Genomic DNA, 54,153 nt, shown 5'->3' with positions numbered 1-54,153 from the left:
CACGTAGCCGATGTAGACCACCGCCACCAGGCTGAGCCCGATCACCAGCCATGCGTAGTGCTGGCCCGCATCCGGCACGATCGGCAGGATGAAGCGCAGCATGCCGTAGGTGCCTACCTTCAGCATCACCGCCGCCAGCACCACCGAGCCGCCGGTCGGCGCCTCCACGTGCGCGTCCGGCAGCCAGGTGTGCACCGGCACCATCGGCACCTTGATCGCGAAGGCGAGCAGGAAGGCGAAGAAGATCCACATCTGCTCGTTGAAGGTCAGCGGCAGCGCCGCCAGCGTATGCAGATCGAACGTGCCGGCCCGGTGGTACAGGTACAGCAGCGCGATCAGCATGAAGACCGAGCCGAGGAAGGTGTAGATGAAGAACTTCAGCGTCGCGTACACGCGGCGCGGGCCACCCCAGACACCGATGAGGATGAACATCGGGATCAGCATCGCCTCGAAGAACACGTAGAACAGCAAGGCGTCGGTGGCGCAGAACACGCCGATCATCACGCCCTCGAGCGCGAGCATCGCGGCCATGTACTGGTGCGGCTTGTTCTGGATCACCTCCCACGCGCCGACCACCACCAGGATGCCGACGATGGTGGTGAGCAGGATCAGCGCCACCGAGATGCCGTCCACGGCCAGGCCGTAGTGCACGTTCAGCGAGGCGATCCACAGGTGGCTCTCGACCAGTTGCATGCCGCCCTGCGCCGCGTCGTACTGCGGCAGCAGGAACAGGCTCGCCACGAAGGTGAGCACCATGAACAGCAGCGCGAGCCAGCGCGCCAGGTTGGGCCGTGCGGAACCGGCCAGCAGCACCGGCACCGCGCCGGCGATGGGCAGCCAGATCAGAAGGCTGAGCAAGTGATTGAACATGTTTGCTTGCTTCCCTTAGAGCCTATTTATGATTCCCAAGCGCCCCGCGCCGGGGTCTGTTTGCGCGCAGGTCAAGGAAGAACGAAGGAGTGGACGTCCGTCCACGACTGAGTGATGACGCAGGCATGCGGGCAAACAGGCCCGGCCCTGCGGGTTGTCATCGAGTGGCCGCCATGCGGCAGCACGCGGCTTGGCCTGCCAGCCAGGCAGGCCGGCGCCACGCCCTACCACCTGACGACCACTCGATGACAACGCGGGGTGCTTGGGAATCATAAATAGGCTCTTATTGCGCAGCCGGCATGGAACCGAACAGCCAGTACCCGCCGAGCAGCAGGATCAGGCCGAGGATCATCGCGAAGGCGTACTGATAGAGATAACCCGACTGCAACCGGCGCATGCCCGAGGCGATGCGGCGGGTCAAGGCGGTGGTGCCGTCGACCATCACGCCGTCGATCACCGCGGCGTCGCCGGCCTTCCAGAACAGCCGGCCCAGCTTCTGGCCGCCCTTGGCGAACACGGCGAAATAGACGTCGTCGATCCAGTACTTGCGGTCGAGCACCGTCCACAACGGGTGCAGCGCATTCTTGATGCGACCAGCCAATGCCGGGTTGAACAGATAGATGTAGGTCTGGATCACGAAGGCCAGCAGCACCAGGCCGAACGGGCCAATCGGGTTGAACCCGTGCAGCGCCATCGACATGGCTCCATGGAACTCCCCGGCCAGCTCGCCCAGCACGTTGTTCGCCTCGTCCACGTGGATGGCCGAACCGAACCAGCCGCCGAACAGCAGTGGTTTCACCGCGAAGAAACCCACCAGCAGCGACGGGATCGCCAGCAGCACCAGCGGCAGCGTCACCACCCATGGCGATTCGTGCGGCGCGTGCGCCAGCTCGCCCGGCTTGTGGTGGCCGTGGTCGTCGTCATGATGTCCATGGCCATGGTGCGCCACCACGGTGAAGCGCTCCTTGCCGTGGAAGGTCAGGTACATCTGGCGGAAGGTGTACAGCGCGGTGACGAAAGCGCCGGCCAGCACGCAGAAGTAGGCGTAGCCCGAACCCCAGCGGTGCGACTCGCCCACCGCCTCGATGATCGCGTCCTTCGAGTAGAAGCCCGAGAAGAACGGCACGCCGCACAGCGCCAGCGAGCCGATCCACATCGTGATCCAGGTGATCGGCATGTACTTGCGCAGGCCGCCCATGTAGCGCATGTCCTGCTCGTGGTGCATGGCGATGATCACCGAGCCCGCGCCCAGGAACAGCAGCGCCTTGAAGAAGGCATGGGTCATCAGGTGGAACACCGCGCCGGCATAGGCCGACACGCCCAGCGCCACCGTCATGTAGCCCAGCTGCGACAGCGTGGAGTACGCCACCACGCGCTTGATGTCGTTCTGCACGATGCCGATCAGGCCGGTGAACAGCGCACCGGTGGCGCCGATCACCATCACGAAGCTGAGCGCGGTCTGCGACAGCTCGAAGATCGGCGACATGCGCGCCACCATGAAGATGCCCGCGGTCACCATCGTGGCGGCGTGGATCAGCGCGGAGATCGGGGTCGGGCCTTCCATCGAATCGGGCAGCCACACGTGCAGCGGCACCTGCGCCGACTTGCCCATCGCACCGATGAACAGGCAGATGCAGATCACCGTGGCCGCATCCCACTGCGTGTTCGCGGTGATCTGCAGGGTCTTGCCGGCGAGATCCGGCGCCGCCGCGAACACGGTGGCGTAATCCAGCGATCCCAGGAAATACAGCACCGCCGAGATGCCCAGCAGGAAACCGAAGTCGCCCACGCGGTTGACCAGAAAGGCCTTGAGGTTGGCGAAGATCGCGGTCGGCCGCTTGTACCAGAAGCCGATCAGCAGGTACGACACCAGGCCCACCGCTTCCCAGCCGAAGAACAGCTGCATGAAGTTGTTCGCCATCACCAGCATCAGCATGGAGAAGGTGAACAGCGAGATGTAGCTGAAGAAGCGCTGGTAGCCCGGATCGTCGGCCATGTAGCCGATGGTGTAGACGTGCACCAGCAGCGACACGAAGGTCACCACCACCATCATCATCGCGGTGAGGCGGTCGACCAGGAAGCCCACGCTGCCGCTGTACTTGCCGATCGCGAACCAGGTGTAGATGTCTTGGTTGTAGTTGGCCGCGCCGCCCCAGACCAGCGAATACAGCACGTAGAACGCGAGGCCGCAGGAAACCAGCAGGCCGAGGATGGTGACGCTGTGCGCGCCGGCGCGGCCGATCTGCTTGCCGAGGAAGCCGGCCAGCAGGCAGCCCACCAGCGGCGCCAGCGCGATCGTCAGCAGGATGGATGTCGAAAGTTGCATCGGATCAACCCTTCATGCTGTCGATTTCGGCGACGTTGACCGTGCTGCGGTTGCGGAACAGCAGCACCAGGATCGCCAGGCCAATGGCGGATTCCGCCGCGGCCACGGTGAGGATGAAGAACACGAACACCTGCCCCGCCACGTCGTGGCCGAAGCGGGAGAACGCCACGAAGTTGATGTTCACCGCCAGCAGCATCAGCTCGATCGCCATCAGCAGCACGATCACGTTCTTGCGGTTGATGAACAGGCCGGCGACGGCGATGCAGAAAAGGATCGCGCCGAGCACGATGAAGTGCGAAAGGGTAATCACGACTGGGACTCCTGGGCCGGGGCGGCATCGGCCGGACGCTCGGCCGCCATCTTCACCACGCGCACGCGATCACGCGGGTTCACCAGCACCTGCTGGCTGGCCTGCTGGTGTTTCACGCCCGTGCGCTGGCGCAAGGTCAGCGCCACGGCGGCGACCACGCCCACGGTGAGGATCAGCGCGGCGATCTCGAACGGCAGCAGGTACTGCGAGTACAGCGCCTTGCCCAGCCACGCGGTGTTGGAAGCACCGGCAGGATTGGCGCCCAACGTCTGCGCATGCATCACGCGCACGCCGATCAGGCCCAGCATTTCCAGCAGCATCACCACGGCCACCACCAGGCCCACCGGCAGGAAGCGCACGAAGCCTTCACGCAGGTGCTCCATGTCGATGTCCAGCATCATCACCACGAACAGGAACAGCACCATCACCGCGCCCACGTACACCACGATCAGCGCGATGGCGAGGAACTCCGCCTCGGCCAGCATCCAGATGCAGGCAACGCTGAAGAAGGTCAACACCAGCGACAGCACCGCGTGCACCGAGTTGCGCACGCTGATCACCGCCAGCGCGGAAAGCACCGTGACCGCGCCGAAGGCGTAGAAACAGATGAGTTGGAACAGGTTCGGATCGATCATGATTGTTCCGTCCTCAGCGGTAGGCCGCGTCTTGCGCACGGGCGGCAGCGATGTCCGCCTCGAAGCGGTCGCCGATGGCGAGCAGCTGGAGCTTGGTCACCACGTTCTCGCCGCGGTGCTCGAAGTGGTACTCGTGGATGCCGGTCTCGACGATGGAGTCCACCGGGCAGCTCTCTTCGCAGAAGCCGCAGAAGATGCACTTGAACAGGTCGATGTCGTAGCGCGTGGTGCGGCGCTGGCCGTCGCTCTCGCGCGGCGCGGAATCGATGGTGATCGCCAGCGCCGGGCACACCGCCTCGCACAGCTTGCAGGCGATGCAGCGTTCCTCGCCGTTCGCGTAGCGGCGCAGCGCGTGCAGGCCGCGGAAGCGGTTCGACTTGGGGATGTGCTCCATCGGGTAGCGCATCGTGTACTTGGGGCTGAACAGGTAGCGCCAGGTCAGGCCCAGGCCCTTGAGCAGCTCGATCAGCAGCAGGCTGTTGAAATAACTGATTACGCGTTTCATCGGAATTCTCAAGCCCCCGCGATGCCGTAGTACTTCATGCAACCGGCCACCAGCACCCACACGATCGCGATGGGAATGAATACCTTCCAGCCCAGTCGCATGATCTGGTCATAGCGGTAGCGCGGGAAGGTGGCGCGCAGCCACAGGAACAGGAAGGCAAAGATGAACACCTTGGCGAACAGCCACAGCGGATTGCCATGGCCGACCAGGCCCCAGCTCGCCGGGAACGGGCTGAGCCAGCCGCCGCAGAACAGGATCGAGGCGAGGAAGCTCACCAGGATCATGTTGGCGTACTCGGCCAGGAAGAACAGCGCGAACGCCGAGCCGGAATACTCCACGTGGAAGCCGGCGACGATCTCCGACTCGCCTTCCGCCACGTCGAACGGCGCGCGGTTGGTTTCGGCCACGCCGGAGATGAAGTAGATGATGAACACCGGCAGCAACGGCCACATGTACCAGCTGAAGATGCCCTTGCCGCCGGCCTGCGCGTTGACGATGTCGGTGAGGTTCAGCGAACCGGCCAGCACCAGCACACAGACCAGGCACAGGCCCATCGCCAGCTCGTACGAGATCACCTGCGCCGCCGAGCGCATCGCGCCAAGCAGTGCGTAGCGCGAGTTCGACGCCCAGCCGGCAAGGATGATGCCGTACACGCCGATCGAGGTCATCGCCAGCAGGTAGAGCAGGCCCGCGTTCGCGTTCGACAGCACCAGCTTGGTGCCGAACGGGATCACCGCCCACGCCGCCAGCGCCGGCACCAGCGCGATCAGCGGCGCGAGGTAGTACAGCGCGCGGTTCGCGCTGCTCGGCAGGATCACTTCCTTCAGCAGCAGCTTCACCACGTCGGCGAAGGCCTGCAGCAGGCCGAACGGGCCGACCTTGTTCGGCCCCATGCGCACGTGCATCCAGCCGAGCACCTTGCGCTCCCACCACACATACAGCGCCACCGTGACCACCAGCGGCAACACGATGCACAGGATGTGGATGACCGGCCAGACGACCTGGTTGAGTAGCTGTTCGCCCATGTGCCTTACGCCTTGCTCAAGGTGATGGCTGCGCCGTAGGGCGGCAGCGTGGCGGTGATGTCCTGCGCAGCCTCGATCCACACGGCGCCATCCGGCACGCTGCGGTCGATGGCCACCGGCAGAGTGGCGTCGCCGACGCGCACCGCCGCACCCTCGGCCAGGCCGAGGCGCGCGGCTTCGTCCGCGTTGATGCGGGCGGCCGGCGCACGGTTCAGCGGATGCGCGTTCAGCGCGGTGGCACGACGCAGCACCGCGTCGCCACGGTAGATCGGCCAGGTCGCAAGGCGCGCGAGGCCGGCCACCGGCTTGCGCGCGGCCAGCGAATCGCGCGCAGCAACGGCGCGCGCCGCGATGCCGTCGCGCAGGCCCGCGAGGTCGTCGAACTCGAAGCCGGCGAGCTGCATCAGGCCACCCAGCGCGCGCAGCACCTTCCAGCCCGGACGGGCTTCACTCGGCGCCCGCGCACCGGCCTGCACCGCCTGCGCCATGCCGTCGACGTTGACCAGCGTGCCGTCGGTTTCCGGCAGCAGCGCGATCGGCAGGATCACGTTGGCCACCTCGCGCAGCGCGTCGCTGGCATAGGCGCTGAACGCCACCACCTGCTGCGCGCCGCGCAGCGCGTTGAGCGCCAGCGCGCCATCGGCGAAGTCGTGCGGCGGCTCCGCGCCGTACAGCACGTAGCCCTTGCGCGGCTGCACCAGCATGGCCTGCGCATCCAGGCCGCCGTTGCCCGGCACCGCGCCGAGCTGGGCCAGGCCGACGGCGTTCGCGCCCACCGGCAATTCGTTGTAACCGGCGCCAGTGGCGCTGGCGACGAAGCGCGCGATGGCGCGCAGCCACGAGGCTTCCGGATGGGTGGCCGCGGCTTCGCCGAGGATCACCACCGCCTTGCCCGACTTCAGCGCGGCGATCGCGGCATGGTCGCCCTCGTCGCTGGCGGCGGCGTTGATCGCGTCGACCAGCGCGGCCGGCGCGGCGGCGCCTTCCGCCACCGCGGCGCGGGCCAGCGCCAGCAGCGCGTCGACCATGCCCTGCGGCGGCACGATGGCGGCGCCGGCCAGCTTGTAGTTGAACTCGAACGCGGCCGGATTGACCGCGTACACCTTGGCGCCCTGCTTGGTCGCCTGGTGCAGGCGATGGTTGAGCAGCGGCATCTCGCGGCGCAGGTCGGAGCCGACCAGCAGCGCGGCGCGCACCTGCGACACCTCGGCCACCGGCAGGCCGAAGCGCGTGGCCACGGCGTTGTCGGCGAAATCGAGCTGGCGCAGGCGATGGTCGACGTGGGCGCTGCCCAGGCCGCGCGCGAGACGCAGCAGCAGGTCGGCTTCCTCGTTGGTGGTGGCCGGATGCACCAGCACACCCAGCTCGCTGCCCGGCACGCCCTTCAGCGCCTCGGCGGCGACGGAAAGCGCGTCTTCCCAGGTGGTCTGCTGCCACTGGCCGTTGCGCTTGACCTGCGGCGCGCCGACGCGATCCGCGGCGTACAGGCCCTGGTGGCTGTAGCGGTCGCGGTCGGACAGCCAGCACTCGTTGACCGACTCGTTGTCGCGCGGCACGGTGCGCAGCACCTCGCCGCGGCGCGTGTGCAGCCACAGGTTGGAGCCCAGCGCGTCGTGGTAGGCCACCGACGGCTTGGCGATCAGCTCCCAGGCGCGCGCCTGGTACTGGAACGGCTTGTTGGTGAGCGCGCCCACCGGGCAGACGTCGATGATGTTGCCCGAGAGCTCCGTTTCGACGGTTTTCCCGATATACGTGCCGATCTGCAGGTTCTCGCCGCGGCTCATGCCGCCCAGCTCGTAGCTGCCGGCGATCTCGCTGGTGAAGCGCACGCAGCGCGTGCACTGGATGCAGCGGGTCATCTCGGTGGCGACCAGCGGCCCGATGTTCTCGTCGGCGATGGTGCGCTTGCGCTCGGTGTAGCGCGACACGCTGCGGCCGTAGCCCAGCGCCACGTCCTGCAGCTCGCACTCGCCGCCCTGGTCGCAGATCGGGCAGTCCAGCGGATGGTTGATCAGAAGGAACTCCATCACGTCCTTCTGGAACTTCAGCGCCTTGTCCGTGCGCGTGGTGACCTTCATGCCCTCGCCCACCGGCGTGGCGCAGGCCGGCTGCGGCTTGGGCATCGGGCGGCCGCCCATCTCCACGTCCACCAGGCACATGCGGCAGTTGGCGGCGATCGGGAGCTTGCGGTGGTAGCAGAAGCGCGGGATGGCGATGCCTACGGCGTCGGCCGCCTCGATGATCATCGCGCCCTTGCGGATCTGCACGGGCTTGCCGTCGACCTCGATGTTGACGACGTCGGGGGCGGCGTTGTTGGTGGGCTGCGCACTCATGCAGCGACTCCACGGTTGGCGGCGAGCCGGTCTTCGGTCATCGACCGACCATGCTGCACGTAGTATTCGAATTCGTTCCAGAACTTGGCGAGGAAACCCTGCACCGGCCACGCGGCGGCTTCGCCGAACGCGCAGATGGTGTGGCCCTCGATCTGGCCGGCGATGGCCTTGAGGCGGTGCAGGTCGTCCTGCGTGCCGTTGCCTTCCACGATGCGGGTCAGCACGCGGAACATCCAGCCGGTGCCTTCGCGGCACGGCGTGCACTGGCCGCAGGACTCGGCCTTGTAGAACTGCGCGATGCGGTGGCAGGCCTTGACCATGCAGGTGGTCTCGTCCATCACGATCACCGCGCCGGAACCCAGGCCCGAGCCCAGCTTCTGCAGGCAGTCGTAGTCCATCGTGGCGGACAGCATCTCCTCGGCGTTGAGCACCTTCATCGAGGAGCCGCCCGGGATCACCGCCTTGAGCTGGTTGCCGTTGCGCACGCCGCCGGCCATCTCCAGCAACTCCTTGAACGAGGTGCCGAGGCGGATCTCGAAGTTGCCCGGCTTGGCGACGTGGCCGGAGACCGAGAAGATCTTCGGGCCGCCGTTGTTCGGCTTGCCGAGGTTGAGGAACCACTCCGCCCCGTTGCGTAGGATCGCCGGCACCGAAGCGTAGGTCTCGGTGTTGTTGATCGTGGTGGGCTTGCCGTACAGGCCGAAGTTGGCAGGAAACGGCGGCTTGAAGCGCGGCTGGCCCTTCTTGCCTTCCAGCGACTCCATCAGCGCGGTTTCCTCGCCGCAGATGTAGGCGCCGGCGCCAAGCGCGCCGTAGATGTCCACGTCAATGCCGGAGCCCTGGATGTTCTTGCCCAGCAGGCCGGCCGCGTAGGCTTCCTTCAGCGCTTCCTCGAAGTGCTCGAAGGGCTCGTGGTGGAACTCGCCGCGCAGGTAGTTGTAGGCCACGGTGGAGCCGGTGCAGTAGCAGGCGATCGCCAGGCCCTCGACCACCGCGTGCGGGTTGTAGCGCAGGATGTCGCGATCCTTCGCGGTGCCCGGCTCCGACTCGTCCGAGTTGCAGAGGATGTACTTCTGCATGTTGCCCTTGGGCATGAAGGACCACTTCAGGCCCGTCGGGAAGCCCGCACCGCCGCGGCCGCGCAGGTTGCTGTTCTTGACGATCTCGACCAGCGAGGCGGGATCGGGCTTCTCGGCGAGGATCTTGCGCCACGCCTTGTAGCCCTCCACCTTCTCGTAGTTGTCCATCGCCCACGGCTTGTCGAAATGCAGCGTGGTGTAGACGACCTGGTGTTCCTGGGGTGCGGGCCCGACCGGACCGGTAGTGCTTGCCATGTCGCGCTTACTCCAACCCGTCCAGAATCTGGTCGAGCTTCTCGATAGTGATCCGCTCGTGGTAATGGCCGTTCACGGTCATCGCCGGCGCGTACACGCAGGCCGCGATGCACTCCTCCTCGCGCTTGAGGTAGATGCGGCCGTCCGCGGTGCTCTCGCCCAGCTTGATGCCGAGCTTCTGCTCGCAATGCTTCACCAGATCCATGCCGCCGTTGAGCCAGCACGAGATGTTGGTGCAGATCGCCACGTTGTTGCGGCCCACCGGCTTGGTTTCCAGCATCGAGTAGAAGCTGGCCACCTCGTAGGCCCACACCGCGGGCAGGTCGAGGTACTTCGCCACCGCGGCGATCAGCTCGTCGGTGAGGAAGCCCTGGTTCTGTTCCTGCGCGGCGAACAGCGCCTGGATCAGCGCCGAGCGCTTGCGATCCGGCGGGAACTTGGTCAGCCAGTGGTCGATGTGGTGCCGCGTGTGCTCGTTGAGCACGGCGAGCGGATCGACGTTCTTGACCTGGTCGTAATGTCCGGTGGCTTTCATGCGTTTCTCCGTCGTGCCGGCTCAGCGATCCACTTCGCCGAACACGAGGTCGTAGGTGCCGATCATCGCCACCACGTCGGCCAGCAGGTGGCCGCGCACGATGGCGTCGATCGACGACAGATGGGCGAAGCCCGGCGCGCGCAGGTGCACGCGGAACGGCTTGTTGGCGCCGTCGGAAACCAGGTAGCAGCCGAACTCGCCCTTGGGCGCTTCCACCGCCGCGTAGGTCTCGCCGGCCGGCACGCCGTAGCCTTCGGTAAACAGCTTGAAGTGATGGATGAGCGCTTCCATGCTCTCCTTCATCTCGGCGCGCTTCGGCGGGGCGACCTTGTAGTTCTCCACCATCACCGGGCCGGGGTTGGCCTTCAGCCACTTCACGCACTGCTTGATGATGCGGTTGGACTGGCGCATCTCCTCGACGCGCACCAGGTAGCGGTCGTAGCAGTCGCCCTGGACGCCCACCGGGATGTCGAAGTCCATCTCGGCGTACTTCGCGTAGGGCTGCTTCTTGCGCAGATCCCAGGCGATGCCCGAGCCGCGCAGCATGGCTCCGGTCATGCCCCAGGCCTGCGCCTGTTCCGGCGAAACCACGCCGATGCCGACGGTGCGCTGCTTCCAGATGCGGTTGCCGGTGAGCAGTTCCTCGTACTCGTCCACCTTCTTCGGGAAGTCGTCGGTGAAGGCGTCGAGGAAGTCGAGCATGGAACCTTCGCGCCAGCTGTTGAGGCGCTTGAGATCCTTGCCCTTGTGCCAGGGCGATTCGCGGTACTGCGACATGTGGTCGGGCAGGTCGCGGTAGACGCCGCCGGGACGGTAGTACGTGGCGTGCATGCGCGCGCCCGACACCGCCTCGTAGACGTCCATCAGCTCCTCGCGCTCGCGGAACGCGTAGAGGAACACCGCCATCGCGCCGAGGTCGAGCGCGTTCGAACCCACCCACATCAGGTGGTTCAGGATGCGGGTGATCTCGTCGAACATGGTGCGGATGTACTGCGCGCGCTCCGGCGCCTCGATACCCAGCAGGTTCTCGATGGCGCGCACGTAGGCGTGCTCGTTGCACATCATCGACACGTAGTCGAGGCGATCCATGTAACCGATGGACTGGTTGAACGGCTTGGACTCGGCCAGCTTCTCGGTGCCGCGGTGGAGCAGGCCCACGTGCGGGTCGGCGCGGACGATGGTTTCGCCGTCCATCTCCAGCACCAGGCGCAGCACGCCGTGCGCAGCGGGATGCTGCGGGCCGAAGTTCATCGTGTAGTTGCGGATTTCCTGGGCCATCGAATCAGTTCCTGCGCCAGTCGTCGGCGGCTTCGGCCTTGGCCTGCATGAGGTCGGCGTCGTCGCGGATCACGCGCGGCACGCCGACGCGCGGCACCACCGAGGTGACGGGTTCGTACACCACGCGCTTCTGCTCCGCGTCGTAGCGCACCTCGACGTTGCCGATCAGCGGGAAGTCCTTGCGGAACGGATGCCCCACGAAGCCGTAGTCGGTGAGGATGCGGCGCAGATCCGGGTGGCCGTCGTAGATGATGCCGTAGAGGTCGAACGACTCGCGCTCGAACCAGTTCACGCCCGGCCAGATGCCGCAGACGGAGGGCACCAGCGGCAGGCTGTCGTCCTCGCAGAACACGCGCAGGCGTAGGCGCTGGTTGTGCTCGATCGAGAGCAGGTGCATCACCGAGGCGAAACGGCGCGGGCGGTTCACGTCGCGCGGGCGGTCGGCCCAGTCGAAGCGGCCCATCGCATCGCCTTCCACACCGCGCGAGAAGCCGGTGCTGGTGACGTCGGTGGTATCCCACTCGACCTGGCCGTAGCCGAGGTAGTCGATGCCGCACAGGTCGACCAGCTCGCTGAAGCGGAAACCCGGCTCGTCGCGCAGCGCGGTGGCCACGGCAAGCAGGTCGGCGGCGGCGAGTTCCGCGGTGGTTTCGTTACGCTCCACGCTGATCTTCAGCGTGTCGCCGAACCGCGCGGCAAGGCGCTCGGCCAGCGAGGTCTTTGGGGTATCGGTCATGATGGCTCGTGCCTCAGCCGCGGGCGATGGTGCTGGTACGGCGGATCTTCTTCTGCAACTGCAGGATGCCGTGGATCAGGGCTTCGGCCGTGGGCGGGCAGCCCGGCACGTAGATGTCCACCGGCACGATGCGGTCGCAGCCGCGCACCACGGAATAGGAGTAGTGGTAGTAGCCGCCGCCGTTGGCGCAGCTGCCCATCGAGATCACCCACTTCGGCTCGGGCATCTGGTCGTAGACCTTGCGCAGCGCGGGGGCCATCTTGTTGACCAGGGTGCCGGCCACGATCATCACGTCGGACTGGCGCGGCGAGGGACGGAACACCACGCCGTAGCGGTCGAGGTCGAGGCGCGCCGCGCCGGCGTGCATCATCTCCACCGCGCAGCAGGCCAGGCCGAAGGTCATCGGCCACATCGAGCCGGTGCGCGCCCAGTTCATCAGCGCGTCCACGCTGGTGGTGGCGAAGCCGCGCTGCACGATCGGGTTGTCGCCGGCCGGGCGCAGGATGTCGTCCACCACGTCCAGCGGCTGCGGGTTGTGCATCACCTTGTCGATAGAGGAGATCACTCCCATTCCAGTGCTCCCTTCTTCCAGACGTAGGCGAAACCGATCACCAGCAGCAGCAGGAACAGCGCCATCTCGATCAGCGCCGTGATGCCGATCTGCTTGAACACCACCGCCCAGGGGAACAGGAAGGCGATTTCCAGATCGAAGATGATGAACAGGATGGCCAGCAGGTAATAGCGCACGTCGAAACGCGCACGGGCATCCTCGAAGGCCTCGAAGCCGCACTCGTAGGGCGAAAGTTTTTCCGCGCTGGGCCGGTGCTTGCCGGCCAGCATGCCGATCACCAGCAGGACGAGACCAAGGCCGGCGGCCACGGCGATGAAGAGCAGTACAGGCCAATATTCGGCAATCACGGTGCAACCTACCTCCGCGCCATCGGGCGCATCAGCGACCGCGGGGAAACGGTCCGGCAATGCGTTTCGGGCAACCGCGCCACCAACGGGTGACAAGCACGGGCGCCCGACTCTCCACGATCCAAGGTCGTGAACCCACGCATTGTATCAGTGCGTACCGACACCACAACAGCTTGACGTTCGCCGGATGCGCAAAAACAGCCCCCTGTGCGCGTCCGCGAAGAGACCGACAATCACATGGTGTGCGTGGGCCGCTCGGAGTTGAGCACGCCGGCCAGCATGTTCTCGATGCGCTGGCGCGCCACTTCCGCATCGGGCGTGTCGTTGAAGTGGATGCCGATGCCGGCGGTGCGATTGCCCTGCGCGCCGGTGGGGCAGATCCACGCCACCTTGCCCACCACCGACAGGCGCTCGCTCTCGTCGGCCAGGGTCACCAGCAGCACCACTTCGTCGCCCAGCGTATACGTCTGCGCCGTGGGCGCGAACAGCCCGCCATGGCGCAGGAACGGCATGTAGGCGTTGTACAGCGAGGCGGCGTCCTTGATCTTCAGCGAGATGATGCCCTGGCGGGCGGCAGCGGCGATGGGGTTCATGCGGGCTCCTGGACGGCTCTCGGCTGTCGATGCGACGACGCCCATGCTAGCGAGCGCGGCACGCCACGCAAAGCCTCACAGCTCGCGCCAACCCCAATGGTCGAAGATCCACGGCGAGGGCAAGGCCAGCGATAGGCGCACGAAACAGGCCCCGTCCACCGGCGCGGCCGGCCAGTCCAGCCGCCAACCGCCCTGCCCGTCGCGCTGCAGCGGCGCATCGCGCCATGGCCACTGCCGCACCTCGCCAGAGACGCTGGCCACGGTCAGGCGCAGGCGCGGTCGCAGCAGCGGCGATGGCCGCCAGGGCAACGCACGGCTCGTGCCGAAAGACGCGGGCTCGATGGGCACATGCAGCTCGGCGCGACCGGCAAGCCGACGAAACCGCCTGCCGCTCAGGGCCAACTGGGTGGCATACGCCGCCAGCGCCGCTTCCTTGACGGCCTGCTGCGCGGACGTGCCGGCCGATCCTGGCGCCAGCATGGCGCCGCCTCGCCCATGTATCAGGAAGCCAAGCAGGGCCGGCGCGCATCCCAGCCGTGCCAGCGCCATGCGCACCAGCACATGCGCTGCGCCATGGTCGGGATGGCGATCGCCCAGCGCCGGCGCGGCGATCAGGCTTGGCGCGAAATCCGTCATCGCGGCCGCGAGCTCGGCCAGCGGTCGCCGATCCGCTTGCAGCAGGCGGTCGAGCACGCCCATGTCCGGCCAGCCCAGCGGTTGCAATTCGGAGGCCGGCACGCCCAGCCGGCGCAGCGCCTCCCCGCACTCGGCACGCCGGCGGCGCCCCCAGCGTTCGCGCTCGCCCGCGCCGATGAACCAGCGCCGCTCCAGCCAGCGCTGCGGCCAGGGGTTGTTGTCGCCGTCGGTGAGCAGCAGCACGCGCACCGCGCCGCCGGCCGCGCGCACGCGCTGGATCAGCAGGCCGTTGGCGAGGGTTTCGTCGTCGGGATGCGGCGCCACCACCAGCAGGCGGGTTTGCGCCGTGATGGTCGAGAACGCCGGCGCGCTCAGCGCCATTGCGCCAGCAGCTCCAGCAGCAGCAGGTCGCCGCGCAGGGGGCCGCGCAAGGCGTCGCGGGTGCGGTTGGCAGCGTCGTACCAGTGCGCCAGCGCCTCGCCGTCCATCGCGCTGGCGAGCGGCGGCGCGGCCTGCGCAGCCTGCGCGCGCCGCTCGTCGGCCACTGCCTGCGCGGCGAACCACAGGCGCTGCGCGGCCTCGTCGTCCAGCCAGCGGCGTGCCATCTCGGCCGCCTGGCCGCGGCCGGCAGCCAGTGCGGCGAGGTCGCGCCGCACTTCGGCACGACGCTCCAACGCGCCCTCCTGCGCCCAGGCCAGCGCCAGGCCGGGATTGCCCAATGCCGCTTCCAGCGCCTTCTGCGGCTGCGCCACGCCCTGCCCTTGCAGCCAGGCCTGGGCCTCTTCGGTCGACGGCACGCTGAATTCGATGCGCTGGCAGCGGCTGCGTATCGTCTGCGGCAAACGCCACGGGGCATCGGCGAGAAGAACCAGCATGGTGCGCGCGGCCGGCTCCTCCAGCGTCTTCAGCAATGCGTTCGCCGCCGCCGCGTTCATCGCATCGGCCGGGTCGATCAGCGCCACCTGCCAGCCGCCGAACTGGCTGCTCATCGCCAGCCGCGCGGAGAGGTCGCGGATCTGCTCCACCACGATCTCGGTGCGCGGCGTGCCGTCCCGGCGCAGGCCGAAGCTCAGCGTGACAACGTCGGGGTGCGTGCCCGCCGCCAGCAGCAGGCAGCTGCGGCATTGCCCGCAGGCCTCACCGTCCTGCGCACGCTCGCACAGCAGGCCGCGCACGAAGCGCTGCGCGAATGAGCGCTTGCCCAGCCCGGCGGGGCCGCACAGCAGCAACGCGTGCGGCAAGGCATCGCGCTGCCGGCGCGCCTGCAGGCGCGCCCAGTCCGCCGCATGCCACGGCATCGCGCTCATGCCGCCGCTCCGAACAAATGCGTGGTGGCGGCCACGGCATCGTGCAGCACCGCCTCAGGCGATTGGCTGGCGTCGATCACGCGGAAGCGCTGAGGCTCGGCAGCGGCACGCGCGCGATACGCGGCGCGCACGCGCTCGAAGAAACCATCGGCCTCGACCTCGATGCGATCCGCCTCGCCACGGCCAGCGGCACGCGCGCGGCCCTCGGCCACGGGCAGGTCGAGCAGCAGGGTGAGGTCGGGCTTCAGCCCGTCGCAGGCCCACTCCTCCAGCGCCGCGATGCGCCCGGCCGGCTGGCCGCGGCCGCCGCCCTGGTAGACGTAGCTGGCGTCCACGTAGCGGTCGCACAGCACCCAGCGGCCAGCCGCCAACGCAGGCTCCAGCGTCTCGCGCACCAGTTGCGCGCGCGAGGCGAACATCAGCAGCAGCTCGCTCTCCGCGCACATCGTGCGCTGCGCGGGATCGAGCAGGATGCCGCGCACCAATTCGCCCAGCGCGGTGCCGCCCGGCTCGCGCGCCAGCAGCAGGTCGACGCCGCGGCTTTCCAGATGCGCGCGCAGGCCCGCCAGCAAGGTGCTCTTGCCCGCGCCCTCGCCGCCTTCCAGCGTGATGAAACGGCCCCGTCCAGTCATTGGCATCGCTTCAATTGGTAGCAGGCCACGTTGCGGTTCTGCTCGGCCAGGGTATCGGCGAACACGTGCGTGCCGTCGCCGCGCGCCACGAAATACAGCGCCGTGCCGGGCGCCGGATGCAGCGCCGCCATGATCGCCGGCTTGCCCGGCATCGCGATCGGCGTGGGCGGCAGGCCCGGCCGCGTGTAGGTGTTGTAGGGCGTGTCGGTGGTGAGGTCGGTCTTGTGGATCTTGCCCTGGTAGCTGTCGCCCATGCCGTAGATCACGCTGGGGTCGGTCTGCAGCAGCATGTGATCCTGCAGGCGGCGCACGAACACGCCAGCGATCTTCGCGCGCTCGTCGGCGCGGCCGGTTTCCTTCTCCACGATGGAGGCGAGGATCAGCGCGTCGTAGGGCGTGGCCAGCGGCAGATCCTTGTCGCGGCCCGGCCACAGTTCGTCCAGCGTCTTCGTCATGGCGGCGTGCGCGCGCTTCAGCACGTCGAGGTCGCTGTCGCCCTTCACGTAGGCGTAGGTCTCGGGCAGGAAGCGCCCTTCCGGCTGTTCGCCTGCCGCGCCGATCTTCTGCATGATCGTGGCATCGTCGAGGCCCACGGTGTCGTGCTTGAGCTTGTCCGCCCTGGCCAGCGCCGCCAGCACCTCGCGGAAGGTCCAGCCGTCCACAAGGGTGACGTTCCGCTGCAGCACCCTGCCTGCCGCCATGTTGGCCAGCAGCACGCGCGGCGTGATGCCGACCGGCGTGGCGTACTCGCCCGCGTGCAGCCGGCCGGCCACCTGCATCTGCACAGCAAGCAATCGCCAGTACAAGGGCGACGCCGTGCTCAGGCCTTCGGCGCGCAACTGCTTCACGATCTCCTTGAAGCTGCTGCCGCGGCCGATGTCGATGCTTTCGCCCTGCGCGGAGACGTGCAGCGGCGCGTCGCTGAAACGGCTGAAGTCGTGCCAGCCCCAGATCGCGCAGCCGATCGCGGCGATCAGCAACGCGAGGATGGTGTTGCGCCAGCTTTTGCCTTTCATGCCTGCTCCATCGGAAAACCGAGTCCGCGCCAATGCGACTGCATTGCGCGGGCCGCCGAACCGGGAGCGAACACCCTATCGCCCACGGCCTGAACGGGCAGGATGCCGCGAACGCTGGAGCTTAGGAAGAGTTCGCCGGCGGCGAGGCACTCGGCCAGCGGCAGGTCGCGCACCTGCGCCTGCGGCAACGCGTGCAGCAATTCGGCGCGCAGCACGCCGGCCACGCCGCAGCGATCCACGCGCGGCGTCACCGTCACGCCGTCGATTACCGCGAACAGGTTGGCCGCGGTGGCCGAGACCGCATTGCCGTGCTGGTCGCACAGCAGGCCTTCGGCGATGGCCGGATCGCTCCACTCGGCGCGCGCCAGCACCTGCTCCAGCCGGTTGAGGTGCTTGATGCCGGCCAGCAGGGGCTGCCCGGCGAGGCGCGTTTCGCACAGATGCAGGCACACGCCATCGCGGTACGTAGCCGTAGACACTGCCGGCATCGGGAACGCCGCCACGATGCGGGTGACACATGGCGCCTCGGGCATCGCGTAGCCGCGCGCGCCCACGCCACGGGTGAGCGTGATGCGCAGCACGGCATCAGCCATGCCCTGCGTGGCTGACTGCGCCTCGCGCCACAGCAGCGCGGGATCGGGCGCGGGCAGGCGCAGCCGTTCGCAACCCTGCGCCAGCCGCTGCATGTGGCGCGGCCACAGCGGCGCCTTGCCGGCGACGAAGCGGATCGTCTCGAACAGGCCGTCGCCGTACAGCAGGCCGCGATCCAGCGCGGCGACAGTGTCCCGCCGTTGGCCATCGACCAGCATCATGCGTCCGCCGCTCCCAGCGCGCGCAGCAGGCCGCGCGCCTTGGCGCGGGTTTCGTCGAGTTCCTTTTCCGCCACCGAGTCGGCCACGATGCCGGCGCCGGCACGCAGGCTCACCGTACCGTCGGCCAGGGTCAGCGTGCGGATCAGGATGTTGAGGTCGAGGTCGCCGTTGCGGTCGAGATAACCCAGCGCGCCGGTGTAGGCGCCGCGCGGCGCATCCTCCAGCGCGGCGATGATCTGCATGCAGCGCACCTTGGGGCAGCCGGTGATGGTGCCGCCGGGGAACACCGCGGCGATCGCCTGCCCCGGCGTCGTGCCCTCGCGCAGCCGTCCGCGCACGTTGGAGACGATGTGGTGCACGTGGGCGTAGCTTTCCACCGTCATCAGCTCGTCCACCTCGACCGTGCCCGGCACGCAGACGCGGCCGAGGTCGTTGCGTTCGAGGTCGATCAGCATGACGTGCTCGGCGCGCTCCTTGGGATGCGCGGCGAGCTCGCGGATGCGCGCCACGTCGTCGTCGCCGGCCGTGCGCGGACGGGTGCCGGCGATGGGGCGCGTCTGCGCGAGGCTGTCGCGCACTTCCACCAGCCGCTCGGGCGAGGAGCTGGCGATGGCCCAGCCCGGCTGTTGCAACAGGCCGGCGAACGGCGCGGGATTGGCGCGGCGCAGGGCGGCATGCAGCGACGCCGGCGTCGGCGGTTCGGCGTAGTGCGCGCGCCACGCACGCGACAGGTTCACCTGGAAGATGTCGCCCGCGTGCAGGTGTTCGTGGATGCGCGCCACGCCGTCAAGGAAACCTCTCGGCTCGTCCTCGACCAGCCGCATGGGCTGAGGCAGGATCGGGATCGCCAGCGTTGCCGCCAGGTCGGCTTCCAGCGCATCGAGCAGGTGCGCGCTGCCCGCCTCGGCCACCAGCACGGTGCAATCGCGCGCATGGTCGACGATGGCCGCCGCCGGGCAACGCAACGCCAGCGCCACCGGCAGCACGGCATCGGCGCGCAGGCGCAGCTTCGGCTCGATCTCGCCGGCCAGCTCGTAGCCCAGCAGCAGTGCCCAGCCGCCGTGGAACGGCAGGCCGTCGTCCTCGCGCGGCAAGCGTTCGGTTTGCCATGCGGCGTCCAGCGCATCGAGGAAGCGCGCACCTACGGCATCACCCTCGGCATTGCGCACGACGCCATCGGCAGCCAGCGTGAGGCTGCCCTGCGGGAACGCGAACAGGATGTCGAAGCGCGCCTGCGGCGTGCCGTGCAGCACGCTTTCGAGCAGGCAGGGATAACGCTTCGGAAATGCAGCGGCCGGCGCGAGCAGGTCGCGCCGGCCGTGCAGGGTTCGCCGGTGCATCACGTCAGACGCGACGGAAGACCAGCGTGCCGTTGGTGCCGCCGAAGCCGAAAGAATTGGAGATCGCCACGTCCAGCTTCGCCTCGCGCGCGGTGTGCGGCACGAAGTCGAGGTCGCAGCCCTCGCCCGGCTCGTCGAGGTTGATGGTGGGCGGCAGCACCTGGTCGCGCAGGGCGAGGATGGAGAAGATCGCCTCCACGCCACCGGCCGCGCCAAGCAGGTGGCCGGTGATCGACTTGGTGGAGCTCATCGCCAGCTTGTAGGCATGCTCGCCGAACACGCGCTTGGCGGCCAGCACCTCGCCCAAGTCGCCCAGCGGCGTGGAGGTGCCGTGCGCGTTGACGTACTGCACCTGATCCGGATTCATGCCGGCATCGCGCAGCGCGGCCTCCATGCAGCGCGCGGCTCCCTCGCCGCCCTCGCTGGGCGCGGTGATGTGGTAGGCGTCGCCGCTCATGCCGTAGCCGCCAAGCTCGGCGTAGATGCGCGCGCCGCGCGCCTTGGCGTGTTCGTATTCCTCCAGCACCAGCACGCCTGCGCCGTCGGACAGCACGAAGCCGTCGCGATCCTTGTCCCACGGGCGGCTGGCCTTGGCCGGCTCGTCGTTGCGCGTGGACATGGCCTTGGCCGAGCAGAAGCCCGCCATCGCCGTGCCGGTGGTGGCGAACTCGGCGCCGCCGGCGATCATCACGTCGGCATCGCCGTACTGGATCATGCGCGCGGCCAGGCCGATGTTGTGGGTGGCGGTGGCGCAGGCGGTGACGCAGGCGATGTTCGGCCCCTTCAGCCCGAACATGATCGACAGGTAGCCCGACACCATGTTGATGATGGAGCTGGGCACGAAGAACGGCGACACGCGGCGCGGCCCCTTCTCGTGCAGCTCGATCGAGGTGTCCTCGATGGTGTTCAGGCCACCGATGCCGGCGCCCACCGCGGCACCGATGCGCGGCGCGTTGGCCTCGGTGATCTCGAGCCCGGAATCGCGCAAGGCCTGGGTGCCCGCGGCGATGCCGTACTGGATGAAGTGATCCATCTTCTTGACGTCTTTCGGCGACACCCAGTCGGCCGGGTTGAAGCCCTTCACCTGGCCGGCGATGCGCGTGGCGTAGTTGCTGGCGTCGAAGTGGGTGACTTCGCCGATGCCGCTGACGCCCTTGAGCACGTTGTCCCAGGCCGAAACCAGGTCGTTGCCGACCGGCGAGATGATGCCCATGCCGGTCACTACCACGCGTCGCTTGCTCATGCTGTTTTCCTTCGTATTGCGGGGAGCCGGCGTGCGGCCGCCTCCCGTCGTTCGCGGATGCCCGTGGCCATGGCGCACCATACGGGATCGGACGTTGCAGATTGCAGAAACGAAAACTGCGCCATGTCGGCGCAGCTTCCGGTACCGCTTGCGAAGCAGTGGCGCATCGCGCCTGCCTGCCGCCGCTCGATCAATCCTTGGAGTGGGCCTTGATGTAGTCCACGGCCTGCTGCACGGTGGTGATCTTCTCGGCGTCTTCGTCCGGGATCTCGGTCTCGAACTCTTCTTCCAGCGCCATCACCAGCTCGACGGTGTCGAGCGAGTCGGCGCCCAAGTCGTCCACGAACGAAGCGTTCGCCGTGACTTCGTCTTCCTTCACGCCCAGCTGCTCGACGACGATCTTCTTGACGCGCTCTTCGATGGTGCTCATTGCAAATCTCCCACGGGGAATGTGTTGTGCGCCGGCCCGCGGCCGGCAAGACCGGCGGATTGTAGTGGCTAAGCCGCAAGGCCGCCACGCATTCCGCCGATGTCGTGAAGCCGGCCTCGCGACCGAGGCGAAAACGCGATTGTCGCCGAAAACTCGACCATGCGCGACAGTTTGGGCAAGCGTTTGAAACCGCCCTCAGGGCATGTACATGCCGCCGTTGACGTGCAGCGTTTCGCCGGTGATGTAGGCCGCGGCGGGCGACGCGAGGAAGCCCACCGCCTTGGCGATGTCGCCGGCCTCGCCGAACCGGCCCAGCGCGATCTGGTTCAGCAGCCCCTCCTTCGCCGACTCCGGCAGCGAGCGCGTCATGTCGGTGTCGATGAAGCCCGGCGCCACCACATTCACGGTGATGCCGCGCGAACCGATCTCGCGCGCCAGCGACTTGGAGAACGCGATGATGCCGGCCTTGGCCGCCGCGTAGTTGGACTGGCCCGGATTGCCGGTGAGGCCGATCACCGAGGCGATGGAAATGATGCGGCCCTTGCGCGCCTTCATCATGCCGCGCATCACCGCCTTGCTGGTGCGGAACACCGAGCTGAGGTTGGTGTCGAGGATGGCCTGCCAATCGGACTCGGGCATGCGCATCAGCAACTGGTCGCGGGTGATGCCGGCGTTGTTGATCAGGATGCTCACCGCGCCGAATTCCTTGGCGATGCCGTCGATCAAGGTCTCCACCGCGGCGGCATCCGTCACGTCCAGCACGCGGCCATGGCCGCCATGCGCGGCCAGCCGTTCGCCGATCGCCGTTGCACCGGCTTCGCTGGTGGCGGTGCCGATCACGGTGGCGCCCATCGCGGCCAGTTCGTCCGCGATTGCCGCGCCGATGCCGCGGCTGGCGCCGGTGACCAGCGCGATTTCACCTTGCAGGGATGGGGTCATGTCGTTTTCTCGTGTCGTTCGTCAAGGAAGCTCTGATTTTGCCCGTCATCCCGGCACAAGCCGGGATCCAGTGCCTCTAATTCATTGGGCGCCAGGACGCTGGATCCCAACTTGCGCTGGATGACGCGCGAGAAGCGCCACGCTGTCAGCCCCATTCGGCCAGCGCAGCGTCGAGATCGGCAGGCATGCCGATGGCGCGCGCCTCGATGCCCTTGTCGATGCGCTTGACCAGGCCAGCCAGCACCTTGCCCGGGCCGCATTCGGCGATGCGCGTGGCGCCGCCGGCAGCCAGCGCCTGCACGCACTCCGTCCAGCGCACCGGCAGGTAGAGCTGGCGCTGCAGCGCGCCGCGGATGTCCTCGATGCTGTCGTAGCGCTTCGCCTCTGCGTTCTGGATCACCGGGATCGCCGGCAGTTGCCACGCCAGCGCGGCCATGCGCTCGCCCAGCCGGTCGGCCGCATCGCGCATCAGCATGCAGTGCGAAGGCACCGATACGGCCAGCTTGATCGCCTTCTTCACGCCCAGCTCGGCAAGCCGCGCCAGTGCGCGATCCACCGCTTCGGCATTGCCGGCGATCACCAGCTGGCCCGGCGAGTTGTAGTTGGCCGGCGCCACCACCTGGCCCTGCGCGGCCTCGTCGCAGACCTGCGCGATCTGCGCGTCGTCGCCGCCCAGGATCGCCGCCATTGCGCCCGTGCCGGCGGGCACCGCGGCCTGCATCAGGCGGCCGCGCTCGGCCACCAGCGCCGCCGCATCGTGCAGCGACAGGGCGCCCGCGCACACCAGCGCGCTGTATTCGCCGAGGCTGTGACCGGACAGCTGCGCCGGCAGCGCGCCGCCCAGCTTCCGCCACACGCGCCACGCCGCCACGCTGGCGGCGAGCAGCGCGGGCTGCGTGTTCTCGGTGCGGTTGAGCTGGTCTTCGGGCCCCTGCTGGCTGAGCGCCCACAGATCCACGCCCGCACCTTGCGAGGCTTCGTCGAACGTCGCCTTCACCTCGCCATGCGCAGCGGCCAGTTCGGCCAGCATGCCGACCGATTGCGAGCCCTGGCCGGGGAAGACGAAGGCGAGGTTGGAATGGGTGGTGCTCATGCGATCTTTCTCCTGCTCAAAAGCGAAAAGCGCTGCATCGTCCCACTCCTCTCCTCCGGCATCGCCGCAGGATACGGAGTTCGGAACGGCGCGACTTTTCCGGATACCCGCTTCTCAATAACGCAGCAGCGCCGAGGCCCAGGTGAAGCCGCCGCCGAAGGCTTCCAGCAGCAGGTTCTGGCCGCGCTGCACCTTGCCCGAGCGCACGGCGTAGTCCAGCGCCAGCGGCACCGAGCCGGACGAGGTGTTGGCGTGCTGGTCGACGGTAACGATCACGCGATCCATCGGCATCTGCAGCCGCTTCGCGGTGGCCTCGATGATGCGCAGGTTGGCCTGGTGCGGGATCAGCCAGTCGATGTCCGACTCGTGCATGCCGGCGGCTTCCAGCGTCTCGTCGACCAGCGAATCCAGCGTCTTCACCGCGACCTTGAACACCTCGCGGCCAGCCATCCTGATGCGCACGCCGTGGTTCGGTTCGTCCCTGAAGCCGACGGACACGCCGACCGGGTTCCACAGGAGTTCCTTGTAGCCGCCGTCGGCATGCATGCAGGTGGCGTAGATGCCGGGCTCGCTGGAGGCTTCGAGCACCACCGCGCCGGCGCCGTCGCCGAACAGCACGCAGGTCTCGCGCTCGCTCCAGTCCACCATGCGGGTCAGCGTCTCGGCGCCGATCACCAGCACCTTCTTCGACTGGCCGCTCTTGATGAACTTGTCGGCGATGCCCAGCGCGTACATGAAGCCCGAGCAGGCGGCGTTGACGTCGAACGCCGCGCAGCCGTTCGCGCCCAGGCGGTGCTGCACCAGGCAGGCGGTGGACGGGAAGATCAGGTCGGGCGTGGTGGTGCCCACCACGATCAGGTCGAGCTCGGCGGCCTTCACGCCGGCGGCCTCGAGCGCGCGCTGCGCGGCGAGCAAGGCCAGGTCGCCGGTGGTCTCGCCATCGGCGGCGATGTGGCGCTGGCGGATGCCGGTGCGGGTGCGGATCCATTCGTCGCTGGTGTCGACGATCTTCTCCAGATCGGCGTTGCTGACGGCGCGCTCGGGCAGTGCGCTGCCGGTGGCGATGATGCGGGAGTAGATCGGGGCCATTCCGTTTTCCGTGGGACGCAAACCGTGGATTGAACGCCCTGCGCGGCGCATGCGCAACCGTTCGGACGTCCACTCGAAACCCTGCAACGCGAAACGGCGCGTCGCCGCGCCGTTTCGTTCGATGCCTGCGGCGGATTCCGTGAGCGGAACCCGCGAGCGCGATCAGTCTTCGACCGACACGGCGCCCTTGGTCTCGATGACCTTCTTGCCGCGGTAGAAGCCGTCGGCGGTGACGTGGTGGCGCAGGTGCACCTCGCCGCTGGTCGGGTCGGTGGACAGCTGCACGGTCTTCAGCTTGTCGTGCGCGCGACGCATGCCGCGGGTGGACGGGGTACGGCGGCTCTTGGCAACGGCCATGGTAGTTCTCCAACTGAAACTGCGTTCGATTTCTACGTGATCGGGGCCACACGCCCCGACCGGTTTACTTCTTCAGTTCGCGCAATACCGCGAACGGATTGTTCTCGTGCGCCCGCGCCTCGTCCTGCTCCGGTTCGCCGCGCTCCGCCAGCGCCTCGGGCAGGCTGCTGTCCGGGTTCACCGGCACCAGCGGCAAGGCCAGCAACAGCTCGTCCTCGATCACGTCCGCCGGATGCAGGCGGCCGTCCTCGGGCACCAGCAGCGGCTCGCAACCGGGCGGCAGACCCGCCTCGTCGCGCTCCTGCCGGATCAGGCCGAGCCGGCTGTCCACCGTCACCGGCAGCACGAACGGCTCCAGCGTGCGCTGGCAGACCATCGTCAGCGGCGCCTGGGCATGGACGTCCACGTAATCCGTGCCCAACTCGTCGCGGCCGAAATCCAGCCGGTAACGCACCTCGCCTTCACCGTCGGCCAGCGCACCGCGCAGGCGCCCGAAAACGGCAACCGGCATGGCTCCCTCGAACGAACGCCGCGCCGAAACCATGCGCCATGCGTCCACGGACTCTGGCAGTGTCACGGACATAACCGCGAAATGGTACGGGCCACCACCAGCCCGAGTCAAGCCGTGCGGGGCTCCGGCGGCGGCCGGCGGTTCGCTCAGAACCTCCAGTCCAGGCTGACCATGTAGTTGGTCGGCGCGCCGTAGTAGCCGATATTGTACAGGCTGGTGATGTATTTCCTGTCGCCGATGTTGTTGACGTTGGCGCGCAGGGTCAGGTTCGGCTGGATGGCCCACGCGGCGAAGGCGTTGGCCAGCGCATAGCTGCCCTGGCGCACGGTGTAGCCGGTATAGCCGTCCACGTTGGAAATCCCGCTCTGCCAGCGCCCGCCGACGCCGAAGGACAGCGCCTCGAAGCCCGGCACACGCGTGCTGAACGCGAGGTTGGCGGTGTGGCGCGGCACCCACGGGTAGGTGTCGCCGCCGTTCTGCCCGCTCATCTTCAGCGCGGTGTAGCCGAGCACGAGGTCGACATACCGGTTGAGCTTGCCGGTGGCCTCGAATTCAAAGCCCTTCGATTCGACGTCCACGCCCTTGTAGTAGTAGTTGCCCGAGCTGGCGTCCAGGCCGGCGTAGGTGCCCAGGTTCTGCTGCTTGGCGTCGAACCAGGCCAGCGTGGTCAGCAGGCGCTTGTCCAGCCAGTCGGCCTTGACGCCCACCTCGTAGTTCGTGCCCTTGGTCGGATCCAGGTAAACGTGGTGGATGTTGTACTGATCCTGCGGCTGGTAGATGTCCGAGTAGCTGACGTAGCCGAGCACGTGGTCGGTGAAGTCGTAGGTCAGGCCGCCGTAGGGGCTGACGTGGCTCACGTCCTGGTCGAAGGGTACGCTGGAGTTCACGCCGTCGCGGTGGAACCAGGCGTAGTTGAATCCGACCACGGCCTTGAGCCTGTCGGTCAGCGCCAGCCGGGTCACGCCGAAAGCGCGCTTCAGCCGCTGGTTCAAGGTGCTGTCGAGGGTGCGGGCGCCCCATGCCGGCTGGGCGATCACGTTGCCGGCATACGGGAACGCCGGCAGCGCGCCGAAAGCCGGGTCGGTGGCGGATACCGGGTAGTCCCAGAGGGTGTATTCGCTCTGGGCAAGGCTCACGCCGAACACCACCTGCTGGTCGCGGCCGAACAGCTGGAAATCGCCGTTGACCGTGGCATCGCCGAGATTGGCGGTGGTGACGTCCCGCCCCTTGTAGGGCCAGCCGTACAGGCCGAGGCCCGTGGCCGGGTCGATGCCGGCGCGGGTATAGGCGAAGAACAGCTGGTCGTCGTTCCTGATCTCGTTGTGGTTGTAGGACAGCTTGAGCTGCCAGTCGTCCGCGAGCTGGTAGGTGTATTCGGCGAACGCGTTCTGCGTGGTGGTGTTCCAGTGCGTCCAGTCCTGCGTGGTCGAGGCGCTGCGCGGCCATTCGGCCTGGCGGCCGTCGTCGTAGTCGAAGGTCAGCGCGCCCCACATGTTGCCGTTGGTTCTGGCCCGCTGGTACGAGTAGCCGAGCGTCAGCGTGCCGTTCTCGCCGACCTGGCCGTCGACCACGCCGTAGAGGAAGTCGCGCTTGTTGGCTAGGCCGCGCAGGTACGAATCGCCGTCCTGGTGCACGGCGACCACGCGCCCGGCCCAGGTGCCGTCCTGAGTGAGCGGCGTCGAATAGTCCGCCTCGACGCGCCTGGTGCCCCACGAACCGTAGCTGATGCCGACCTCGCCCTGCTCCGTGTTGGTCGGGCGCTTGCGCACGTAGTTGATCGTGCCGGCGGCATTGCCCACGCCGGTGAGCAGGCCGTTGGCGCCGCGGATCACCTCGATCTTGTCGTAGCCGAACGAATCCGTCGCACCGGTGGCGATGCCCCAGTCGTTGGGCAGGCCGACGCCGTCGATCTGGGTGTTCTCGATCACGAAGCCGCGCGAGAGGTAGTTGGTGCGGTTGGTTTCCCACTCCTCGACCTGGATGCCGGTGGCCAGCCGCAGCGCGTCGTTGACGCTGTTGGCGCCGAAGTCGCGCATCTGTCCGCTGCTCACCACGCTGATCGACTGCGGCGTGTCCTTGATGTCCAGGTCGAGGTTGGTGGCGCCGTTGCTGACGCGGTCGGCGCGCTGGGCGACGACGCGTACCGCGCCCAGCTCGGTGGCTTGCTTCCTGTCGGCGGCCGTGGCCTTGGCCGCGGCCTCGTCGGCGGGGCGTGCCTGGGCCTGCATGGCAAGCAGCAGCGAGACGGCAAGCACGGAAAGACGCGGGGCGCGCAGGGAGCGCGCACGACGGAAGGTATTGGACATGAGGGATTCCCGATGGTGACGAATGGGGGCCAGCGCGTGCCGGCGCCCTGCTCGACAAATTTTAAATGCGAATCACTCTCATATTCAACAACCGGAGACGCAAGAGCCGCGATTCGACTCGATGCGTCACGCCCGACACGGACAGCGGCCGCGGCTTGATCCACGCATGACGGCAAGCGGCCTATGGGACGAGCGCCTCCCCCCCCCCTGCGGCATTTTGCCTGCGCCCCCGGCATGCGTCAGACTGCCCGTCCGCCGACTGACCCCGGACTTTCGTGGATGCCTACCTGACGCTCGGCGTGGCCGCCCTGTTCGCTCTGTTGATCGCCGCCGCGGCCTTCGGCGTGCTGCAGCGCCGTCGGCTGAGCCGCCGCGCCGCCAGCGTGAACTGCCTGCTGGAACTGGCCGATCGCCTGGAAGGCGACCTGAAAGCCTGCCGCAACGGCCTGCGCCAGGCACATGCGGTGATGTCGCTCAATCCCGATCTGCCCGCCGCCAGCGAACAGGACGCCCGCCACGCCGTCGATGCCGGCCTGCAGGCGCTGCTGCACCAGCGCATCTGGATCCGCGACCGCGCCGCCCGCGCCAGCCAGCAGGAACTCGACGAAACCGCTGCCGCCATGCGTGCCAGCCGCGACCGCCTGCAGCCGCTGCTGCAGGCGCTGAATGCCGCCCAGCGCGACCTGGACAGCGCGATGCGCGAACACATCCACCGCGACGCCGAATGAACGCCGCCCCGCCCCGCATCGTGCTGGCCTCCACCTCGCGCTACCGCGCCGAGCTGTTGCGCCGCCTGCTGGCGGAGTTCGGGCAGCATGCCCCCGGCACCGACGAAACCGCCCTGCCCGGCGAAGCACCGGATGCCCGCGCGGCGCGGCTCGCGATCGCCAAGGCCACGGCTGCCGCGGGCGATTTCAGCGATGCGCTGGTGATCGGCTCCGACCAGGTCGCCGAACTGGACGGCGAGACGCTGGACAAGCCCGGCAGCGCCGCGAACGCCCGCGCCCAGCTCGCCGCCAGCTCCGGCCGCGTGGTGCATTTCCACACCGCGCTGTGCCTGCTCGACACGCGCAGCGGCCGCCACCAGCTCCACGTCGACCGCACCCATGTGCATTTCCGCGCGCTGGGCGCTGCGGAGATCGAACGCTACGTGGCGCGCGAACAGCCGCTGGATTGCGCCGGCAGCTTCAAGTGCGAAGGCCTGGGCATCAGCCTGTTCGAGCGTATCGAAAGCGAAGACCCCAGCGCCCTGATCGGCCTGCCGCTGATCGCGCTGGCAAGAATGCTGCGTTCGTCGGGCGTCGCCGTGCCCTGAAACCCGGCACGCCGCAAACCCGGTACGCTGCCGCTGCACCCACGAACCGCCGCGAGCCCGACCGATGAGCCAGCCCCTGCCCGCCATGCCGCCCGCCGACGAACTGCGCCAACGGCTCGCCGCCGCCGAGGCGCAGCTCAACCGCGTGGTGCTGGGCAAGGCGCGGCAGGCGAAGTTGGCGCTGGCCAGCCTGATCGCCGGCGGCCACCTGCTGCTGGAAGACGTGCCCGGCGTGGGCAAGACCACGCTGGCGCACGCGCTGGCGGCCAGCTTCGCGCTGGAGTTCCAGCGTGTGCAGTTCACCAGTGACCTGCTGCCCTCGGACATCCTCGGCGTCAGCGTGTACGAGCGCGAGACCGGCCAGTTCCGCTTCCATCCCGGCCCGATCTTCGGCGGGCTGCTGCTGGCCGACGAGATCAACCGCGCCACGCCGAAGACGCAGAGCGCGCTGCTGGAAGCGATGGCCGAAGGCCAGGTCACCGTGGACGGCCAGACGCACGCGTTGCCGCAACCGTTCTTCGTGGTCGCCACGCAGAATCCGCTGGATCTGGCCGGCACCTTCCCGCTGCCCGACTCGCAACTCGACCGCTTCATGCTGCGGCTGTCGCTGGGCTACCCCGACCCCGCCGCGGAACGCGAACTGCTTACCGGCATCGATCGCCACGACCTGCTGGTCGGACTGAAGCCCGCGCTGGACGGCGCCGCCCTGCTCGCGCTGCGCAGGCAATCGCAGGCCATCGCCGCCAGTCCGGCCCTGCTCGACTACCTGCAGGCGCTGCTCGCCGCCAGCCGCCGCCATGCGGACATCCGCACGGGGCTGTCGCCGCGTGCCGGCCTGTCCCTGCTCGCCGCCGCACGCGCATGGGCCTTGCTGCACGACCGCGCCTACGTGCTGCCGGAAGACCTGCAGGCGTTGTTCGTGCCGCTGGCCGCGCACCGGCTGGTGGCCGCGCGCGGCGTCGGCGGCGAGGCGCTGGCGCGCCAGCTGCTCGCCGAGGTGGCGGTGGACTGATGCGCGCCGCATTGCGCCGGCTCGCGCAGCGCGCCGTAGTCAGGATCGAGCGCCGCCTGCCCGCACTCACCCGCCTGCGCCAGCCCGAGCCGTTGCCGATCGAGCTGAACCGGCGGCGCATCTACATCGTGCCCAGCGCGTTCGGGTTGGCTTTCGGCGTGCTGCTGCTGGTGATGCTGGTCGGTGCGTTGAATTACGCGAACAACGCCGCCCTGCTGCTGACCTGCCTGCTCGGCGCCGCTGCCGCGGCAAGCATGCTGCTCGCCTTCCGCACCCTGGACGGCTTGCGCCTGCGCGGCATCCGCGCCGGCCACGCCATCGCCGGCGAGCCGCTGGAGCTGGTGCTGGATTTCTCCGCCACGCGCCTGCGCGAAGCCGTGCGGCTGGACTGCGCGGGCGAAACGCACGCCTTCGCCGTGGACGGCGCCACCGAGCTGCCGCTGCGCCTGCCCACCGCGCGACGCGGCTGGCTGGAACTGCCGCGGCTGCGCATCTGGAGCACCTGGCCGCTGGGCCTGTTCCGCGCATGGAGCTGGCTGCACCCTCGGCAATCGGTGCTGGTGTGGCCGCGCCCGGAGCAGGCCGGGCCGCCGCCGTTCCTGCCGGCCGACGCGCAGGAGCGCCTGCGTCCGCAGCCGGGCGAGGAACTGGCCGCATTGCGCGACTACCGTCGCGGCGACGCGCCGCGCCACATCGCATGGAAGGCCAGCGCACGCCACCACGACCTGCTGGTGAAGGATTTCGACCGCCCCGAGCCACGCGAAGCCTGGCTGCTGGATTGGCACATGCTGCGTTCGCTGGATCGCGAAGCGCGCATCACCCGGCTGGCGCGCTGGCTGGGCGAGGCGGAAGCGCAAGGCCGCCGCTACGGCCTGCAACTGCCGAACGAACGCATCGACGCCGGCAGCGGCGCGACGCATTACGCGCGCTGCATGGGCGCGCTGGCGGTGCTGCCATGACGGCCGCCGCCGCGCCGCTGGACACGCGCAGCTTCGATCTCGCCGCGCTCGCCTTCGCCGCCGCGCTCGCGCTGCACGCGCCGCACCAGCCATGGTGGCTCGGCGCGCCGCTGGCGCTGGTCATCGGCCTGCGCTGGTGGCAACGCCGGCAGTATCGTGCGCGCACGCCCGCATGGCTGAAACTGCCGCTGCTGGTGTTGCTGGTGCTGGCCGTCGTCGGCCGCTACGGCAACGTGTTCGGGCAAGCCCCCGGCACCGCCCTGGCCGTGGGCCTGCTGGCGCTGAAGCTGCTGGAAACCGAAACCGTGCGCGATGCCCGCGTGGGCATGGGCTTCGCCTGCTTCACCCTGATGGCCGCGCTGCTGTCCAACCAGGGCCTGGTCGCCACCCTCGCCGTGGCGCTGGGCCTGCTGCCGCCACTGGCGGCACTGCGCTCGCTGGAACCGGGACGGCGGATACCCGCCGCGCTGTGGCGCGAACTGCTGCCCGGCGCGGCGCTGCTGGCGACGGCGCTGCCGCTGGCCGTGCTGGCCTTCCTGCTGGTGCCGCGACTCAGTTCGCCGCTGTGGGGCGCGCCGAACAGTGCCGAACAGCGCAGCGGCCTTGCCGACAGCATGACGCCGGCCGGCTTCACCCGACTGCTGATCGACGACAGCCCCGCGCTGCGCGTGAGCTTCGACGGCCCGCCACCGCCGCCCGACCAGCGCTATTTCCGCGCCTACGTGATGAGCCACTACGACGGCGCCAGCTGGACGTATCGCGACGTGGCCGACCAGCCTCCGGTGCCCATCGAGGCCGTTCGCGGCATCCGCTACCACATCAGCCTGGAGCCTACCCGGCAGCGCGTGCTGCCCACGCTGGACGTGCCGCTGGCCGCGCCAACGGGCGCCGGCCTGCGCCGCGACCGCGTGGTGATCGCCGACAAGCCGGTGGACGGGTTGCGGGACTACACGCTGGAATCCGCCACCACCTACCGGCTGGAACCGCAACTCGGTCGCCATCATGCGCGCTGGCTGCAACTGCCCGCCGGCTTCAACCCGCGCACGCTGGCGCTGGGCCAGTCGTGGCGCCGGCAATACGCTGGCGACGATGCCGCCATCGTGCGGGCCGCACTCGCGCTGTTCCACGACGGCGGCTTCCGCTACACGCTGGCGCCCGCGCCGCTGGGCCGCGACGCGATGGACGACTTCCTGTTCGATACGCACGAAGGTTTCTGCGAGCACTACGCCTCGGCCTTCACCGTGCTGATGCGCGCCGCCGGCATCCCGGCCCGCGTGGTCACCGGTTACCAGGGCGGCTACTGGAACGCGCTGGGCAACTACCTGCTGGTGCGCAATTCCGACGCGCATGCCTGGAGCGAGGTGTGGCTGGCCGGCCGCGGCTGGGTGCGCGTGGATCCTACCGCCGCCGTGCGCCCGCAACGCATCGACCTCGGTGCTGCCGCGGCGGCGCCCGGAGGCCAGTTGCCGTGGTACGAAAGCGGCTGGCTGCAGTCGCTGCGCAACCACTGGGACATCGTCAACCGCTGGTGGAACCAGGGCGTCAACGGCTTCGACGCACTGCGCCAGCGCGGCCTGCTGAAGCCGTTCGGCATCAGCGAAGCGGGAACGTCCACGCTGGCGTCGCTGCTCGCCGCATCCTGCGTGCTGGCCATGCTGGCCGGACTGGCGTGGGTGTGGCGGCGGCGCGAGCCGGAAGACGCCGCGCGCGCCGCGTTGCGCGCACTGGAGCGCAAGCTGGCGCGGATGGGCGTGGCGCGGTCGCGCGGCGAAGGGCCTCGCGATTTCCTGCAACGCGCCGCGGACACGCTGCCCGCGCAACGCGAGAGGCTGACCGGGCTGATGCGGCACTATCTCGAACTGCGCTACGGCCACAACGAACCCACGGCTGAATCCCTTCGCGCACTGCAACGCGCCGTTCGGGATTTTTCTGTCAGCCGCGTGGTCAAATGAGCGTTGATAGGGTCGCAACCCCACAATCGTCGCGATGGAGAAACCGCCATGTCCCTGTACCGCCCCCTCGCGCTAGTCGCGGCCGTCGCCCTGCTGGGCGGCTGCGCGACGATGCCGCAACCGCTGCAAGGCAACTACGCCAACCTCTCCAGCGCCTCCGCCCAGCAAGGCGGAGCCGGCGGCACCCGCGTGCGCTGGGGCGGCGAGATCATCAAGACCGAACCCGGCCCGCAGCAGACCTGCTTCTACATCCTGGCCCGCCCGCTGGACGGCCAGGCCCGCCCCGAACTGGGCAACGCCGGCGACAACCAGGGCCGCTTCGTGGCCTGCCACAGCGGCTTCTACGATCCCGAGGTGTTCACCCGCGGCCGCGAGCTGACCGTGACCGGCACCGTCCATGGCACCGTGAGCAGGAAGGTGGGCGAGTACGACTACCCCTATCCGCGCGTGGAAGCCGACGTGGTGTACCTGTGGCCGAAGCGCCCGGTGTACGTGGACACACCTTACCCGCCCGGTTTCTACGATCCGTTCTGGGGCCCGTGGGGGCCGTGGGGCTATGGCCCGTACTGGGGCGGCCCGCGCCGCGTGATCGTGGTGCGCCCCGCACCGCCGCCTCCGCCGCCGCCGCCCGCCAAGTAAGCGTCGCGCGCACGAAAAAGCCGGCCATGGGGCCGGCTTTTTCGTGCGGGTTCGCCATCGCCTGCGATCAGCCCGGCGGCCAGCTCATATGCCGGCCCGCCAGCAAGTGCATGTGCAGGTGGTACACGGTCTGGCCGCCGTACTCGCGGCAGTTGTTCACCACGCGGTAGCCCTGCTCGGCGAAGCCCTCGCGCCGCGCGTATTCGGCGATGGCCAGCAGCAGGCGACCCAGCAGCGCGGCGTCTTCCGGCTTCGCGTCGTCCAGCGTGGCGATGGCCTTCTTCGGGATGAACAGCACGTGCACCGGCGCCTGCGGGTTCAGGTCGCGGAAGGCCAGCACCTCGTCGTCCTCGTAGACGATGTCCGCGGGGATTTCGCGCCGGATGATCTTGCCGAAGATGGTGTCGCCCATGTCGCCGCCCCCAATTTGAAAGTGCAGCCAGGGATGGCTGCCCGTTTGATTCTCGCGATCATGGATGATCGCAAAGTCAGAGCAAAAGTGCGGCCAGGAATGGCTGCCCGCTTGATTCCCGCGATCATGGATGATCGCAAGGTCAGAGCAGTTGGCGTCCGCCGAAGGCATGCGCCAGCGTGCCGCGATCCACGTATTCCAGCTCGCCACCCAACGGCACGCCGTGCGCCAGCCGCGTGGGCTTGACGCCGCCAGCGCGCGCCAGTTGCGCCAGGTAGTGCGCGGTGGCCTCGCCTTCCACGGTGGGATTGGTGGCGATGATGAGCTCTTCCACCTCGCCCTCGCCAAGGCGTTGAGAGAGCTGCGCCAGGCCTAGCTCCTCCGGACCCAGTCCATCCAGCGGCGACAGCCGGCCATGCAGCACGAAGTACTGCCCGCGATAGCCGGTGGCCTGCTCGATGGCCGCCAGATCCACCGGCGACTCCACCACGCACAGCAGGTGATGGTCGCGGCTGCTGCCGGCGCAGATCGCGCACAGCGGCTCCTCGCTGAAATCGCGGCAGCGCTCGCAATGCCCGATGCGCTGCATCGCCTCGCGCAACGCGTCGGCCAGTTTCAGCCCGCGCTCGCGGTCACGCTCCAGCAGGTGGAAGGCCATGCGCTGCGCGCTCTTGCCGCCCACGCCGGGCAGGCAGCGCAGCGCTTCGATCAGGTCGGTGAGCAGCTTGCTCATGGACTTTCGATAACCCAGCTACGAAGCGGCTGTCGTTGAAAAATCCGGCCAGGGATGGCCGGGGTTTTGCCGAGGGATCGGCATATCAGAACGGCATCTTGAAGCCCGGCGGCAGGCTCATGCCGGCGGTGACGTTGCCCATCCTGTCGCGGCTGGCCTGGGCCACCTTGTTCACCGCGTCGTTGATCGCGGCGGCGACCAGATCCTCGGCCATCTCCGGGTCGTCGGCGAAGGTCTGGCGGTCGATAGTCACCTTGCGCACCTCGTGCGCACCGCTCATCGTCACGCTCACCAGGCCGCCGCCGGCGCTGCCGGTGACTTCCAGCTTGGCGATCTCCTCCTGCGCGCGCTTCATGTCTTCCTGCATGCGCTGGGCCTGCTGCATCAGCTGGCCGATCTGACCTCTCATCGCATTACTCCGTCTTCAACTGCCAAAGGGTTTCACCGACTGCGGCACCACGCGGGCGCCGAAGTCGCGTTTCATGGATTGCACGAAGGGATCGTCGGCGATGGACTGCTCCGCCGCCGCCTGCGCCGCGTCGCGCGCCTGGGTGGCGCGCGCGGCCGGCGTGGCGGAGACCGCCGACTTGTCGATGTCGACGAAGCGCAGCTTGATGCGTTCGCCCAGCGCGTTGCTGATGCGCTCCTCCATCTGGCTGAGCATCGGCTCCACCGCCATGCCCATGTGCGCCGGCTGCAGCGCCAGCACCAGGGTGTTGCCGTCGCGTTCGCGCAGCACCGCGTTCTGCGCCAGCACGCCGAACGGGCCGCGCAGGCCGGCCTGCTCGATCAGGCTTTCCCAGTGCGGCAGGCCATTGGCGTCGCGCGGCGGCGCAGCCGGGGCTGGCGCCGATTCGCGCACGGCAGGCGCCGGAGCGGCAACGGGCGACGCGGCACGATAGGCCGGAGCCGGCGGCATCGTGGGTGCGGCGCTGCGCACGGGCGAGGCAGCAGGCCGCGGCGCGGGCACCGCGCGTTCCGCCACGGGACGCGCGGCCTCGTCGCCCGGATGGAACGCCAGCATGCGCAGCAGCGCCATCTCGAAGCCGGTGCGCGCGTCGGGCGCCAGCGCGAGGTCGCGGCGACCGCCGATGGCGATCTGGTAGTAGAGCTGCACGTCCTCCGGCGCGATGCGCGCCGCCAGCGCGTGCAATGCCTCGCCGTCGGACTCGTCGCCCGCCTGGTAGCCGGGGATCAGCTGGATCAGCTGCAGGCGGTGCAGCACGCCGGCGAGGTCGTCCAGCACGCCGCCGAAATCCGGCGAGTACGAGGCGATCTGCGCGCACTCGGCGAGCAGGCGCGCACCGTCGCCGTCGGCCAGCGCGTCGAGCACGCCCAGTACCTGGCCGCGCGCCACGCTGCCCAGCATGGTGCGCACGTCATCGGCGTGCAGCGCGCCGCCGCCGTAGGCGATGGCCTGGTCGAGCAGCGACAGGCCGTCGCGCAGCGAGCCGTCGGCGCCGCGCGCCAGTTCCTCGATCGCGGCGTCCTCGTAGGCGATGTTCTCGGCGCCCAGGATGTGCCGCATCTGGCCGGCGATCTGCTCCGGCAGCAGGCGCTTGAGGTTGAACTTCAGGCAGCGCGACAGCACCGTCACCGGCAGCTTCTGCGGATCGGTGGTGGCGAGCAGGAACTTCACGTGCGGCGGCGGCTCTTCCAGCGTCTTCAGCAGCGCGTTGAAGGCCGGCTTGGAGAGCATGTGCACCTCGTCCACCAGGTACACCTTGAAGCGACCGCGCGAAGGCGCGTACTGCGCGTTCTCGATCACCTCGCGCACGTCGTCCACGCCGGTGTTGCTGGCCGCGTCGATCTCCAGCAGGTCGACGAAGCGGCCCTCATCCACCGCGGTGCAGACCGCGCACTCGCCGCAGGGATCGGCCGATTCGCCGCGCTCGCAGTTCAACGACTTGGCGAAGATGCGCGCGATGGTGGTCTTGCCCACGCCGCGCGTGCCGGTGAACAGGTAGGCGTGGTGCATGCGCCCGGTGTCCAGCGCATTGGTGAGCGCGCGCACCACGTGCTCCTGCCCCACCAGTTCGGCGAACTTGCGCGGGCGCCATTTGCGGGCGAGGACTTGATAGGACATGGGCGACATTCACCGTGAAGCGAAAGGCGATTGTGCCAAGGTGGGGGCGACAAGTCAGTAAAGCCAGTGTGTCGCGAGCGCCCGCCCCTCACCCCAACCCTCTCCCCGGCGGGGAGAGGGGGCAAACGTGCCGTGCGGGTTCGCCTTTGCCGGCCATCGGCATGCGGATGGGTCGAGGCTCTCGGAAAGACCGGCCGAAAATGGCGGCGGCCCCGCCAGCCACACCCCGGCACCCGAATCATCCACTACCGTTGCTTCCTTCCGGATCTGGCGGGGTTTGCGGACTATCGTCGCGGGGGAACCGACGGGGCCACCATGAAAATGTCGATGCGCATGCGTTGATGCAAGACGCGGATCGAACCGGACGGAAGGTTCAGCAGCACGCCGCCTGTCCGTTCGGGCCGCGCATTGTGCCCCAGATCGGACATGCAACTCAAGGCATGCGTCCCGCCCGTGCGCACAGGCGCGCGCGGCAGGCAGCGTTCCGCGTATTCCCGACCAGTTCTTAAGTTTGTGCCGAATTCCGCACCGCAGACCGGCAAGCCTTTCTAGACCCCGCTCCGTTCCGCGAGCGAGCATGCCGCCATGCGCACCCTCGACTTCATCGATTCCCACACCGGCGGCGAACCCACCCGGGTGATCCTCTCCGGCTTTCCCGATCTCGGCGCCGGCTCGCCGGCGGATCGCCTGCGCGTGTTCCGCGCGAAGTACGACTGCTGGCGCCAGGCCATCGCCTGCGAACCGCGCGGTTCGGACACCATGGTGGGCGCCCTGCTGCTGCCGCCCACGACACCCGACGCCTGCGCCGGCGTGATCTATTTCAACAACGTCGGCTATCTCGGCATGTGCGGCCACGGCACCATCGGGCTGATCCGCACGCTGCAGCACCTCGGCCGGCTGTCGCCGGGCCAGCATCGGCTGGAAACACCGGTCGGCATGGTCGGCGTGGAACTGCACGCCGACGGCCGCGTGTCGGTGGAGAACGTGGAGAGCTACCGCCACCTGCACGATGTCGCATTGGACGTGGCCAGCTACGGCACGGTGCGCGGCGATGTGGCCTGGGGCGGCAACTGGTTCTTCATCACCCGCGACACGCCGTTGCCGCTGACGCTGGCCAACCAGCGCGCGCTCACCGCCTATGCCGAGGCGATTCGCGCCGCGCTGGAAAAGGCCGGCATCAGCGGCGCCGAGGGCGCCGAGATCGACCACATCGAGCTCAACGAGCACGGCCACCAGGCCGACGCCGACGCGCGCAACTTCGTGCTGTGCCCCGGAACGGCCTACGACCGCTCGCCCTGCGGCACCGGCACCAGCGCCAAGCTGGCCTGCCTCGCCGCCGACGGCGCGCTGGCGCCCGGCCAGGTCTGGCGCCAGGCCGGCATCCTCGGCAGCGTGTTCGAGGCGCACTACCGGCCCGGCGTGCGTGGCGTGCTGCCGCGCATCACCGGCAGCGCCCACGTCACCATGCAAGGCCAGTTGCTGATCGACGACGCCGATCCGCTCGCCTGGGGCATAGGCGCGGCGTGAGCAGCGATGCGCTCATCGTCGTCGGCGCCGGCATCGTCGGCGCGGCCTGCGCGGAACGCGCCAGCGCCGAGGGTTTCGACGTCACCCTGGTCGAGCCCGGCACGGTGGGCGGCGGCGCCACCGCGGCGGCGATGGGGCACCTGATCGCGATGGATGACGACCCGGCCGAACTCGCACTCTCGCACTACTCGCTGGAACTGTGGGACGCGCTGGCCGACCTGCCGCAGGCGCAGTTCAGCCGCTGCGGCACGCTGTGGGTGGCCGCCGACGAACGCGAGCTGGCCGGCGTACCCGCCAAGCTCGAACGCCTGGCCGCCATCGGCATCCGCGCCGAAGCGGTGGACGGCGCGGCGCTCCGTCAACTGGAGCCGGCGCTGGCGCCCGGCCTCGCCGGCGGCATGCTGGTGTCGCGCGACGCCGTGGTGTACGGACCGGCCGTAGCCATGCACCTGGTCGAACGCGCGCAATCGCGCGGGGCGCGACTGCTGCGCGATCGCGCTCGACGCCTCACCCGCGACGGCGTCGAATTGCAAAGCGGCCAGATCTTGCGCGGCCGCGTACTGGTCGCCACCGGCTGCGCCCTGCCCGAGCTGCTGCCGACCTTGCCGATGCGCGCACGCAAGGGGCACCTGGCGATCACCCAGCGCTACCCGGGGCTGCTGCGGCACCAGACGCTGGAACTCGGCTACGCCGACAGCGCGCACGGCAGCGGCGACGGCAGCGTGGCCTTCAACGTGCAGCCGCGACCGACCGGGCAAATCCTGATCGGCTCCTCGCGCGAGTTCGACGACGCGATGGATCCCGCCGTGTCGATGCCGATGCTGCGCCGCATGCTCGAACGCAGCTTCCGCTACCTACCCGCGCTGCGCGGGCTGGACGCGCTGCGCGTGTGGACGGGCTTCCGTCCGACCAGCATCGACGGCCGCCCCTACATCGGCCGCGTGCCCGGCATGGATCACGCGTGGGTCGCCGCCGGCCACGAGGGACTCGGCATCACCACCGCGCTGGGCACCGCGCACCTGCTTCTGGATCTGCTGCTGCAGCGCCCCGCCGCCATCGATGCCGCGCCGTTCGACCCGGCGCGCCTCGCCGCCACGGTGGCCGCATGAACGGCGCGACGATCCGCATCACGGTGGACGGCCAGCCGATCGAGGTGGAGGAAGGCTGCAGCGTGGCGGCAGCCGTCGCCCATCTCGGCGTGCCGTTCCGCCGCTCGGTGCGCGGCGAACCGCGCCTGCCCCTGTGCGGCATGGGCGTCTGTTTCGAATGCCGCGTGTGCATCGACGGCGTCGCCGGACAACGCGCGTGCATGCTGCAAGCGCGCGCCGGCATGCAGGTGATCACCGATGGCTGAGCGCTACGACGTGCTGATCGTCGGCGCCGGCCCCGCCGGGCTGGCCGCAGCCCAGGCCGCCGCCGGACAAGGTGCGCGCGTGGCCGTGCTCGACGCGCAGCCGCGTGCGGGCGGGCAGGTCTGGCGCCACGACGTGCGCCGCGCGCCATCGCGCTTGGTGGCGCGGAGCCTCCGCGATGGCCTGAAGCCGCCCGTCGAATGGATGGCCGGCACCAGCGTGGTTGCCGCCGAGGGCGACGCCCTGCTGGTGCAGACGCCGCAAGCCGCGCAATGGCTGCGCTACGGCAACCTGGTGCTCGCCACCGGCGCGCGCGAACTCCTGCTGCCCTTCCCCGGCTGGACGCTGCCCGGCGTGGTCGGCGCCGGCGGCTCGCAGGCCCTGGCCAAGCAGGGCTGGCCGCTGGCCGGCAAGCGCGTGGTGGTGGCCGGCAGCGGCCCGCTGCTGCTCGCTGCCGCGGCCACGCTGCGGCGGCATGGCGCCATCGTGGCGGCCATCTGCGAGCAGGCGGAAGCCCCGGCATTGCGCGGCTTCGCAGCCAGCCTGTGGCGCTGGCCGCGCAAGCTGCTGCAGGCGGCGCGGTTGCGCCTGCAGCTCGCCGACGTGCCCTACCGCAGCGGCACCGTGGTGCGCCGCGCGCACCCCGACACGAGCCGCAACCCGTTGCGCGCCGTCGAGCTCGAAGGCCCGCGCGGCACGGAACAACTCGCCTGCGACATGCTAGCCGTCGGCTATGGCCTGATCCCGAACATGGAACTGGCGCACCTGCTCGGCTGCGCCACGCAACCGTTCGGCGCGCACGCCGCCGTGCAGGTGGACGCACGCCAGCACACCAGCCTTGACCGTGTGTACGCCGCCGGCGAAGCCTGCGGCATCGGCGGCGTCGATTGCGCCCGCATCGAAGGCACCATCGCCGGGCTCGCCGCGACCGGCGCCGACATCCCCGCCAGGCTGCTGCGCCAGCGCGCGCACGCGCGCGCCTTCGCCGCCGCGTTGCAACGCACGTTCGCCCTGCGCCCGGCGGTGCATGCGCTGGCCGCCGCCGACACCCTCGTCTGCCGCTGCGAGGACGTAACACTGGGCATGCTGGCCGATCACGCGGATTTCCGCAGCGCCAAGCTCGCCACCCGCTGCGGCATGGGCGCCTGCCAGGGGCGCATCTGCGGCGCCGCGCTGGCCGAACTCGGACGCTTCCCGCATGCCGGCAGCCGGCCGCCACTGTTCCCCGCCCGCCTTTCCACCTTGACCTACGCCGATCCCGTTTCCTGATCTCCCTCCGAGGACACAACCGATGAGCAAGACCTCACTCTGGCACGGCGTCATCCCCGCCATCACCACGCCGTTCACCGCCGACGGCCAGGTCGACCACGACTTCCTCGCGCAGCACGCACGACAGATGATCGACGCCGGCTGCACCGGCATCGTGCCGCTGGGTTCGCTGGGCGAGGCGGCCACGTTGGGCTTCGACGAGAAAGTCGCCATCGTGCGCACCCTGGTGCAGGCGCTGGACGGCCGCGCGCCGGTGATTCCCGGCATCGCCTCGCTGTCCACCGACGAGGCGGTGCGGCTGGCCAGGGCATGCAAGGAAGCCGGCGCCAGCGGCCTGATGGTGCTGCCGGTCTACGTGTATTCCAGCGACTGGCGCGAGATGGGCGCGCACGCCCGCGCCGTGCTCGGCGCCACCGACCTGCCCTGCCTGCTCTACAACAACCCGGTGGCGTACAAGACCGACATCACGCCCGCGCAGATGGCCGAGCTGGCCGCCGAATTTCCCAACCTGCAGGCAGTGAAGGAATCCTCCGCCGACGTGCGCCGCTTCGCCGGCATCCAGGCGTTGCTGGGTAATCGTCTGCAACTGCTGGTGGGCATGGACGACGCCATCGTCGAGGGCATCGCGATGGGCGCCACGGGCTGGATCGCCGGCCTGGTCAACGCCTTCCCGAAGGAATCGGTGCGGCTGTTCGAGCTGGCCCGGGAGGGCGGCTACGCCGCGGCCAAGCCGCTGTACGACTGGTTCCTGCCGCTGCTGCGGCTGGACACCGTGCCGACCTTCGTGCAGCTCATCAAGCTGGTGCAGGAAAAAACCGGCATGGGCAGCGAACGCGTGCGCGCGCCGCGCCGGCCGGTGGCCGGCGCCGAGCGCGAGCATGCGCTGACGGTGATTGAACACGCACTCGCCAACCACCCGGGCATCTGACATGGACAAGCTCGAACCCGTATTGATCGCCGGCGCCTGGCAACCGTCGATAGCCCCGCAGGGCAGCTTCCGCGCCAGCGATCCCGCGCGGGCCGCAGCCATCGGCCCGCACTTCCCGGTCAGCGGCCCCGCCGATGTGGAAGCCGCCCTGCAAGCGGCGGCCCGCATCGCCGCCGAACTAGCCGCCACGCCTGCCGAACGCATCGCCGGTTTCCTCGACGCCTACGCCGACGCCATCGCGGCGGATGGCGATGCGCTGGTCGCGCTGGCGCACGCCGAGACTGCACTGCCGGTGGAGCCGCGCCTGCGCTCGGGCGAGCTACCGCGCACCGTCGATCAATTGCGCCAGGCCGCGCGCGCCGTGCGCGATTACGCGTGGGCCGATCCAGTGATCGACACCAGGGCCGGCCTGCGCATGCACCGCGCGCCGCTGGGCAAGCCGGTGCTGGTGTTCGGCCCCAACAACTTCCCGTTCGCCTTCAACGCCATCGCCGGCAGCGATTTCGCCTCGGCGCTGGCCGCGCGCAATCCGGTGATCGCCAAGGCGCACCCGCTGCACCCGGCCACCAGCCAGCGCCTGGCGATGCTGGCGCACCAGGCCGTGCAGGCCAGCGGCCTGCCGGCCGCCACCGTGCAGATGCTCTACCACTTCGACACCGCCACCGGCCTCAGGCTGGCCGGCGACACGCGGCTCGGCGCCATCGGTTTCACCGGTAGCCGCCATGGCGGCCTCGCGCTGAAAGCCGCCGCGGACAAGGCCGGCGTGCCGTTCTACGCCGAGCTGTCCAGCGTGAACCCGGTCTTCCTGCTGCCCGGCGCGTTGGCCCAGCGCAGCGGCGAGGCAATGGCGCAGGAGTTCTTCGCCTCCTGCACGATGGGCAGCGGCCAGTTCTGCACCAATCCGGGCGTGCTGGTCGTACCGGTCGATGCCAACGGTCACACGTTCCTGGATGCCGCGACCTCGTTGTTCGAAGCCGCCACGCCGCAGATCCTGTTCTCGCACGATGGCCAGCGCAATGTCGAGCGCGCCGTCGCCACGTTGCGCGAAACAGGCGCCGAAGTGCTTGCGGGCGGCGATCCCGGCGCAGGCGAAGGCTTCCGCTACCGGCCCACCCTGCTTGGCGTGGACGCCACTGCCTTCCTGCGCAACGCCGAGGCCCTGCAGACCGAGGCGTTCGGCCCGGTGAGCCTGGTCGTGCGCGCATCCGGCCTGGCGGAGATGGTGGCCGTAGCTGCCGCGTTCGAGGGCAACCTCACCGGCACGATGTACCGGGCCGACGACGGCGGCGACGATGCGGCATGGCAGGCCATCGCAGCGGAACTGCGTCCGCGCGTCGGCCGCCTGATCGCCAACAAGATGCCCACCGGTGTCGCGGTGAGCCCGGCGATGAACCACGGCGGACCGTTCCCTGCCACCGGCCATCCGGGCTTCACCGCGGTGGGCATGCCCGCGGCGATCCACCGCTTCACCGCCCTGCACTGCCACGACGGCGTGCCGGACGCGCTGCTGCCGGCGGAGCTGCGCGACCGCAACCCTGGCGGCGTGCAGCGGCTGGTGGACGGGCAATGGAGCACGGCGGACATCGACTAGCCGAAAAACGGAAAGCCCCGCAATGCGGGGCTTTCCGTTTCGATCAATTGGCGGAGAGAGCGGGATTCGAACCCGCGATACGGGGATAAGCCGTATACACACTTTCCAGGCGTGCTCCTTCAACCACTCGGACATCTCTCCGCACGCAACCTGCTCACGGCCCCAATCGCGGACGGTGAAGAGGCGAAAGGATACCGGCCGCCACGGCCACTGACAAGCTCAGCCGGCATCCGCGCGCGGCGGCGACGGCGACGGCAGGGCGACGTGCTGCCCCGTGGCGGCGACCCGGTAGCCGCGCTCCGCCAGCGCGGCGCCGTCGGCCGCGCTGCCGTAGTGGTAGAGCAGCAGGCGCGCGCGCAACGCCGCGTCGTATTCGCGTGCGATGTCGTCGACGCCGGTGTGCGAGGGATTGCCGTGCAGGCCGCAGTCGTGCGCGACCAGCTCCTCCCCGCCGGCGTACCGGCCCAGCGTTTCGGGAATCGGCCGCGTGTCGCCGGTGTAGGCGAAGCTGCCCGCCAGCGCGAGGCCGAACGAGGTGTCGGGCCGGTGGTGGCGCGTGGCGAACACGTCGAACCACAGGCCGTCCAGCCAGAAGCCGCGCGTGCACGGCACGAGGCGGAACGCCTCCCAGTAGTTCGCGCCGCCCTCGGCCAGCACGCCGGGATAATCGGCCACGCGCGCCTGCAGCCACGGCACCAGCGCGGCGTGGCAGAACACGCGGATGCTGCCGCGCAGCGCTTCGTCGAACCACACGCGGGTGAACAGGCGCTCCATGCCGCCGACGTGATCCATGTGCGTGTGGGTGATGTAGATCGCGCGCGGCAGCTCGCCGTAGGCGGCGCGGTAGCGGTCGAGCGTGTCCGGCCCGCAGTCGACCAACAGCAGCGGCTCGCCGTCGCGTTCCAGCACGACTGCCGAGGAGCCCAGCTCCACCGCGTGCGCTGCGCCCGTGCCAAGGAAATGCAGATGCCAGTTCATGCGCCGAAGGTCGCCTCGTAGGCTTCGATGAGGGGAGTCCACACAGCCGCGCGGAACGCCGCTTCGCCCTGCGCGGCGGCGCCGAGCTTGACCAGCGAGCGGTGCAGCCGCGCGAGGTTGGCCAGTCGCCAGCCCTCGGCCAGGTCGCGCAGACGGCCGCGGTCGAAGTCGATCAGATACAGCCCGCTCGCCGCCGCCAGCACGTTGTGCGCGTTGAGGTCGGCATGCCAGATGCCGACGCGATGGAAGCGCGCCACCAGCGCGCCCACTTCGCGCGCCAGCTCGGCATTGAGCCGGCCGGCCGCGAGGCATTCGGCCAGCGTCTGCGCATCCGCGATGCGGCGTGTGACGAGATCGGCGCGATAGAACAGGCCATGCCGGCGATAGCGCGCGGCCACCGGTGCCGGCCCGGGCAATTTCAATCGCGCGATCTCGGCCAGCAGGCGGAATTCGGCGAAGCAGCGCGTGGCGTCGGCACCGCGCCACAGGTAGCGGTCGCCCATCAGCTTCGCCACCATGCCGCCGCGGCGATAGTGCCGCAGCACGCATTCGCCGGCCGGCGTGGCGATGATCTGCACGCCGCCGCGCCCGCCCGTTTGCGAGCGCAGCGCGCCGCGTTCGCGCCAGTGTTCCGGCACGAACCAGTCGGCGTCGACTTGTGGCGATGCCTCGGCGTCGAACAGAATCGCGCCACCGGCATCCATGTGCAGATGTTCCCGCATCGATGCTGCCGCCCCTTGTCCGATCATCTTCAGCGATTCTACATGCCAGCTCCTGCCTCGATTTGCCTGCTGCGCACCTCGGCCATCGGCGACGTCACCCACGTGGTGCCGCTGCTGCGCACGTTGCAGGCGGCATGGCCGCAGGCCAGGCTCGCGTGGATCGTGGGCAAGCTGGAGCGCAGGCTGGTGGGCGACCTGCCCGGCGTGGATTTCGTCACCTTCGACAAGGCCGCGGGCTGGGCCGGCATGCGCGAAGTGTGGACGGCGCTGCGCGGCCAGCGCTTCGATGCGCTGCTGCAGATGCAGGTGGCCCTGCGTTCCAACCTGCTGAGCCTGGGCATCAAGGCAAACCGGCGCATCGGCTACGACGCGGCGCGCGCGAAGGATCTGCATGGCCTCGTCGTCAACGAACGCATCCCCGCGCGCAGCGGCGAACATGTGCTGGACGCCATCGGCAGCTTCGCCGAACCGCTGGGCCTGAAACAGACGACAGTGCGCTGGGACATTCCCGTCCCCGACGAGGCGCAGGCCTGGGCCGCGGAACAATTGCCGGACGACACGCCAACCATGCTGGTGAGCCCCAGCTCCAGCCACGCGCTGCGCAACTGGCGGCCGGAACGCTACGCCGCCGCGATGGATCACGCCGCCGCACGCGGCTGGCGCGTGGCGCTGGTGGGCGGCCCCTCAGCCAGCGAACGCGCGATGGCCGATGCAGTGCTCGCCGCATGCAGGCATGCTCCGCTCGACCTCACCGGCAAGGACACGCTGAAGAAACTGCTGGCCTTGCTCGGCCGCGCGCAATTGCTGCTGACGCCGGACTCCGGCCCCATGCACATGGCCAATGCGGTGGGCACCAAGGTGCTGGGCCTGCACGCGGCAAGCAACCCGAACCGCTCCGGCCCCTACTCCGACCGCCGCTGGTGCGTGGACAAGTACGACGAGGCCGCATGCAGCTTTCTCGGCAAGCCGGCCAGCGAACTGGCCTGGGGCGCCAAGATCGAGAAACCCGGCGTGATGGATCTGATCGGCGTGGACGACGTGGTGGAACGTTTCGAGGCGGCCGCGCACCACCTTGGCCTGACATGAAAGCCTCTCTCCCACTATTGATCCGGCCCGCAAATATGTCGTGTACACCGTTCGTCCTAAGCGAAGCGAAGCGGAGTCGAAGGACATGGGGGGAAACTGTTTGCGGGCCGGCTCAATAGGAGAGGGGTTGGGATGAGAGTTCAGCGCCACGCTCCGCTCGTACCCTCATCCGCCTGACGGCACCCTCTCCCGGCGGGAGAGGGATTCAGCCTCAAACGGCGCGATAGTCCTGGTAGGACTTTTCCTCGACCAGCTGCGAGCCCAGCTTCACGTTGATCTCGCGCTTCACCGCCGCGCGCTCGTCGTTCTTGAAGTACACCGAACGCGCCAGCTCGATGAACTCGGCGTCGAACGCCTGCGCCTTCTCCTTGAGGCGGATGTCGTCCTCGATCACCCACAACGCCTCGTTCACCGCCAGCAAGCGCGCGCGTTCGTCGTGGATGTCGGTCTTCGAGGCGGGATGCGCGGCCCATGTGGCGTTGAGCAGGTCGAGCTCGGTGCGCACGTTGGCCAGCTTGGCTGGATCGCCGATGCGCTGCGACTTGATTTCGAGGATGGTGATCTTGTCGATCAGCTCGCCGTAGGACACCGGGGTCTGGATCAGGCTCATGGTTGAAACTCCGAATCAGGCCGCATGCGCGGGATGGAAGGCGCCATGGCGCACGAGTTCGCAGACGGTGCGCACGTCGCCGTCCAGCGCGCGGTCGCGGTGCAGGAAGCCGATGCTCTTGCGCAGCGTGTCGTGGGCGCGGCGCACGTCGGCACCGGCGTGGAAGTCGCTGCTGGCTGCCAGCGCCTCGGCCAGTTGCTGCGCCTCGGCGGCGAACTGCTCGTAGTGCGGCTGGCCTTCGCGCGGCGCGTTGGACACCTTGGCCGCCAGCGCCTGCCAGCCGCCGCGCTGGGCGAGGCGGCGCGCGGCGTTGAGCATTTCCTGGCGGTAGTCCAGCGCCTGCGCGGCGGTGTACAGCTCCAGCGCAATCACGTGGCCCAGGTCTTCCATCATCTCCAGCACGTGGCGCGCCTCGTTGGCGCCCATCGAGACGTGATCCTCGGCGTTGGCGCTGGTCGGCACCGAATACACGCTGGCCGGATGCGCGCGCGTGGCGAGGTCGTTGACCAGCGCCGCGGCGGTGTACTGCACGATCATGAAGCCGGAATCGGTGCCGTCCTCGTTGCCGCTGAGGAAAGCCGGCAGGCCGTCGTTGGTGGCCGGGTCGACCAGCTTGTTGAGGCGGCGCTCGGAGATCGAGGCCAGCACCGGGATCGCCGCCTTCACGTAGCTCATCGCCAGCGCCAGCGGCATGCCGTGGAAGTGGCCGGCGGAGATCACCTGCTCCTCGATGAAGCGCGCGCCCTCGGCATCGGGGAAGATCAGCGGGTTGTCGGTGACCGCGTTGAGCTCGATGTCGAACACGCGGCAGGCCTGCGCCCACGCGTCGCGCACCGCGCCATGCACCTGCGGCATGCAGCGCAGGCAGTAGGCGTCCTGCGGCTGGTGCTTCTTGCCGCCCTTGAACGGCAGGAAGCGCGCATAGAACGCCTCGCGGCCGTGGCGCTGGTTGGCCGGCACCCAGTCCCAACCGATGTCGAAGCTGAGCGCCTGGTCGTCCGGCTCGCTCCACGCCTCGACCGTCCACGGCTTGAAGCGCGGCACGAGGTGGTAGGGAATGTCGAGCAAGGTGGAACCTTGCAGCAATTCGCGCACGTGCGCGGCCACTGCAACCTGGCCCGGATGCGGGCGCAGCTCGTGCACTTCGGGCCGCAGCGCGCCGCTGCGGCCGGCGAAGGCGTCCAGTGTCATCGAAGCGGCGAGGTCGGCGGCGTCGAGCAGGCGCTCCAGATCGTGCAGCGCCAGCGTGCCGGTGGCCAGCATCTGCGCGGTGCCGTTGTTGAGCGCGAGGCCTTCCTTGAACGACAGGCGCACCGGCGCAAGGCCGGCACGCTTCAGCGCCTCGCTTCCCGGCAGGCGCTCACCTTCGTAGAAGGCCTCGCCGCCGCCCAGCAGCACGATGGCCAGGTGCGAGAGCGGCGCGAGGTCGCCGCTGGCGCCCACCGAACCCTTCTCCGGCACCACCGGCACCACGCCCGCATTGAGCATCGTGGTCAGCGCTTCCAGCGTCTGCACGCGGATGCCGGAGTGCCCGCGCATCAGGGTGTTGATGCGGATCACCAGCATCGCGCGCACCACGTCCGCGCCGAACGGCTTGCCCACGCACACCGCATGGGTGGTGATGAGGTTGTGCTGCAACTCTTCCAGCAGCGTGCCTTCCGGCGCCTCGCTGCGGCTGCCCGGCAGCTCGTCGCGCACGCGGTGCGCGCCCAGCAGCTTGTCGGCGTTGCTGCCGAAGCCGGTGGTGACGCCGTAGGTCGGCTCGCCGCAGTTGACCTTGTCGGCGAGGAAATCCGCCGCGCGCTGCACGCGCTCCAGTTGCTTCGCGTCCAGCGCCACCTTGGCGCCGTCGCGTGCCACGGCCACCAGTTGCGCCCGCGTGAGGCTGCTGCCGTCGAGAAGAATGGTTTTGCTCACAAATGCTCCAACAGATTCGTACAGTCAGGAGAACCCCGGTTCTCTCGTCATCCCGGCGAAGGCCGGAGGCGCTTTGCAACAGCGAAGCTGGTCATCCAGTGCCTGCTGACCGTTGCGCATCAAGGGCGCTGGATGACTCGCTGCGCTCGCCCCTGCGGGACCAGCCTTCGGCTGTTCAACGCTCGCGAGGCTCGCTTTTGTCCTGCTTGCGCAGGAATGACGAGCAAGGAACCGCTTCAACCCATCGCCGCGGCCTGCTCCAGTTCCACCCGCAAGGTCTTCACCAGCTCGGCACGCGCCACCTCGAACTGGTCGCCGCGGCGCAGATCCTTCACCGTGACCACGCCCTTGGCGATCTCGTCCTCGCCCAGCACCACGGCGAAGCGGATACCGGCGCGGTCGGCGTACTTGAACTGCTTGCCCAGCTTGCCACCCTCCAGCACCACCTCGGTGGCGATGCCAGCGGCGCGCAGCTCGCCGGCCAGCGCGAGGTAAGCCGGCAGCTGCGCCTCGTCCATCTGTGTGACCAGCACGTCCACTGTGCTCTGCGCCGTGCCGACCAGGCCGGCCTCGCGCAGTTGCCAGTACAGACGGCTGAGGCCGATGGAAATGCCCACGCCGGGCAGGTGCGACTTGGTGTACTGGCCGGCAAGGTTCTCGTAGCGGCCGCCCGAGCAGATCGAGCCGATCTGCGGATGCTCGTTGAGCGTGGTCTCGTAGACCGTGCCGGTGTAGTAGTCGAGGCCGCGCGCGATCGACAGGTTCAGCGCGAAATGCGATTCCGGCACGCCGAAGTCGCGGATCAGGCCCAGCACTTCCTTCAGCTCGGCGCGGCCCTGCTCCATCGCCTCCGGGCCGGCGCCCAGCGCGTCGAGTTTCCCGAAGGCATCTTCGACCGACGTGGAACGCACCTGCACGAAGGCCAGAATCTTCTCCACCGCGTCGGACGCCAGGCCGAAACCTTCGCCGGTGAGCGTGTCGCGCACGTAGTCGGCGCCGCGCTTGTCCAGCTTGTCCACCTCGCGCAGCACCAGCATCTGCCGCTCGGCGTCGGCCACGCCAAGGCTCTCGAAGTAACCGCGCATCAGCTTGCGGTTGTTGAGCTGGATGGTGAACGGGCCGATCGCCAGTTCGCGGAACACGCTGTAGATCACCGCTGGCAGTTCGGCGTCGTAGCGGATCGACAGGTTGTCCTTGCCGATCACGTCGATGTCGCACTGGTAGAACTCGCGGAAGCGGCCGCGCTGCGCACGTTCGCCGCGATACACGCGCTGCATCTGGTAGCGGCGGAACGGGAAGTTGAGGTCGCGCTCGTGCTCGGCCACATAGCGCGCCAGCGGCACGGTGAGGTCGAAGCGCAATGCCAGGTCGGGTTTCTCGCCCTGCTCCAGTGCGCCGGTGGACTGCACGAAATACACCTGCCGCTCGGTCTCGCCGCCGGACTTGGTCAGCAGCACGTCGGAATACTCGATCGCCGGCGTCTCCACCGGCAGGAAGCCGAAGCGCTCGTAGTTGCGGCGGATCGTGTCGAGCATGCGCTGGAACGCGACCTGGTCGAGCGGCAGCAGTTCGAGCACGCCGGGCATGGTGCGGGCCGGGGTAAGCGCCATGGAAACCTCTGTGGACGGGGATGGAATCGCCGTGCGGCGGCAGCCCCCAAGATTAACAGATGGCTCCGCGGCCTCCGCGCACCGCGAAGACCTGTTGCCAAGCCCTGCCGCCGTCATTAAGATACGCGGCTCCCACGGGGTGTAGCTCAGCCTGGTAGAGCGCTACGTTCGGGACGTAGAAGTCGCAGGTTCAAATCCTGTCTCCCCGACCAAGTTGGAATCTCCCGGATCTGCCCGATCCGGGAACGGAAAAGCCGCCATCCCTGGCGGCTTTCTTGTTTCGGCGCACTTCGCGCAAGCCCGCCGATGCGCACGGCGCCCTGGCGTCAGGACTTCGAGTCCGCCCCGTTCGGCATTTGGCCGAAACGCAGCATCACCAGTTGCCCACCCGGATCGCAGCCGGCTTCGGCGCCAACCGTTCCCTTGTCGAACTGCATGGGAACCAGCACGACGACATCGCCCTGCGTCAATTGACCCTTGTTCGCTTCGCCGATCGACTTGGCGTTGCCGTACTGCTCCGCCAGCGCTCCCCAAACCTGTTGCAGCTTGTCGGTGGTCGGCTTGAACTTGGGGTTGAACGCCTGCGTCGCACCGTTGAAATCGCCCTTGGTCATCGCCGTGATCGCCTTGTTGGCCGCACCACCGCAACTCGCCACCTGCGCCGCAGAAACCTGCATCGGCGGCGCCTCCTGTTGACCAGGTTGCGAAGGCTGCGGCATCTGCTGCGAAGACGGCGGTTCCTGTTGCGGTTGCGGGGGTTGCTGCGGCGATGCCGCCTGCGCGTGCGCGCTGCCGAAAGCCATCAGCATGGCCGGAAGAATGAAGCGCATGGCCTGTTTCATGTCGTCTCCTCCTCGTGGGGATGGGAGCGCGACGGCAAGCACGTTACTCAAGGGGAATGCGTCAGACCGAAACGCCGAGAGATGCTCACGACGAAGCGGCCTAGGCCGTCGCGGAGGGAGCGCCGCCAGTACGGCGCGTCTCCATCCTCGTGAGCATGGATGCCCCTGTCAAACCAGGGCGCCGGCAAACATTCAGCAAGATGAGCGCCCGGTGTCCGCGGATCAGGGAACTCGATCCGCGACGGCCAGTGCCGCCAGTCGATCCAGTTCGGCCTCGACGAAACCGGCCTCCAGCCGCGCCGGGCGATTGAACGGGCCACGCAGGCCAACGCCGAGATAGTCGCGCAGCAGGCCGAAGAAATGCTCGACGGGATCGATGCCGTCTCGTTCGCAGCACCAGCGATACCAGCGCGTACCGGCGGCGACGTGCGCGACTTCCTCGCGCAGGATCACTTCCAGCACGGCGATGGTGCGTTCGTCGCCAGCGTGGCACAGGCGCTCGATCATGCCGGGCGTCACGTCCAGTCCGCGCGCCTCCAGCACGCGCGGCACCAGGGCCATGCGCGCGGTATCGGAATGGGCGGTCTTCTCGGCCATTTCCCACAGGCCGTTGTGCGCGTCGAAGTCGCCATAGGCGTGACCGAGTTCGGCAAGCCGCGTGGACAGCAGCGCGAAATGGCGCGCCTCATCGTGGGCGCAACTGGCCCAATCGCGGTAGTAGTCGTCGGGCATGCCGCGGAAACGGTAGACGGCATCCCACGCGAGGTTGATCGCGTTGAACTCGATGTGCGCCACCGCGTGCACCAGCGCGGCGCGGCCTTCGGCGCTGCCCAGGCCGCGTTGCGGCACCTGGCGGGCGCTGACCAGTCGCGGTTTCTCGGGTCGACCGGGCGCCCCGATGGGTTCGGGCGATGGCGCAGTGGAGTCGGGACGCAACTCGCCCGACTGCACGGCGGCCCATGCGGCATGGGTGAGGCGGAGTTTTTCCGCAGGGTCGGTGGCGGACAGGCAGGCCTTGGCGGCGGCGTGGAGATCGGTCATGGAGTCTTTCGCGAGCACCCGCCCCTCACCCTGCCCTCTCCCCGGAGGGGAGAGGGAAAAACATTCAAGCACTGCGGCGCGCGGCCTTGGCGTCGTCCGAGCGCAGCATCTCGATCTGTTCAAGGTAGTGGCGGTCGAGGCCGGTGATGTATTCGCCGTTGAAGCAGGAGGCGTCGAAATGCTCCAGCGACTCGTTGCCGTCCTGCACCGCCCACACCAGATCCTTCAGATCCTGGTAGATCAGCCAGTCGGCGCCCAGCATCTGCTGCACCTCGGCTTCGGTCTTGCCGGCCGCGACCAGTTCGGTGGCCGAGGGCATGTCGATGCCGTACACGTTGGGGTAGCGCACCGGCGGCGCGGCGGAGGCAAAGTACACGTTCTTCGCGCCGGCGTCGCGCGCCATCTGGATGATCTGCTTCGACGTGGTGCCGCGCACGATGGAGTCGTCCACCAGCAGCACGTTCTTCTTGCGGAACTCCAGCTCCACCGGATTGAGCTTGCGGCGCACCGATTTCACGCGGTCGCCCTGCCCCGGCATGATGAAGGTGCGGCCCACGTAGCGGTTCTTGACGAAGCCCTCGCGGAACGGCACGCCCAGCGCCTCGGCCAGCGCGCTGGCGGCGGTGCGCGCGGTGTCGGGGATCGGGATCACCGCGTCGATGCCGTGGTCGGGCCGCTCGCGCAGGATCTTCTCGGCCAGCTTCTGGCCCATGCGCAGGCGCGCCTTGTACACCGACACGTTTTCGATCATCGAGTCGGGACGCGCGAGGTACACGTATTCGAAGATGCACGGCGCATGCGTCGCGCTCTCCGCGCAGTGGCGCGCGTGCAGCTGGCCGTCGTCGGTGATGAACACGGCTTCGCCCGGCGCCACGTCGCGCAGGCGCTTGAAGCCCAGCACGTCCAGCGCCACCGACTCGGAGGCCACGGCGTATTCGCGCCCTTCGGCGGTGATGCGCTCGCCCAGCACCAGCGGGCGGATGCCGTTGGGGTCGCGGAATGCCAGCAGGCCATAGCCCAGCACCAGCGCGATGCAGGCATAGCCGCCGCGCGCGCGCGCGTGCACCGCGGCCACCGCCTTGAAGATGTGGTCGGGCGTGAGCGCCATGCGCTCCTGGATCTGCAGCTCGTGCGCCAGCACGTTGAGCAGCACCTCGGAATCCGAATCGGTGTTGATGTGGCGGCGGTCGCCTTCGAACATCTCCTTGCGCAGCGCCTCGGTGTTCACCAGGTTGCCGTTGTGCGCGAAGGCGATGCCGTAGGGCGAGTTGACGTAGAACGGCTGCGCCTCCTCGGCGCCTTCCGAGCCCGCGGTGGGGTAGCGGCAGTGGCCGATGCCGATGCGGCCGCGCAGGCGGCTCATCGAGGACTGGTTGAACACGTCGCGCACCAGGCCGTTGCCCTTGTGCAGGCGAAGGCGCGCGCCGTCCACGGTGGCGATGCCGGCCGCGTCCTGGCCGCGGTGCTGCAGCACCGTGAGGCCGTCGTAAAGCGCCGATGCCACTTCGGTGGTACCGACGATGCCGATGATTCCGCACATGATGGATGGCCTGCTAAGGATGATTCGAAGAGGGAGCGGTGGTGGCCGGTGCTGGCGAGCCGCCCGGAAGCTGCTTGCGCAGCGCATCGGAAAGCGCCGAAGGATCCAGCCGCGCGTGCAGCGCGTTCGTGACGGCCGGCGAGTCCAGTTGCGCGCGCACGACGCTGGACACCGCGGCCGGGTTCAGGTGTTCGCGCAGCGCATCCTTCGCCGCGGCGGGATCCAGGTGCTCGCGCACGCCGGGCGGCACCTGCTGGCCCAGCCAGATCGTGGCCTGCTGGAACGGCGGCAGCAACATCGACTGCCGCCACAACGGATCGCGCGCGAAACTGGTGAACTGGCACAGGAACACCAGCACGCACACCAGCAGCGCGCCGCGCGCGAAACCGAACACCATGCCGAGCAGGCGATCCGTGCCCGACAGGCCGGTGTTCACCAGCAGCCGGTGCACGATATGGCGCAGCACGGCGCCCAGCACCAGCACCAGCACGAAGCACAGCGCATAGCCCGCGGCCACGCGCAGCGCAGGCATGGTGATCACCGTCAGCCGCGCGGACAGCGTCGGCCCGAGCAGCCATGCCACCCAGAACGCGGCAACCCAGATCGCCAGCGCCAGCACCTCGGACACGAGGCCGCGCCACAGGCCGATCAGCACCGACAGGCCCAGCACGCCGAGTATCGTGTAGTCGATCCAGTTCATGGCCGGGCCGTCGGATCGATCAGGGCACGCCGACCACGTTGCCGGCAAGGCCCAGCTTGGCCTTGACCTGGTCGCGCACGCGCTCGGCGTCGGCGCGCTGCGTCTGCGGGCCGGCGCGCACGCGCCACAAGCGCTTGCCGCCCACGTCCACCGTATCCACGAAGCCGTCGAAGCCGTTGGCGCGCAGCTTGTCGCGCAAGGCATCCGCCTCGGCCTGATTGCC

55 protein-coding genes, 2 tRNA genes and 1 other RNA gene (2 of these 58 cut by a window edge) are annotated in these 54,153 nt (G+C 68.9%); 14 read left to right on the top strand and 44 right to left on the bottom strand.

Annotation, left to right across the window (positions count from 1 at the left end; all coding sequences use genetic code 11):
• The 28 genes from ACZ5Z2_RS07365 to ACZ5Z2_RS07230 form a co-directional block, all read right to left on the bottom strand.
• On the bottom strand, positions 1 to 870 hold the 5' portion of the coding sequence (locus tag ACZ5Z2_RS07365; protein ID WP_464761298.1) for an NADH-quinone oxidoreductase subunit M. Its footprint begins 639 nt before the window's first position; the window shows 870 of its 1,509 coding nt (coding positions 1-870); the start codon lies at positions 868 to 870; the stop codon falls past the left edge of the window.
• Between the two features lie 283 nt (positions 871 to 1,153).
• Positions 1,154 to 3,196, bottom strand: coding sequence for an NADH-quinone oxidoreductase subunit L (gene nuoL / locus ACZ5Z2_RS07360; protein ID WP_464761297.1), 2,043 nt, complete (start codon positions 3,194 to 3,196; stop codon positions 1,154 to 1,156).
• Between the two features lie 4 nt (positions 3,197 to 3,200).
• Positions 3,201 to 3,506: an NADH-quinone oxidoreductase subunit NuoK gene (gene nuoK, locus ACZ5Z2_RS07355; protein ID WP_077483669.1), complete on the bottom strand. Its 306-nt coding sequence runs from the start codon at positions 3,504 to 3,506 to the stop codon at positions 3,201 to 3,203.
• Positions 3,503 to 4,141: an NADH-quinone oxidoreductase subunit J gene (locus ACZ5Z2_RS07350; RefSeq protein ID WP_464761296.1), complete on the bottom strand. Its 639-nt coding sequence runs from the start codon at positions 4,139 to 4,141 to the stop codon at positions 3,503 to 3,505. The genes nuoK and ACZ5Z2_RS07350 overlap by 4 nt, the downstream gene beginning before the upstream one ends.
• 13 nt (positions 4,142 to 4,154) lie before the next feature.
• Positions 4,155 to 4,646, bottom strand: coding sequence for an NADH-quinone oxidoreductase subunit NuoI (gene nuoI / locus ACZ5Z2_RS07345; RefSeq protein ID WP_464761295.1), 492 nt, complete (start codon positions 4,644 to 4,646; stop codon positions 4,155 to 4,157).
• Between the two features lie 8 nt (positions 4,647 to 4,654).
• Positions 4,655 to 5,671, bottom strand: coding sequence for an NADH-quinone oxidoreductase subunit NuoH (gene nuoH, locus ACZ5Z2_RS07340; protein WP_464761293.1), 1,017 nt, complete (start codon positions 5,669 to 5,671; stop codon positions 4,655 to 4,657).
• Positions 5,672 to 5,676: 5 nt separating this feature from the next.
• Positions 5,677 to 8,004, bottom strand: coding sequence for an NADH-quinone oxidoreductase subunit NuoG (gene nuoG, locus ACZ5Z2_RS07335; protein WP_464761291.1), 2,328 nt, complete (start codon positions 8,002 to 8,004; stop codon positions 5,677 to 5,679).
• Positions 8,001 to 9,338: an NADH-quinone oxidoreductase subunit NuoF gene (gene nuoF / locus ACZ5Z2_RS07330; protein WP_464761290.1), complete on the bottom strand. Its 1,338-nt coding sequence runs from the start codon at positions 9,336 to 9,338 to the stop codon at positions 8,001 to 8,003. The genes nuoG and nuoF overlap by 4 nt, the downstream gene beginning before the upstream one ends.
• A 7-nt stretch (positions 9,339 to 9,345) precedes the next feature.
• Positions 9,346 to 9,873 (bottom strand): NADH-quinone oxidoreductase subunit NuoE, encoded by a 528-nt coding sequence (gene nuoE, locus ACZ5Z2_RS07325; RefSeq protein WP_464761289.1) that lies wholly within the window; start codon positions 9,871 to 9,873, stop codon positions 9,346 to 9,348.
• A 21-nt stretch (positions 9,874 to 9,894) separates the two neighbouring features.
• Positions 9,895 to 11,151: an NADH-quinone oxidoreductase subunit D gene (locus ACZ5Z2_RS07320; protein WP_464761288.1), complete on the bottom strand. Its 1,257-nt coding sequence runs from the start codon at positions 11,149 to 11,151 to the stop codon at positions 9,895 to 9,897.
• A 4-nt stretch (positions 11,152 to 11,155) separates the two neighbouring features.
• Positions 11,156 to 11,887 (bottom strand): NADH-quinone oxidoreductase subunit C, encoded by a 732-nt coding sequence (locus ACZ5Z2_RS07315; protein ID WP_464761287.1) that lies wholly within the window; start codon positions 11,885 to 11,887, stop codon positions 11,156 to 11,158.
• Positions 11,888 to 11,900: 13 nt separating this feature from the next.
• Entirely contained in the window at positions 11,901 to 12,458 is a 558-nt protein-coding gene (locus ACZ5Z2_RS07310) for a NuoB/complex I 20 kDa subunit family protein (RefSeq protein WP_464761286.1), read from the bottom strand.
• On the bottom strand, positions 12,449 to 12,805 hold the full coding sequence (locus tag ACZ5Z2_RS07305) for an NADH-quinone oxidoreductase subunit A (RefSeq protein WP_464761285.1): 357 nt from the start codon (positions 12,803 to 12,805) through the stop codon (positions 12,449 to 12,451). The genes ACZ5Z2_RS07310 and ACZ5Z2_RS07305 overlap by 10 nt, the downstream gene beginning before the upstream one ends.
• Positions 12,806 to 13,038: 233 nt before the next feature.
• Positions 13,039 to 13,398, bottom strand: a complete 360-nt coding sequence (locus ACZ5Z2_RS07300; RefSeq protein WP_464761284.1) for a PilZ domain-containing protein — start codon at positions 13,396 to 13,398, stop codon at positions 13,039 to 13,041.
• A 75-nt stretch (positions 13,399 to 13,473) separates the two neighbouring features.
• Positions 13,474 to 14,415: a PIG-L deacetylase family protein gene (locus tag ACZ5Z2_RS07295; protein WP_464761283.1), complete on the bottom strand. Its 942-nt coding sequence runs from the start codon at positions 14,413 to 14,415 to the stop codon at positions 13,474 to 13,476.
• Positions 14,406 to 15,341: a DNA polymerase III subunit delta' gene (gene holB, locus ACZ5Z2_RS07290; protein ID WP_464761282.1), complete on the bottom strand. Its 936-nt coding sequence runs from the start codon at positions 15,339 to 15,341 to the stop codon at positions 14,406 to 14,408. The genes ACZ5Z2_RS07295 and holB overlap by 10 nt, the downstream gene beginning before the upstream one ends.
• Positions 15,338 to 15,973 carry a dTMP kinase gene (gene tmk, locus ACZ5Z2_RS07285; RefSeq protein WP_464761281.1) on the bottom strand — a complete coding sequence of 212 codons (636 nt, stop codon included), beginning with the start codon at positions 15,971 to 15,973 and terminating at the stop codon, positions 15,338 to 15,340. Before tmk ends, holB begins: the two co-directional genes overlap by 4 nt.
• Positions 15,970 to 16,989 (bottom strand): endolytic transglycosylase MltG, encoded by a 1,020-nt coding sequence (mltG, locus tag ACZ5Z2_RS07280; protein ID WP_464761280.1) that lies wholly within the window; start codon positions 16,987 to 16,989, stop codon positions 15,970 to 15,972. The genes tmk and mltG overlap by 4 nt, the downstream gene beginning before the upstream one ends.
• On the bottom strand, positions 16,986 to 17,801 hold the full coding sequence (gene pabC, locus ACZ5Z2_RS07275) for an aminodeoxychorismate lyase (protein WP_464761279.1): 816 nt from the start codon (positions 17,799 to 17,801) through the stop codon (positions 16,986 to 16,988). The genes mltG and pabC overlap by 4 nt, the downstream gene beginning before the upstream one ends.
• Positions 17,798 to 19,141: an aminodeoxychorismate synthase component I gene (locus tag ACZ5Z2_RS07270; RefSeq protein WP_464761677.1), complete on the bottom strand. Its 1,344-nt coding sequence runs from the start codon at positions 19,139 to 19,141 to the stop codon at positions 17,798 to 17,800. Before ACZ5Z2_RS07270 ends, pabC begins: the two co-directional genes overlap by 4 nt.
• Positions 19,142 to 19,145: 4 nt before the next feature.
• Positions 19,146 to 20,384, bottom strand: a complete 1,239-nt coding sequence (fabF, locus tag ACZ5Z2_RS07265) for a beta-ketoacyl-ACP synthase II (RefSeq protein WP_464761278.1) — start codon at positions 20,382 to 20,384, stop codon at positions 19,146 to 19,148.
• Between the two features lie 190 nt (positions 20,385 to 20,574).
• Positions 20,575 to 20,814, bottom strand: coding sequence for an acyl carrier protein (gene acpP, locus ACZ5Z2_RS07260; RefSeq protein WP_007513179.1), 240 nt, complete (start codon positions 20,812 to 20,814; stop codon positions 20,575 to 20,577).
• Between the two features lie 195 nt (positions 20,815 to 21,009).
• Complete coding sequence (gene fabG, locus ACZ5Z2_RS07255; RefSeq protein ID WP_464761277.1) at positions 21,010 to 21,753, bottom strand: 3-oxoacyl-ACP reductase FabG; 744 nt, start codon at positions 21,751 to 21,753, stop codon at positions 21,010 to 21,012.
• A 145-nt stretch (positions 21,754 to 21,898) separates the two neighbouring features.
• A complete protein-coding gene (fabD, locus tag ACZ5Z2_RS07250; protein ID WP_464761276.1) occupies positions 21,899 to 22,846 on the bottom strand; it encodes an ACP S-malonyltransferase in 948 nt (315 codons plus the stop codon).
• Between the two features lie 114 nt (positions 22,847 to 22,960).
• The gene (locus ACZ5Z2_RS07245; RefSeq protein ID WP_464761275.1) at positions 22,961 to 23,935 is read right to left on the bottom strand and encodes a beta-ketoacyl-ACP synthase III; all 975 of its coding nucleotides are present in this window, start codon (positions 23,933 to 23,935) and stop codon (positions 22,961 to 22,963) included.
• 162 nt (positions 23,936 to 24,097) lie between these two features.
• Positions 24,098 to 24,292: a 50S ribosomal protein L32 gene (gene rpmF / locus ACZ5Z2_RS07240; RefSeq protein ID WP_192106966.1), complete on the bottom strand. Its 195-nt coding sequence runs from the start codon at positions 24,290 to 24,292 to the stop codon at positions 24,098 to 24,100.
• A gap of 64 nt (positions 24,293 to 24,356) precedes the next feature.
• A complete protein-coding gene (locus ACZ5Z2_RS07235; RefSeq protein WP_464761675.1) occupies positions 24,357 to 24,836 on the bottom strand; it encodes a YceD family protein in 480 nt (159 codons plus the stop codon).
• 113 nt (positions 24,837 to 24,949) lie between these two features.
• Entirely contained in the window at positions 24,950 to 27,109 is a 2,160-nt protein-coding gene (locus tag ACZ5Z2_RS07230) for a TonB-dependent siderophore receptor (RefSeq protein WP_464761274.1), read from the bottom strand.
• 275 nt (positions 27,110 to 27,384) lie between these two features.
• On the opposite strand from ACZ5Z2_RS07230, the gene ACZ5Z2_RS07225 reads away from it, so the two are divergent.
• The 6 genes from ACZ5Z2_RS07225 to ACZ5Z2_RS07200 all read left to right on the top strand — a co-directional run bounded on the left by ACZ5Z2_RS07225 (position 27,385) and on the right by ACZ5Z2_RS07200 (position 32,986).
• The gene (locus tag ACZ5Z2_RS07225; protein WP_464761273.1) at positions 27,385 to 27,837 is read left to right on the top strand and encodes a hypothetical protein; all 453 of its coding nucleotides are present in this window, start codon (positions 27,385 to 27,387) and stop codon (positions 27,835 to 27,837) included.
• Positions 27,834 to 28,424 (top strand): Maf family protein, encoded by a 591-nt coding sequence (locus ACZ5Z2_RS07220; protein ID WP_464761272.1) that lies wholly within the window; start codon positions 27,834 to 27,836, stop codon positions 28,422 to 28,424. Before ACZ5Z2_RS07225 ends, ACZ5Z2_RS07220 begins: the two co-directional genes overlap by 4 nt.
• A gap of 64 nt (positions 28,425 to 28,488) precedes the next feature.
• On the top strand, positions 28,489 to 29,436 hold the full coding sequence (locus ACZ5Z2_RS07215; protein ID WP_464761271.1) for an AAA family ATPase: 948 nt from the start codon (positions 28,489 to 28,491) through the stop codon (positions 29,434 to 29,436).
• Complete coding sequence (locus ACZ5Z2_RS07210) at positions 29,436 to 30,395, top strand: DUF58 domain-containing protein (protein WP_464761270.1); 960 nt, start codon at positions 29,436 to 29,438, stop codon at positions 30,393 to 30,395. The genes ACZ5Z2_RS07215 and ACZ5Z2_RS07210 overlap by 1 nt, the downstream gene beginning before the upstream one ends.
• Positions 30,392 to 32,347: a transglutaminase TgpA family protein gene (locus tag ACZ5Z2_RS07205; protein ID WP_464761269.1), complete on the top strand. Its 1,956-nt coding sequence runs from the start codon at positions 30,392 to 30,394 to the stop codon at positions 32,345 to 32,347. Before ACZ5Z2_RS07210 ends, ACZ5Z2_RS07205 begins: the two co-directional genes overlap by 4 nt.
• A 48-nt stretch (positions 32,348 to 32,395) precedes the next feature.
• Positions 32,396 to 32,986 (top strand): Slp family lipoprotein, encoded by a 591-nt coding sequence (locus ACZ5Z2_RS07200; protein ID WP_464761268.1) that lies wholly within the window; start codon positions 32,396 to 32,398, stop codon positions 32,984 to 32,986.
• Positions 32,987 to 33,053: 67 nt separating this feature from the next.
• Here ACZ5Z2_RS07200 and ACZ5Z2_RS07195 read toward each other — a convergent pair whose 3' ends face one another.
• The 5 genes from ACZ5Z2_RS07195 to ffs all read right to left on the bottom strand — a co-directional run bounded on the left by ACZ5Z2_RS07195 (position 33,054) and on the right by ffs (position 36,524).
• Positions 33,054 to 33,398 (bottom strand): histidine triad nucleotide-binding protein, encoded by a 345-nt coding sequence (locus ACZ5Z2_RS07195; RefSeq protein WP_464761267.1) that lies wholly within the window; start codon positions 33,396 to 33,398, stop codon positions 33,054 to 33,056.
• 142 nt (positions 33,399 to 33,540) lie between these two features.
• Positions 33,541 to 34,131, bottom strand: a complete 591-nt coding sequence (gene recR, locus ACZ5Z2_RS07190; RefSeq protein ID WP_464761266.1) for a recombination mediator RecR — start codon at positions 34,129 to 34,131, stop codon at positions 33,541 to 33,543.
• An 85-nt stretch (positions 34,132 to 34,216) separates the two neighbouring features.
• Complete coding sequence (locus ACZ5Z2_RS07185; RefSeq protein ID WP_464761265.1) at positions 34,217 to 34,540, bottom strand: YbaB/EbfC family nucleoid-associated protein; 324 nt, start codon at positions 34,538 to 34,540, stop codon at positions 34,217 to 34,219.
• A gap of 15 nt (positions 34,541 to 34,555) precedes the next feature.
• The gene (gene dnaX, locus ACZ5Z2_RS07180; protein ID WP_464761264.1) at positions 34,556 to 36,217 is read right to left on the bottom strand and encodes a DNA polymerase III subunit gamma/tau; all 1,662 of its coding nucleotides are present in this window, start codon (positions 36,215 to 36,217) and stop codon (positions 34,556 to 34,558) included.
• A 210-nt stretch (positions 36,218 to 36,427) separates the two neighbouring features.
• Positions 36,428 to 36,524, bottom strand: an RNA gene (gene ffs, locus ACZ5Z2_RS07175) — signal recognition particle sRNA small type.
• Positions 36,525 to 36,802: 278 nt separating this feature from the next.
• On the opposite strand from ffs, the gene ACZ5Z2_RS07170 reads away from it, so the two are divergent.
• Genes ACZ5Z2_RS07170 through ACZ5Z2_RS07145 form a run of 6 tightly spaced genes read left to right on the top strand, consistent with a single transcriptional unit; the run spans position 36,803 to position 42,884 of the window.
• Positions 36,803 to 37,744 (top strand): 4-hydroxyproline epimerase, encoded by a 942-nt coding sequence (locus tag ACZ5Z2_RS07170; protein WP_464761263.1) that lies wholly within the window; start codon positions 36,803 to 36,805, stop codon positions 37,742 to 37,744.
• Positions 37,741 to 38,853, top strand: coding sequence for an NAD(P)/FAD-dependent oxidoreductase (locus ACZ5Z2_RS07165; protein ID WP_464761262.1), 1,113 nt, complete (start codon positions 37,741 to 37,743; stop codon positions 38,851 to 38,853). Before ACZ5Z2_RS07170 ends, ACZ5Z2_RS07165 begins: the two co-directional genes overlap by 4 nt.
• Positions 38,850 to 39,098: a (2Fe-2S)-binding protein gene (locus ACZ5Z2_RS07160; protein WP_464761261.1), complete on the top strand. Its 249-nt coding sequence runs from the start codon at positions 38,850 to 38,852 to the stop codon at positions 39,096 to 39,098. Before ACZ5Z2_RS07165 ends, ACZ5Z2_RS07160 begins: the two co-directional genes overlap by 4 nt.
• Positions 39,091 to 40,365, top strand: coding sequence for an FAD-dependent oxidoreductase (locus tag ACZ5Z2_RS07155; RefSeq protein ID WP_464761260.1), 1,275 nt, complete (start codon positions 39,091 to 39,093; stop codon positions 40,363 to 40,365). Before ACZ5Z2_RS07160 ends, ACZ5Z2_RS07155 begins: the two co-directional genes overlap by 8 nt.
• A gap of 22 nt (positions 40,366 to 40,387) precedes the next feature.
• A complete protein-coding gene (locus ACZ5Z2_RS07150) occupies positions 40,388 to 41,293 on the top strand; it encodes a dihydrodipicolinate synthase family protein (RefSeq protein ID WP_464761259.1) in 906 nt (301 codons plus the stop codon).
• A 1-nt stretch (position 41,294) separates the two neighbouring features.
• Positions 41,295 to 42,884: an aldehyde dehydrogenase family protein gene (locus ACZ5Z2_RS07145; RefSeq protein WP_464761258.1), complete on the top strand. Its 1,590-nt coding sequence runs from the start codon at positions 41,295 to 41,297 to the stop codon at positions 42,882 to 42,884.
• Positions 42,885 to 42,932: 48 nt separating this feature from the next.
• Here ACZ5Z2_RS07145 and ACZ5Z2_RS07140 read toward each other — a convergent pair.
• The 3 genes from ACZ5Z2_RS07140 to ACZ5Z2_RS07130 form a co-directional block, all read right to left on the bottom strand.
• A tRNA-Ser gene (locus ACZ5Z2_RS07140) sits at positions 42,933 to 43,025 on the bottom strand.
• Positions 43,026 to 43,103: 78 nt separating this feature from the next.
• A complete protein-coding gene (locus tag ACZ5Z2_RS07135; RefSeq protein WP_464761257.1) occupies positions 43,104 to 43,862 on the bottom strand; it encodes an MBL fold metallo-hydrolase in 759 nt (252 codons plus the stop codon).
• Positions 43,859 to 44,566 carry a 3-deoxy-D-manno-octulosonic acid kinase gene (locus tag ACZ5Z2_RS07130; RefSeq protein ID WP_464761256.1) on the bottom strand — a complete coding sequence of 236 codons (708 nt, stop codon included), beginning with the start codon at positions 44,564 to 44,566 and terminating at the stop codon, positions 43,859 to 43,861. The genes ACZ5Z2_RS07135 and ACZ5Z2_RS07130 overlap by 4 nt, the downstream gene beginning before the upstream one ends.
• Positions 44,567 to 44,626: 60 nt before the next feature.
• Here ACZ5Z2_RS07130 and ACZ5Z2_RS07125 point away from each other — a divergent pair, with 60 nt between their 5' ends.
• A complete protein-coding gene (locus ACZ5Z2_RS07125) occupies positions 44,627 to 45,670 on the top strand; it encodes a glycosyltransferase family 9 protein (protein WP_464761255.1) in 1,044 nt (347 codons plus the stop codon).
• A 211-nt stretch (positions 45,671 to 45,881) separates the two neighbouring features.
• Here the strand turns inward: ACZ5Z2_RS07125 and ACZ5Z2_RS07120 are convergent, their stop codons facing one another.
• The 3 genes from ACZ5Z2_RS07120 to hisS form a co-directional block, all read right to left on the bottom strand.
• A complete protein-coding gene (locus ACZ5Z2_RS07120; protein WP_464761254.1) occupies positions 45,882 to 46,280 on the bottom strand; it encodes a DUF6165 family protein in 399 nt (132 codons plus the stop codon).
• 15 nt (positions 46,281 to 46,295) lie between these two features.
• On the bottom strand, positions 46,296 to 48,197 hold the full coding sequence (locus ACZ5Z2_RS07115) for an HAL/PAL/TAL family ammonia-lyase (protein ID WP_464761253.1): 1,902 nt from the start codon (positions 48,195 to 48,197) through the stop codon (positions 46,296 to 46,298).
• Positions 48,198 to 48,433: 236 nt separating this feature from the next.
• A complete protein-coding gene (hisS, locus tag ACZ5Z2_RS07110) occupies positions 48,434 to 49,807 on the bottom strand; it encodes a histidine--tRNA ligase (protein ID WP_464761252.1) in 1,374 nt (457 codons plus the stop codon).
• Between the two features lie 135 nt (positions 49,808 to 49,942).
• Between hisS and ACZ5Z2_RS07105 the strand changes: the two genes are divergently transcribed.
• Positions 49,943 to 50,019: transfer RNA gene (locus tag ACZ5Z2_RS07105), tRNA-Pro, on the top strand.
• Positions 50,020 to 50,133: 114 nt separating this feature from the next.
• On the opposite strand, the gene ACZ5Z2_RS07100 is transcribed toward ACZ5Z2_RS07105, so the two are convergent.
• The 5 genes from ACZ5Z2_RS07100 to ACZ5Z2_RS07080 all read right to left on the bottom strand — a co-directional run.
• Entirely contained in the window at positions 50,134 to 50,691 is a 558-nt protein-coding gene (locus ACZ5Z2_RS07100) for a hypothetical protein (RefSeq protein ID WP_464761251.1), read from the bottom strand.
• Between the two features lie 180 nt (positions 50,692 to 50,871).
• The gene (locus ACZ5Z2_RS07095) at positions 50,872 to 51,690 is read right to left on the bottom strand and encodes a ferritin-like domain-containing protein (RefSeq protein ID WP_464761250.1); all 819 of its coding nucleotides are present in this window, start codon (positions 51,688 to 51,690) and stop codon (positions 50,872 to 50,874) included.
• Between the two features lie 64 nt (positions 51,691 to 51,754).
• Positions 51,755 to 53,230: an amidophosphoribosyltransferase gene (purF, locus tag ACZ5Z2_RS07090; RefSeq protein ID WP_464761249.1), complete on the bottom strand. Its 1,476-nt coding sequence runs from the start codon at positions 53,228 to 53,230 to the stop codon at positions 51,755 to 51,757.
• 13 nt (positions 53,231 to 53,243) lie between these two features.
• A complete protein-coding gene (locus ACZ5Z2_RS07085) occupies positions 53,244 to 53,930 on the bottom strand; it encodes a CvpA family protein (RefSeq protein WP_464761248.1) in 687 nt (228 codons plus the stop codon).
• 19 nt (positions 53,931 to 53,949) lie between these two features.
• Positions 53,950 to 54,153: the final stretch of an SPOR domain-containing protein gene (locus ACZ5Z2_RS07080; protein ID WP_464761247.1), read on the bottom strand. Its footprint extends 903 nt past the window's final position; the window shows 204 of its 1,107 coding nt (coding positions 904-1,107); its start codon lies beyond the right edge, outside the window — the gene reads right to left on this strand; it ends in the stop codon at positions 53,950 to 53,952.

The organism is Rhodanobacter sp. G1 (assembly GCF_055397855.1).
Note: the sequence above shows the minus strand (reverse complement) of the source record. Positions and strands in the feature narration are given on the sequence as shown.

What these genes read in the sequence shown, in the direction of transcription:
- ACZ5Z2_RS07245 (WP_464761275.1), bottom strand. Translation starts at nt 23,935, where the DNA reads ATGGCCCCGATCTACTCCCGCATCATCGCCACCGGCAGCGCACTGCCC.
- ACZ5Z2_RS07320 (WP_464761288.1), bottom strand. Translation starts at nt 11,151, where the DNA reads ATGGCCCAGGAAATCCGCAACTACACGATGAACTTCGGCCCGCAGCAT.
- recR (WP_464761266.1), bottom strand. Translation starts at nt 34,131, where the DNA reads ATGAGCAAGCTGCTCACCGACCTGATCGAAGCGCTGCGCTGCCTGCCC.
- nuoL (WP_464761297.1), bottom strand. Translation starts at nt 3,196, where the DNA reads ATGCAACTTTCGACATCCATCCTGCTGACGATCGCGCTGGCGCCGCTG.
- ACZ5Z2_RS07155 (WP_464761260.1), top strand. Translation starts at nt 39,091, where the DNA reads ATGGCTGAGCGCTACGACGTGCTGATCGTCGGCGCCGGCCCCGCCGGG.
- ACZ5Z2_RS07150 (WP_464761259.1), top strand. Translation starts at nt 40,388, where the DNA reads ATGAGCAAGACCTCACTCTGGCACGGCGTCATCCCCGCCATCACCACG.
- pabC (WP_464761279.1), bottom strand. Translation starts at nt 17,801, where the DNA reads ATGATGCTGGTCGATGGCCAACGGCGGGACACTGTCGCCGCGCTGGAT.
- nuoH (WP_464761293.1), bottom strand. Translation starts at nt 5,671, where the DNA reads ATGGGCGAACAGCTACTCAACCAGGTCGTCTGGCCGGTCATCCACATC.
- holB (WP_464761282.1), bottom strand. Translation starts at nt 15,341, where the DNA reads ATGAGCGCGATGCCGTGGCATGCGGCGGACTGGGCGCGCCTGCAGGCG.
- nuoF (WP_464761290.1), bottom strand. Translation starts at nt 9,338, where the DNA reads ATGGCAAGCACTACCGGTCCGGTCGGGCCCGCACCCCAGGAACACCAG.
- ACZ5Z2_RS07300 (WP_464761284.1), bottom strand. Translation starts at nt 13,398, where the DNA reads ATGAACCCCATCGCCGCTGCCGCCCGCCAGGGCATCATCTCGCTGAAG.
- nuoG (WP_464761291.1), bottom strand. Translation starts at nt 8,004, where the DNA reads ATGAGTGCGCAGCCCACCAACAACGCCGCCCCCGACGTCGTCAACATC.
- fabD (WP_464761276.1), bottom strand. Translation starts at nt 22,846, where the DNA reads ATGAGCACCACCCATTCCAACCTCGCCTTCGTCTTCCCCGGCCAGGGC.
- ACZ5Z2_RS07310 (WP_464761286.1), bottom strand. Translation starts at nt 12,458, where the DNA reads ATGGGAGTGATCTCCTCTATCGACAAGGTGATGCACAACCCGCAGCCG.
- ACZ5Z2_RS07230 (WP_464761274.1), bottom strand. Translation starts at nt 27,109, where the DNA reads ATGTCCAATACCTTCCGTCGTGCGCGCTCCCTGCGCGCCCCGCGTCTT.
- ACZ5Z2_RS07145 (WP_464761258.1), top strand. Translation starts at nt 41,295, where the DNA reads ATGGACAAGCTCGAACCCGTATTGATCGCCGGCGCCTGGCAACCGTCG.
- ACZ5Z2_RS07085 (WP_464761248.1), bottom strand. Translation starts at nt 53,930, where the DNA reads ATGAACTGGATCGACTACACGATACTCGGCGTGCTGGGCCTGTCGGTG.
- ACZ5Z2_RS07295 (WP_464761283.1), bottom strand. Translation starts at nt 14,415, where the DNA reads ATGGCGCTGAGCGCGCCGGCGTTCTCGACCATCACGGCGCAAACCCGC.
- ACZ5Z2_RS07205 (WP_464761269.1), top strand. Translation starts at nt 30,392, where the DNA reads ATGACGGCCGCCGCCGCGCCGCTGGACACGCGCAGCTTCGATCTCGCC.
- nuoE (WP_464761289.1), bottom strand. Translation starts at nt 9,873, where the DNA reads ATGAAAGCCACCGGACATTACGACCAGGTCAAGAACGTCGATCCGCTC.
- ACZ5Z2_RS07315 (WP_464761287.1), bottom strand. Translation starts at nt 11,887, where the DNA reads ATGACCGATACCCCAAAGACCTCGCTGGCCGAGCGCCTTGCCGCGCGG.
- ACZ5Z2_RS07235 (WP_464761675.1), bottom strand. Translation starts at nt 24,836, where the DNA reads ATGGTTTCGGCGCGGCGTTCGTTCGAGGGAGCCATGCCGGTTGCCGTT.
- ACZ5Z2_RS07125 (WP_464761255.1), top strand. Translation starts at nt 44,627, where the DNA reads ATGCCAGCTCCTGCCTCGATTTGCCTGCTGCGCACCTCGGCCATCGGC.
- nuoI (WP_464761295.1), bottom strand. Translation starts at nt 4,646, where the DNA reads ATGAAACGCGTAATCAGTTATTTCAACAGCCTGCTGCTGATCGAGCTG.
- purF (WP_464761249.1), bottom strand. Translation starts at nt 53,230, where the DNA reads ATGTGCGGAATCATCGGCATCGTCGGTACCACCGAAGTGGCATCGGCG.
- fabF (WP_464761278.1), bottom strand. Translation starts at nt 20,384, where the DNA reads ATGAGCAAGCGACGCGTGGTAGTGACCGGCATGGGCATCATCTCGCCG.
- fabG (WP_464761277.1), bottom strand. Translation starts at nt 21,753, where the DNA reads ATGACCCCATCCCTGCAAGGTGAAATCGCGCTGGTCACCGGCGCCAGC.
- ACZ5Z2_RS07185 (WP_464761265.1), bottom strand. Translation starts at nt 34,540, where the DNA reads ATGAGAGGTCAGATCGGCCAGCTGATGCAGCAGGCCCAGCGCATGCAG.
- ACZ5Z2_RS07195 (WP_464761267.1), bottom strand. Translation starts at nt 33,398, where the DNA reads ATGGGCGACACCATCTTCGGCAAGATCATCCGGCGCGAAATCCCCGCG.
- ACZ5Z2_RS07160 (WP_464761261.1), top strand. Translation starts at nt 38,850, where the DNA reads ATGAACGGCGCGACGATCCGCATCACGGTGGACGGCCAGCCGATCGAG.
- acpP (WP_007513179.1), bottom strand. Translation starts at nt 20,814, where the DNA reads ATGAGCACCATCGAAGAGCGCGTCAAGAAGATCGTCGTCGAGCAGCTG.
- mltG (WP_464761280.1), bottom strand. Translation starts at nt 16,989, where the DNA reads ATGAAAGGCAAAAGCTGGCGCAACACCATCCTCGCGTTGCTGATCGCC.
- dnaX (WP_464761264.1), bottom strand. Translation starts at nt 36,217, where the DNA reads ATGTCCTATCAAGTCCTCGCCCGCAAATGGCGCCCGCGCAAGTTCGCC.
- ACZ5Z2_RS07095 (WP_464761250.1), bottom strand. Translation starts at nt 51,690, where the DNA reads ATGACCGATCTCCACGCCGCCGCCAAGGCCTGCCTGTCCGCCACCGAC.
- hisS (WP_464761252.1), bottom strand. Translation starts at nt 49,807, where the DNA reads ATGGCGCTTACCCCGGCCCGCACCATGCCCGGCGTGCTCGAACTGCTG.
- ACZ5Z2_RS07170 (WP_464761263.1), top strand. Translation starts at nt 36,803, where the DNA reads ATGCGCACCCTCGACTTCATCGATTCCCACACCGGCGGCGAACCCACC.
- ACZ5Z2_RS07210 (WP_464761270.1), top strand. Translation starts at nt 29,436, where the DNA reads ATGCGCGCCGCATTGCGCCGGCTCGCGCAGCGCGCCGTAGTCAGGATC.
- ACZ5Z2_RS07120 (WP_464761254.1), bottom strand. Translation starts at nt 46,280, where the DNA reads ATGAGCCTGATCCAGACCCCGGTGTCCTACGGCGAGCTGATCGACAAG.
- tmk (WP_464761281.1), bottom strand. Translation starts at nt 15,973, where the DNA reads ATGACTGGACGGGGCCGTTTCATCACGCTGGAAGGCGGCGAGGGCGCG.
- ACZ5Z2_RS07215 (WP_464761271.1), top strand. Translation starts at nt 28,489, where the DNA reads ATGAGCCAGCCCCTGCCCGCCATGCCGCCCGCCGACGAACTGCGCCAA.
- ACZ5Z2_RS07350 (WP_464761296.1), bottom strand. Translation starts at nt 4,141, where the DNA reads ATGATCGATCCGAACCTGTTCCAACTCATCTGTTTCTACGCCTTCGGC.
- ACZ5Z2_RS07135 (WP_464761257.1), bottom strand. Translation starts at nt 43,862, where the DNA reads ATGAACTGGCATCTGCATTTCCTTGGCACGGGCGCAGCGCACGCGGTG.
- ACZ5Z2_RS07200 (WP_464761268.1), top strand. Translation starts at nt 32,396, where the DNA reads ATGTCCCTGTACCGCCCCCTCGCGCTAGTCGCGGCCGTCGCCCTGCTG.
- ACZ5Z2_RS07220 (WP_464761272.1), top strand. Translation starts at nt 27,834, where the DNA reads ATGAACGCCGCCCCGCCCCGCATCGTGCTGGCCTCCACCTCGCGCTAC.
- rpmF (WP_192106966.1), bottom strand. Translation starts at nt 24,292, where the DNA reads ATGGCCGTTGCCAAGAGCCGCCGTACCCCGTCCACCCGCGGCATGCGT.
- ACZ5Z2_RS07130 (WP_464761256.1), bottom strand. Translation starts at nt 44,566, where the DNA reads ATGGATGCCGGTGGCGCGATTCTGTTCGACGCCGAGGCATCGCCACAA.
- ACZ5Z2_RS07270 (WP_464761677.1), bottom strand. Translation starts at nt 19,141, where the DNA reads ATGCACCGGCGAACCCTGCACGGCCGGCGCGACCTGCTCGCGCCGGCC.